The organism is Nocardia callitridis, from assembly GCF_039543305.1.
GTDB lineage: Bacteria > Actinomycetota > Actinomycetes > Mycobacteriales > Mycobacteriaceae > Nocardia > Nocardia callitridis.
Genome location: NZ_BAABJM010000003.1, coordinates 443,296 through 500,966 on the forward strand (window position 1 = coordinate 443,296; position 57,671 = coordinate 500,966).

The window sequence follows — 57,671 nt, forward strand, 5'->3', positions numbered from 1 at the left end:
CGCTGCGTCGTCGGAGAACGCTGCGTCGTCGGAGAACGCTGCGTCGTCGGAGAACGCTGAGGCACCGAGAAGCGCTGCGTCGCCGAACAACGCTGAATCGCCGGAGGCCGCTGCGTCAGCGGCAAGCGGTGAATCGCTGACGTCCGCGGAAACCGGTGTGACGCGGCCAGGGGCGGCGGCAATCGGTACCGAGACCACCGGCACATCGGCTCGGCGCACAACCCCGGTGGTGCCACTCGCCCTGCTCGCCGTGGCAGCCGCGCTGTTGTGGATCGCCTCCCGGATGACGTGGGTGACGCTCGAATCCTCGGATGGGCTCACCCAGCCGCGCACCGACCGGCTCAACGGCGGCGTCTGGTTCGGCGCGCTGACACCGTTGGCGCTGGTGTTGCTCGCCTCGATCGCGGCCGTCCTCGCCACGCGAGGGTGGTTTCGCAGGCTGATCGGAGTGTTGCTTGCCCTGGTCGGCGCGGTCACCGCCGTGCCGCCCTTCGCACTGTTGACGAATTCGGGCAAGCTCGCCGAACGCGCGGCGACACTGGCCGAATTGCCTGGTCGCGCGCAGGTCGAGCAGGCGAGTAGTTCGTCGGTCGCCGCCGTGATCGCGTTGCTCGGTGCGATCGGCGCGTTCGTCGCCGGGGTGTTGCTGGCCAGGATGTCGTCGTCGACCTCGCGCATGTCGGGCAAGTACGACAACCCCGTGTCGCGGCGCGCGGCGGCCTCCCGTCAGGTGGCCGACCAGCAGGCTTCGGGTGCCGCCGAGGCGCCGCAACCGTTGTCCGAACGCGTGTTGTGGGACGCGTTGGACGCGGGCACCGACCCGACCGAAGACGGCGCGGCGGGCCGGACCGACGACCCGAAGACCAGCTCCTGACAACCTTGTCGTGGCATCAGACACGCCCCGGCGCGAACGCCGCGGGTCGGTCCATTTATTCTTTGTGAGCATCGGTGAGACAGCGCCTGGGTGGATTCCCAGGTAGCAAGTCCGTCTCCCCAGAAAGGATTCGAGCCAGATGACGGTACTCGACTCGATTCTCGACGGGGTCCGCGCGGACGTGGCCGCTCGAGAGTCCCTGTTGGATTTCCCGGCGATCAAGGCGGCCGCGGCCGCCGCGCCCGCGCCACTGGACGCGCGTGCCGCCCTGCTCGAAGATGGCATCGGGGTGATCGCGGAGGTCAAGCGGGCCAGCCCGTCGAGTGGTGACCTCGCGGACATTCCCGACCCGGCGAGTTTGGCCAAGTCCTACGAGGACGGTGGCGCGCGGGTGATCAGCGTGCTCACCGAGGGGCGCAGGTTCAACGGATCGCTCGACGACCTGGACGCGGTGCGTGCGGCGGTGAGCATTCCGGTGCTGCGCAAGGACTTCGTCGTCGGCCCGTATCAGATTCACGAGGCGCGCGCACACGGCGCCGACGTGATCCTGCTGATCGTCGCGGCGCTGGAGCAGGACGTGCTCTCGGCGTTGATCGATCGCACGGAGTCGCTCGGCATGACCGCGTTGGTGGAGGTGCACACCGAGGAGGAAGCCGATCGCGCGCTGGAGGCGGGCGCCTCGGTGATCGGGGTGAACGCGCGTGACCTCAAGAGTTTGACCGTCCATCGGGACGTGTTCGCGAGCATCGCTCCCGGTCTACCCACCGAGGTGATCAGGATCGCCGAGTCCGGCATTCGTGGCACCGCCGACCTGCTCGCCTACGCGGGTGCGGGTGCGGACGCCGTGCTGGTCGGCGAGGGCCTGGTGAAAAGCGGTGACCCCCGTGCCGCGGTGTCCGAGTTGGTGACCGCGGGTACGCATCCTTCATGCCCGAAACCCGCCCGTCGAGGCCGGTCGTGAGCTCGCTGCCGCAGGCGAGTGCCGGAGTAGCTCATCGCAGTGCGTATGAGCCGGACGCGGGCGGCCACTTCGGCGTCTACGGCGGCAGGCATGTGCCCGAGGCGCTGATGGCGGTGATCGAGGAGGTGACCGCCGAGTACGAGAAGTGTCGGCTGGAGCCGAGCTTCCTCGACGAACTGGACCGGTTGCAGCGTGATTACACCGGCCGTCCCTCTCCCGTGTTCGAGTGCACGCGGCTTGCCGAGCACGCGGGCGGCGCGCGCATCCTGCTCAAGCGCGAAGACCTGAACCACACCGGCTCACACAAGATCAACAATGTGCTCGGCCAAGCGTTGTTGGCCAAGCGCATGGGCAAGACCAGGGTGATCGCCGAGACCGGCGCCGGCCAGCACGGCGTCGCGACCGCGACCGCCTGCGCGTTGCTCGGTCTGCGCTGTGTGATCTACATGGGTGCGGTCGATACGGCGCGGCAGGCGTTGAACGTGGCGCGCATGCGGTTGCTCGGCGCCGAGGTGATCTCGGTGCGCACCGGTTCGCAGACCCTCAAGGACGCGATCAACGAGGCGCTGCGCGACTGGGTGAGCAACGCCGACGACACCTACTACTGCTTCGGCACCGCGGCGGGCCCGCATCCGTTCCCCATGCTGGTGCGCGATTTCCAACGCGTCGTCGGCCTGGAGGCACGCGCGCAGGTGCAGGCGTCGACGGGTCGGCTGCCCGACGCCGTCGTGGCCTGCGTGGGCGGGGGCTCCAACGCGATCGGCATCTTCCACCCCTTCCTCGACGACGCCTCCGTCCGCCTGGTCGGCTACGAGGCCGCCGGCGACGGCGTCGAAACCGGAAGGCACGCGGCCACTTTCACCGGTGGCACACCCGGCGCGTTCCAGGGCGCCTACTCGTATCTCTTGCAGGACGAGGACGGCCAGACCATCGAGTCGCACTCGATCTCGGCCGGTCTCGACTATCCAGGTGTCGGCCCCGAGCACGCCTTCCTCAAGGACATCGGCCGCGCCGAATACCGTCCGGTGACCGACACCGCGGCGATGGACGCGCTGTTGCTGCTCAGCAGGACCGAGGGCATCATCCCGGCGATCGAGTCCGCGCACGCGGTCGCGGGTGCCCTGGAGCTGGGCAAGGAACTCGGACAGGGCGCGCTGATCCTGGTGAACCTGTCGGGTCGTGGCGACAAGGACATGGACACCGCCGCGCGCTGGTTCGGTTTGCTCGACGACAGCGACGAGTCCGCGCAGGACGCGGCCAATCACGAGGCGAAGAAGGAACAGCAGTGACTCGGCAGTCCCGTCTGGCCGCTACATTCGCGACGACGCGCGCCGAGCGCCGCGCCGCGCTGATCGGCTATCTGCCCGCCGGATACCCGGACCTGGCCGGCTCCATCGAGGTCTGCAAGACCATGATCGAATCCGGTTGCGACATCATCGAAGTGGGTGTCGCCTACTCCGACCCGGTGATGGACGGCCCGACGATCCAGGCCGCCGCCGAGCAGGCGTTGCGCGGCGGCGTGCGGGTGCGCGACGTGTTCTCCGTGGTCGAGGCGATCACCGAGGCGGGTGGCGCGGCCGTGGTGATGAGCTACTGGAACCCGGTGTTGCGCTACGGCATCGACCGATTCTCGCGCGACCTCGCCGCGGCGGGCGGCGCGGGCATCATCACGCCCAACCTCATCCCGGAGGAGGCCGACGACTGGTTCGCGGCCTCGGCGGCGCACGATCTCGACCGGATCTTCCTCGTCGCGCCGTCCTCGACCGAGGAGCGTCTGGTGAAGACATTGGACGCGAGTACCGGTTTCGTCTACGCGTCCTCGACGATGGGGGTGACCGGCGCCCGCGATGCGGTGTCGTCGGCGGCGCCCGCGTTGTGCGCGCGGATTCGCGAGCATTCCGACATCCCGATCGGTGTCGGGCTCGGCGTGCGTTCGGGTGCGCAGGCCGCCGAGATCGGTGCGTACGCCGACGGTGTCATCGTGGGCTCGGCCCTGGTGACGGCCGCGGGTACGGGACTGGACGCGGTACGCGTGTTGACCGAGGAACTGGCCGAGGGCGTGCGTTCGGCGACGGTCGCGTCCTGACTCGACGGTGGCGCCGAGCGAAGCCGTCGGTGCGCTAGCCGAGGTCTCGGTGTCGAGCACTGAAGTCGAGTCTGTGCCTCGCCGTGCTGCGGTGGTGCCGACGTCGTCGCGGGTCTCCGCTACGGTGGCCCCGTGACCTTACGAGTCCTGGCAGAGAATTTCCTTGTCGGCGCCGACGGTGGCTCCGTGCTCGCCTACATTCCCTCACCCGCACAGGGTGTGTGGCAGTTGGGCCCGGTTCCGTTGCGCGCGTACGCGTTGTGCATCATCGCGGGCATCATCGTCGCGCTCTGGTGGGGCGAGCGCCGGTGGCGCGATCGCGGCGGTCGGCCGGGCGCGATCCTCGATGTGGCGATGTTCGCGGTGCCGTTCGGCCTGGTCGGTGGGCGCCTGTATCACGTCGCGACCGACTGGCAGAAGTATTTCGGCGCCGACGGTCATCCGATGGACGCGCTCAAGGTCTATCAGGGTGGTCTGGGTATCTGGGGTGCGGTGCTGCTCGGCGGTGTCGGCGCCTGGATCGGGTGCAGGGTCTACCGAATCCCGTTGCCCGCGTTGGGTGATGCGCTCGCGCCGCCGATTCTGCTCGCGCAGGCCATCGGCCGGATCGGCAACTACTTCAACCAGGAGCTCTACGGTCGCGAGACCGACCTGCCGTGGGGGCTGGAGATCTACCGTCGGTTCGACGACAACGGCAAGCTGGACATGCTGACCGGGGTTTCCACCGGTCAGGTCGACAAGGTCGTGCACCCCACCTTCCTGTACGAGTTGCTGTGGAATGTGCTGGTCGTGCTGGCGCTGGTGTGGCTGGACCGGCGTTTCCGGATCGGCCACGGGCGCCTGTTCGCGCTGTATGTCGCCGGGTACAGCTTCGGCCGGTTCTTCGTGGAGCTGATGCGCGACGACGAGGCGACCAAGATCGCCGGGATCAGGATCAACTCGTTCACCTCGGCGGTGGTGTTCCTGTTGGCCATCGCCTACGTCATCTTCGCGACCAGGGGCCGGGAGGCCCCCGAGCAGTTGCGCCCGGACGGGGAAGATCAGGACGACGTGTCCGCCGCAGCCGATCAGGACGCCGATTCCGACGGCGACGGCACGGCGAAGACCGAGGAATTTCCGGTGCTGACCAAGCCGGGTGGCGGCGCGCCGGGCCCGGACGCCGACGCCGAGACCACCGAGATCGACAGTGTCGCGGTGACCGAGGCGGTCGCGCAGGCGGATGCGGACGACGCCGACGCTGCCGAGTCCACCGAGACCGAGTCCACCGAGACTGCCGCTACGGACGTCGAGGCCGAGGCAGCGACGCAGTCGACCGGCGCCGTCGCTGGCGAGAAGACCGACTCGGATGCGACCGCGAACTCGGACAAGGTCGGGGACTCGGACAAGGTCGCGGACTCCGAGGCCGAGAGCGCGAAGAAGTCCACCGAGACCGAGACAGCGGCAGCTGAGCCGAAGAAGTCGACCGACGACTCGTCCGACGCCGTCGCGCAGGCGAGCTCGTCCACGTCGGAAGCCGATGCCGAGTCCGCGACCGGCTCCAAAAAACAGCCGGTGTCGGCTGAGTCCACGAGTTCCGGCACGAAAGTCGACTCCGACTCCTGACACCGACCGGCCCGCGCGGAAGGCACCCGACCCTGGGGATACCGGGGTCGGCCGCGTGCGGCGACAATGTGTCGGTGATCGTCGTGGGGAAGCACCGTTCGGCGGATCAAGCACACGGGGGGCGCCAGAGCGGGTGCCCGCACGAATGAGGAGGACATGAGTGACCGACCCCTACCAGCAGAACCAGCCCGACGGACCGCAGTACGGCCCGCCCGGTACGGGTCCGGACCTGAGCAAGCATCAGGACGCACCGCAGCAGCCGCCGCAACAACAACCGCAGCAGCCGGGTCAGCCGCAGGACCCCTACGGGCAACCACCGAATCCGTACGGGCAGCAACCGAACCCGTACGGTCAACCGCAGAATCCTTACGGCCAGCCACAATACGGCCCGCCGGTGGACCAGTACGGTCAGCCGATCGGTGGTTACGGTTACCCGCCCGGCGCACCGGGGTACAACCCCAACGACCCCGAAGCGCCCTGGGGCCGTGACCAATTCGGCGTCCCCTTCTCCGACAAGCAGAAGCTGCTCGCCGGTCTGCTGCAGATCTTCATCGGCAGCCTCGGTATCGGCCGTTTCTACCTCGGTTATACCGGGCTCGGCGTAGCTCAACTGCTGGTCACCGTGTTCACCTGCGGTCTCGGCGGAATATGGGGCCTTGTCGACGGCATCATGATGCTCACCGGCAGCGTCACCGACCCGCAGGGCCGACCGCTGCGCGACTGACGCGGCACCGACCGACATGCGCGGGGCGGGCACTCGAATGTGCCCGCCCCGCTGCCGTGTTCACCGCTGTTCGTTCTTTTCACCCAACCTTCACCATGGCCAGGGCGGGAAGACAGGGTGGTGGCGGACTAGGCTCGACTCGTGATGCGACGGACGAAGATTGTGTGCACGCTCGGGCCGGCCACTGCCACCGAGGACCGTATCCGTGAACTCGTCGAGAGCGGTATGGACGTTGCTCGCCTGAACTTCAGTCACGGCGAGCATGCCGACCACGCGGACAACTACAAGAAGGTGCGACAGGCGGGTGATCACCTCGGCCGCGCGGTCGGCGTGCTCGCCGACCTCCAGGGCCCCAAGATCCGGCTCGGCCGTTTCGTCGACGGCCGCACGGTGTGGGCGACCGGCGAAGAGGTGCGCATCACCGTCGATGAGATCGACGGCACCCACGACCGGGTCTCCACCACCTACGACCAGCTCGCCAGGGACGCCAAGCCCGGCGATCGGCTGCTCGTCGACGACGGCAAGGTCGGTCTGACTGTCACCGGCGTCGAGGGCAACGACGTGGTATGCCGGGTCACCGAGGGCGGCCCGGTCTCCAACAACAAGGGCGTTTCGCTGCCGGGCATGGATGTCTCGGTGCCCGCGTTGTCGGAAAAAGACATCGAGGATCTGGAATTCGCGCTGAAGCTCGGTGTCGACTTCATCGCGCTGTCGTTCGTGCGTTCGCCCTCGGATATCGAGCTCGTGCACGACGTGATGGATCGGGTCGGACGCCGGGTCCCGGTGATCGCGAAGCTCGAAAAGCCCGAGGCCATCGATAATCTTGAGGCGATCGTGCTCGCCTTCGACGCGGTGATGGTGGCGCGCGGCGACCTCGGTGTCGAATTGCCGCTCGAGCAGGTGCCGATCGTGCAGAAGCGGGCGATCCAGATGGCGCGCGAGAACGCCAAGCCGGTGATCGTGGCGACCCAGATGCTGGAGTCGATGATCGAGAACTCGCGCCCGACCAGGGCTGAAGCCTCGGATGTCGCGAACGCGGTGCTCGACGGCGCCGACGCGGTGATGCTGTCGGGGGAGACCTCGGTGGGCGCCTACCCGATCGAGACGGTCCGCACGATGGCCAGGATCGTGCACGCGGTGGAGACGGAATCCACCCAGGTGCCGCCGTTGACGCATGTGCCGCGCACCAAGCGCGGTGTCATCTCCTACGCCGCCCGCGATATCGGCGAGCGGTTGAACGCGAAGGCGTTGGTGGCGTTCACCCAGTCCGGTGACACGGTGCGCCGCCTGGCCAGGCTGCACACGCCCCTGCCGCTGTTGGCGTTCACGCCCTTGCCCGAGGTGCGCAGCCAGCTGACGTTGACCTGGGGCACCGAGACCTTCATCGTGCCGACGGTGGAGACCACCGACGCGATGATCCACCAGGTGGATGTGTCGCTGCTGTCGATGGATCGCTACCAGAAGGGTGACCTCGTGGTGATCGTGGCCGGATCGCCACCGGGTACGGTCGGCTCCACCAACCTGGTGCACGTGCACCGGATCGGCGAGGAGGATCATTGATGGGCGCATCCCTGGACGACACGGCGAATGTCGAGCAGACGAAACCGGTGAGCGATCTGGGGGTGCTGCTCGACCTGCTGGATCTTCAGCAGACCGACGAGAACGTCTTCGTCGGCCAGCACCCGGAGAAGGTGTGGAGTCGCACCTTCGGCGGGCAACTGGTGGCCCAGGCGATCATCGCCGCGGGCCGCACCGTCGGTGACCGGCCGGTGCACGCCGTAAACGCGCATTTCGTGCGTGGCGGGGATGTGAAGCAGCCGATCGAGTATCACGTGGAGCGCCATCGTGACGGCCGCGCGTTCGCCAACCGCACGGTGACCGCCATCCAGGACGGCCAGGAGCTGTTCGTGATGCTGGCGGCCTTCCAGCAGTACGGCAAGGGGCTGGATCATTCCTCGGCGCAGCCCGAGGTACCCGACCCGGAGACGCTGCCGAGGGTGGAGGAGAGCTTCGCGGGCTTCGAGGACAAGCTCCAGATGTTCGTCGAGGCGCCGCACCCGATCGATATGCGCTACACCAATGATCCGGCCTGGATCATGAAGGGCACCGGTGAGCGGCTCAACCACAATCGGGTGTGGATGCGCGCCGACGGTCAGCTGCCCGACGATCCGCTGATCCATGTCGCGGCGCTGGGCTATTCGTCCGACACCACGGTGTTGGACTCGATCATCACCACGCACGGACTTTCCTGGGGCCACGACAGGATACTCGCGGCGACGGTGAACCATTCGATCTGGTTTCATCGTCCGTTCCGCTTCGACGACTGGGCGTTGTACGCCACCGAGTCGCCGGTGGCGGCCGGGTCGCGTGGCCTCGCGATGGGCCATTTCTATTCGCGCACAGGCGATCTGCTCGCCACGACCGTGCAGGAGGGCGTGATCCGGCACTTCCCGGCACGCGGTTAGTGCGTCAGATTCGTTCGCGGTCGGCGTCGAGATCCAGGTCGACGTCGCTGCGGCGGATCGCGTGCATCGAAAGCGGTATCTCCTGCCCGGGCACCGCATTGCCGTAGATCCCGTGCAGCAGTTGGTATTCCAGCTCGGCCATGGTGTCGTCGGTGAGCTCGGTGGGGTCGCCGACCAGGCTCAGTGCGATCTCGTAGGTGCGACGCTCGCCGGTATCCGTCTCGGGATGGTTTGTGTGCCACTGGGTTTCGAGCGCGAGGTGTTCGGGATCTTCGGCGTCGACGGGCAACGTGAAACGCCAGGCGAACACGTCACGCTCGGCCAGGTGCTCGTCGAGCAGATCACGCACGCCCGCGACGAGGCGCTCGAGGGTTTCCGGTGTCACATAAACATGGAGCGAAACATCCGAAATGCGTTTCGGCATGTCTGATTCCTGTCGTGTGTCGAACCAGCAACGGCGGGATGATGGTGAATGTTGTGGGGGAGTGTAATCCCTTGGGGCGGTCTGTGAATACACCTGTCGCGGTGAATGTGGTGTGCGACATTTCGGTGGCGGCGAGGAGTTGGGCTCGCGGCCGGTGACGCGGCGTCATCGAGGGTGTGGCTGTGCGCTCTGCGGTGGTGCCTCGTGTGGCGACGCTACCGCGCGGGCGCGGCCTTGTCGCGGAAATTGCGCGCAGGAGTTCATCTCGCGCGTTGCGCGGCGAGAAAGGCGGCCAGTGGCGGCGGTGATCCCGGCGCGATCACCAGGCCGGGGCGATCGTCTTCTCGCGGCGGGATTTCGTGGCTGGGGGCGAGCGCCAGTAGCAGGGGGATCAATGCTTCGGCGATCCGATCACCCACCTCGCAGTACGCCTGCTCGGAAAGGCCAACGGGGTCGGCGATGCTTTCCCGGCCGACCAGCGACAGATCGTCGCGTGCGCTGTGCAGTTCCTCGATGGTGCGCGCGCCGGTGACGTGCGCGATCCGGTGTGCCTCCAGCAGGGTGAAGGTGCGGGCGACGGCGCCCATGGACAGTGCCCCGACCTGTTCACGAATCTGCTCGGTCATGGTCAAGACCAGGTCGGCTCTGTCGATGAGCGCGGGCACGAGCTTGCGTGCGCGAAAGTTCGTGGCGTCGGCGCCGAGTCCGTCGATGATTTTGGCGGCCAAGGGTTCCACCGGAAATCCGAGCAGGGCGCGGGTCCCCGCGCTTTCCGCGGTGAGTTCGGGCATCGCGTGTTCGATGGCGACGGCGCGAGTCAGCCGTTCGGCGATAACCGAACGACAGACATTGCCGTGGCAAACGAACAGGACGTGCACAACTACCAAGATAAACGTCGGATAACGGTCACGGACGGCGAGAATTCACGAATCACTGGTAAGGGGGGACTAATTCACCTGTGATTCGCTTTCCGTACATGAATTGTCGGCCTGCCAGGGGTGTTGCCTTATGATGCGTGACACGGTCGGAAAACGAAGACTATTATTCGTGCTGCGCCGTCGGTGCGTAATGCTGTGGCGAATCCCACCCTTGTGATTCCGTTGTGATGACAGCGATCTCGGCGGTCGTGGCGATCGGGGGAGCGGTCGGGAGATGTCCTCGTCGCGACCCGGCGTGCGTACGCGGTTGGCTCTGCCGGTCGCCCGGGAAGCGCTGAAACCTGTGCGGGAACAAGGCTGTTCGCGGGTGGCGCGGTGCGCCGGTCGGCGCCAGGAATACCGGTCGCCTCGACGGTGCTGCATCAGTCATGCCGAAACCATTCACCGAAGCCGAACGCCAACAGTTCCTGGCCGACAAGCACATCGCCGTCCTCTCGGTCGCCGCCACCGACGGCCGCCCGCCGGCGAGTATCCCGATCTGGTACGGCTACACCCCCGGCGGCGACATCCTCATCAATACCGGCGACGCGAGCCGCAAGGCCCGTCTCATTCGCGCGGCGGGTGCGGTGACCCTGGTAGTGCAGCGCGAGGAGTTGCCCTACCAGTACGTGATCGTGGAGGGCACCGTCATCGACACGACCGCCCCCTCCCCGCGCGAGCCCGCCGAGGCCATCGCGATCCGCTACCTCGGCGAGGAAGAAGGCCGCGCCTTCGCCGACCACTCCGCCGGCGACGGCAGCGTCCTGTTCACCATCCGCCCCGACCGCTGGACCACCGCCGACTACTCCGACGACCTGTAGGCGACCGGCACCGCCACCGATCCGCTTCGACGGTAGGCGGTGCGCTGAAATGTGTAGGGCCCCTGTGAAAACAGGGGCCCTACGTCTTGGTGCCGAGTGTGGGACTCGAACCCACACGTCCTTTCGGACAACGGTTTTTGAGACCGTCGCGTCTGCCAGTTCCGCCAACCCGGCGCACCGGAGGGAAATGATAGCGGGTCGAGGGGCTCGGAAGGAAATGGGCGTGGTCGATGGTGGTGGGAAGGGGTCTGTCCAGGGCATATGTGGTGGTGGCTGGACTGACCGGTACTCTCTAGGTCACTCGGCAGCGCGAAGGTACGCCGGTGGTCATGTGCGTCGACCACGGCGGGCGCTCGGCGTTTCGGGTGATCAGGCATCGGAACCAGAGGGGTCTACCTATGAGCACAGCAGCAGGGGGCGACGGCCCGACCCGCGACGGCGCGGCGAAACGAGTAGTCGTCGCCGAGGACGAAGCGCTCATCCGGATGGATCTGGTGGAGATGCTGACCGAAGAGGGCTATCACGTGGTCGGTGAGGCGGGCGACGGTCAACAGGCGGTCGATCTCGCGGTGGAACACCACCCGGATCTGGTGATCATGGATGTGAAGATGCCGCGTCGCGACGGTATCGACGCGGCGGGCGAGATCGCCTCCAAACGTGTTGCGCCGGTGGTGATCCTGACCGCGTTCAGTCAGCGCGATCTGGTGGAGCGCGCACGGGACGCGGGTGCGATGGCCTATCTGGTGAAGCCGTTCACGAAATCGGATCTCGTTCCCGCGATCGAATTGGCGGCGAGCCGTTTCCATGAGATCACCGCGCTGGAAAGCGAAGTCGCGAACCTGTCGGAACGACTGGAGACGCGCAAGCTGGTGGAGCGGGCCAAGGGTGTGTTGATGCAGACCCAGGGGCTTTCCGAGCCGCAGGCGTTCAAGTGGATTCAGCGCACGGCGATGGATCGCAGGACCACGATGAAGGCGGTGGCCGAGGTGGTGCTGGAGAACCTGACGCCGCAGTGATTTCCGGCGTTGCGGGGCGTATTTAACGCAGCTGAAACGCAATTGTGAGCAAGGGTGAGCAATCGGACGGCCAGATCACTCGAATGTGATGTGGCGCTAACGTGACGCAGCTATGTTTCTGACCAGACCGACGGTGGTCGGTCCCTCTCGGTGAACTTCTTCCGGGGGAGCACAGAACTTCAGAGGTGAAACGTGCTTGGTTCGATTCGGCGATTCAGCCCTACTCCGCGGCGTAAGACCACGCTGGGCGCGATGGCGCTCGGCGCTGCCGCCGTCTTGGTTTTGGCTGGCTGTGGTGATAAATCCGCGGACAGTGGTTCGGCGTCGGGAACGGAAGGCGCAGGGGCGCTGTCGATTCAGCCGCTGTTGCAGATCGACCGCGAGGGCAAGGAAGTGCCCAAGGCCGACGTGTCCTCGGCCGCCGATCCGGCGGGCGAGGGCGCCGCAACCTGCGCGCCCGGTACCTCGATCGCCATGACGGGCGCGTTGACCGGCCCGGATGCCGCGCTGGGTATCAACATCCTCGACGGCGTGAAACTCGCCCTCGACGAACACAACAAGGCCAACCCCGGCTGCCGTATCGAGCTGAAACAGTTCGACACCGAGGGTGATCCGCAGAAGGCCACCCAGGTCATTCCGCAGATCGTCAACGACCAGTCCGTCGTCGGCCTGGTCGGCCCCGCGTTCTCCGGTGAGACCAAGGCGACCGGCAAGATCCTCAGCGACGCGGCCCTGGTCGCGGTGAGCTCGTCGGCGACCAACGCCACGCTCACCAAGAACGGCTGGACCAGCTTCTTCCGTGGTCTCGCCAATGACGACGTGCAGGGCCCCTCGGTGGCGAACTACCTGGTGAACACCGCGGGCTACAAGAAGGTGTGTGTCATTCAGGACAACACCGATTACGGCACCGGCCTCGCCGCCTCGATCACCCAGGGCCTCGGTGCCGCCGCCGACCCGGCGTGCGCGGCCAGTATCAAGAAGGGCGACAAGGACTTCTCCGCGACGGTCACCAAGATCGGCGCGGCGAAGCCCGATGCGATCTTCTACTCCGGCTACTACTCCGAGGCCGCACCGCTGGCACAGCAGCTGAAGTCCGGCGGGGTGAACGCGGTGTTCGTCTCCGCCGACGGCACCAACGACCCGCAGTTCGTCGCCCAGGCGGGCAGCGCGGCCGAGGGCGCGGTGCTGTCGTGCCCGTGCGGTCCCGCCCCCGAGGAATTCGCGACCAAGTACCAGGCACTGAACGGTCAAGCGCCCGGCGTGTATTCGGTGGAGGCCTACGACCTCGCTACGGTGCTGGTGAAGGGCATCGACGCGGGCAAGGTGACCCGACCCGACCTGCTGGAGTTCGTGCGCGCCTATGACGGCAACGGCCTTGCCAGGCAATACAAATGGGCGCCCGACGGGGAATTGGCGAACGCGTTGATCTGGATCTACGAAGTCAAGTAACGCGGCGTAGCCGACTACCGACAGCGCGTACGACGATTGTGCGAATCGACGTACGCGCTGTTGTTCGGCGGTGGGTTCGATGAGGGCGGAAAACTGATGACAGCAACGACATCGGTCGATCTGGTGCAGCTCATGAGCAGCTCGGTCGACTTCAACTATCACGGATTGTTCGACAGTTTCTGGCGGTTGACCGTCGACGGGGTGACCTACGGCGCGATCTACGCGTTGGTCGCCGTCGGCTATACCCTGGTGTACGGCGTATTGCGCTTGATCAATTTCGCGCATTCGGAAGTGTTCATGCTCGGCATGTTCGGGCAACTCGTCGGTTTGATGGTCTTCGGCTTCGTCGCCAGTCCCGATGTCTATTCCCAGGGCGTCGTGCTCACGGTGGTGTATCTGGGCTTGGCGCTGGTGGTGGGGATGCTCGTCTCCGGCGGTGCCGCAGTGGGTTTGGAGCGGGTCGCCTACCGGCCGCTGCGCAAGCGCGGCGCCAAACCCCTGGCGTTCCTCATCACCGCGATCGGCATGTCGTTCGTGCTCCAGGAGCTCATCCATTTCATCCTGCCGAAGGTGCGGCCCGATCTCGGCGGAACCAATGCGCAGCAGGCGATTCGGCTCATGCGGCCCACCGTGCAGTTCAGTTTCGCCGGAGCGGATGTCACCAATGTGATGTTGCTGATCATCGCCGCCGCCGTCGTGCTCGCGCTGGTCACCGAGCTGTTGATCAACCGCACCAAGTTCGGTCGCGGCATTCGCGCCGTGGCCCAGGACCCGGATACCGCGACGCTGATGGGTGTTTCGCGGGAGCGGGTCATCATGCTCACCTTTCTCATCGGCGGGGTGCTCGCCGGTGCCGCCGCGATGCTGTACGCGATCAAGATCCCCAACGGGATCATCTATTCCGGCGGATTCGTCTTGGGTATCAAGGCATTCAGCGCGGCGGTGCTCGGTGGCATCGGTAACCTGCGCGGCGCGGTACTCGGCGGAATCATTCTCGGTGTGGTCGAGCAGTACGGCCAGATCCTCTTCGGCACCGAGTGGCGCGATGTGGTCGCGTTCGCGGTGCTCATCCTCGTCCTGATGATCCGCCCGACCGGCATCCTGGGCGAAAGTCTCGGAAGGGCACGCGCATGAGCGAGGCGACTGTGACACCCCCGGCCGCGCCGTCGGGACCGAAGGAACCCGAGCAACGGCCGCATGGTCTCGGTGATGCCTTACGCACCTGGTGGGACGGCCTGAGTCGCCCCGCGCAGTGGGGCGTCGGTGTGCCGATCCTGGTGCTCCTCGCGCTGTTGCCGATCTTCCCGCCGCCGCTGCTGGACACGCCCTCCTACAACCTCGGGCTGGTCATGGCCCAGGTCGCGATGTACGCGCTGTTGGCGATCGGCCTCAATGTCGTTGTGGGGCAGGCGGGTCTGCTCGATCTGGGCTATGTCGGCTTCTATGCCGTCGGCGCGTACACCGTCGGCCTGCTCACCAGCCCGAACAGTCCGTGGAACCAAACCGATGGCGGCTGGCTGGATTCCGGGTGGGCGTGGTTGGCGTGTCTGCCGATCGCGGTCGCGGTGACCGCGATGTCGGGGCTGATCCTCGGCTCGCCGACCTTGCGGCTGCGCGGCGACTACCTGGCCATCGTGACCCTCGGCTTCGGTGAGATCGTGCGGCTGCTCGCCGACAATCTCACCGAGATCACCAACGGTAGCCTCGGCCTCTCCGGCGTGGCCTACCCGCACATCGGGGAGTCGGCGAGCAAGCCGGACGGTGTGTTCTCCGGTGGCAACAGCGGAAATCCGGACAGCGCCAACATCTTCGACCGTGCCAGCTACGGCACCTACTGGTACTGGCTGGGCATCGTGCTGGTGGTCATCGTGCTGCTGATCGTCGGCAATCTGGAGCGCAGCCGCGTCGGGCGTGCCTGGGTGGCCATTCGGGAGGACGAGGACGCCGCCGAGATCATGGGTGTGCCGACGTTCAAGTTCAAGCTGTGGGCGTTCACCATCGGCGCCGCCGTCGGTGGCGTGTCGGGCGCGATCTACGCCGGTCAGGTGCAGTTCATCAATCCGACCGGGTTCAACATCATCAATTCCATGCTGTTTCTGTGCGCGGTGGTGATCGGCGGCCAGGGCAACAAGCTCGGCGTGATCGTCGGCGCCTTCGCGGTGGCCTATCTACCTGCCCGGCTGCAATCGGTGCGCCTGGTGAGCAGCGAATCGGCCGGGTACGTGTTGCTGGCGATCGATGTCGCGGTGTTCGTGGCACTGGTGGTGGGCTGGCGGTATCGGTCGAGCTCGTTCGGGCCGTGGCTGCGTCGCGGGTTCGTCACCGCGATGACGATCACCGGCGTGCTCGCGCTGTTGCTGCTCGGCAGTGTGCTGCTGTTCCGCGTCGGCGGCGCGCAATCGTTGGGCGACCTCAAATATCTGTATTTCGGAATCGCGTTGGTAGTCATGATGATTCTGCGTCCGCAGGGGTTGTTCCCGGTGCGTCAGAAACTGCTCACCTACGGCAGGCAGGTGTACCAGGCGGTGCGTAAACCGGTGGCCGACAACCCGATCGGAGTGCGTCGATGACCGAACGAGACGACAATGCCGAGGACAATCTCGTCGACCTCACCGCGGTGCTGCCCGAGCTTGCCGACGCGGAGGCGGTGGCCGATGCGGTGGCGCCGACCCGTGCGATCGAGGCCGAGGTCGGTGCACCGCTGCTGAAGACCGAGGACCTCACGGTGCGCTTCGGCGGTCTCACCGCGCTCGACCAGGTGAGTTTCGAGATTCGCCGCGGCGAGATCCTCGGGCTGATCGGACCCAACGGTGCGGGGAAGACGACCTGTTTCAACGCCATCACCGGCGTGTACCGACCCAGTTCCGGGCTGGTGTCCTTCGACGGAAAACCGTTGACCAAAACCAAACGCAACGCCATCACCCGGCTGGGCATCGCACGCACGTTTCAGAACGTCCGGCTCTTCGGCGAGATGACGGCGCTGGAGAACGTGGTGGTCGGCACGGATGCCAGGCATCGAACCTCGGTGCCCGGCGCGGTGTTTCGCACGCCGAGGCATCGTCGCGAGGAACGGGACGCGATCGAGCGCGGCATGGCGCTGCTGGAATTCGTCGGGATCGCGCCGCGCGCGGTGGAGAAGGCGCGCAATCTGTCCTACGGCGATCAGCGCAGGCTGGAGATCGCTCGCGCGCTGGCCACGGAGCCGAAACTGCTGTGCCTGGACGAACCGGCGGCGGGGTTCAACCCGAGCGAGAAGTTCGCGTTGATGGAGTTGATTCGCAAGATCCGCGACGACGGATTCACCGTGTTGTTGATCGAGCACGACATGCGCCTGGTGATGGGCGTCACCGACCGGATCGTGGTGTTGGAGTTCGGTCGCAAGATCGCCGAGGGACTGCCTGCCGATATCCGCGAGAACCCCGACGTGATCGCCGCGTATCTCGGTGTGCCGGACGCCGACGGGGTGGAGGTGGAGCGGGCGCGGCAGGCGGGTCACGAGGAAACCGACACGGGCACCTCGGTCGAAGGCGGCGCCCAGCGTGCTACCGCGGAAAGCGTTGTGCCCGAAAGTGGTACGCCATCCTCCACCGCTGCTACGACCGGCTCCGGCACCAGCGAGGGCGGCGCGCGTCGCGCGAAGGAAGGCGCGGCGACGCCGCAGGCAGTGGCGGCCGTGGACGGCCCTGTCGGCGGTGACGGGCGACACGCGGGCTCCGCGCCAGAGCGCGCCGCGACCACCGAGACCTTGCTCGAAGTCGAGGATGTCGTGGTCGAGTACGGCAGAATTCGTGCGCTGCACGGAATTTCGCTGCGGGTCGCAGACGGCGAGCTCGTCACCTTGCTCGGTGCGAACGGTGCCGGCAAGACCACCACCATGCGTGCGCTCTCGGGCTTGTTGCCGCTGGCCGGTGGCCGAATCCTGTTCGAGGGCCGCGACATCACGGGAATGAAGGCACACGAGCGGGTGGGGACCGGTCTCATCCAGGCACCGGAGGGACGGGGGGTTTTCCCCGGCATGACCGTGCAGGAGAACCTCGATATGGGTTGCTATGGAAGGCCGTTCCGTCGCAAGGCCGACTACCAGCGCACGCTGGACTGGGTGTTCGAGCTGTTTCCCCGCCTGTTGGAGCGCCGTAAACAGGTCGGCGGCACCATGTCCGGTGGTGAACAGCAGATGCTGGCGATCGGTCGTTCGCTGATGGCGCGGCCCCGCCTGCTGTTGCTCGACGAACCGTCGATGGGTTTGGCGCCCATGGTAATTCAACAGATCTTCCGCATCATCTCGCAGATCAACGAGCAGGGCACCACGGTGTTGTTGGTGGAACAGAACGCGCAGCAGGCCCTGGCGCGCAGCGACCGCGCCTACATCTTGGAAACCGGGGCGGTCACCAAGACCGGCGCGGGCGCGGAGCTGCTCGCGGATCCGTCCGTCGAGGCGGCGTACCTGGGTGTGGGCTGAGCTGCTCGCGTGGCGCTCGGGGCATGATGAATCCATGGGTGGTCACGATGAGCTGTCGCGTCTGGCACAACAGTATTGGGACAGCGCGCTCGAAGCCGCGCCCACCGAGGCGACCCTGCTCGGCGATCGGCGGTTCGACGATCAGGTCGAGGATTATTCGGTGGACGCCGAGCAGCGGCGGTTGTCGACGTGGCGTGGCTTGCTCGCGCGGGTCGAGGCGATCGATCCCGCCGGGATCGACGGCGCCGATCGAGTCACGCACAGCTTGTTGCGCACCGAATTGTCCGGTGCGATCACGCAACTGGAGTGGCGGCCGGTCGAGATGGCGTCGGACCAGATGGACGGGGTGCACGCCGCCGCGCTCACCTCGGCGCCGCAGCTCGACGCCCCGCTGCCGGAGAACGCGCGCGCACTCCTGGAGCGCTTCGGTCGTTTCGATCAACCGCTCGACCAGGCCGCCGACCGGTTTCGCGCGGGTATGGCCGCTGGCAGGGCGCCCGCGCGGATCACCGTCGAGCGCTCGGTGAATCAGCTCGACGGTTATCTTTCCTCCGAGCTGGCCGCCGACCCGTTCGTCACCCTCGACGGTCCGCCGAACTGGGACGGCGAGTCGGCGTGGCGCACCGAACTGGAAAGGGTGACTCGGGAAGTCATCCGTCCGGCCTTCCAGCGCTATCGCGCGGTGCTGTTCGACGAGCTGTTGCCCTCGGCCCGGCCGGACGACCGCGCGGGCCTGTGCTGGCTCGGCGCCGACGGTGCGGACATCTACCAGCGCCTGCTGCGCAGGCACACCACATTGCCGGACCTGGGTGCCGAGCAGATCCACGAGCTCGGCCTCGCCCAGCTCGCCGCGTTGCGCGAGGAATACGCGACAATCGGCGCGCGCGTATTCGGCACCGGCGATCTCGGGACCATCTTCGCGCGCCTGCGCGAGGATCCGGCGCTGTGCTACACCGACGGCGAGCAGATCATGCGCGACGCACACGCGGCGCTGCGGTCCGCGACCGCACGAATGGGGGAGTGGTTCGCCACGCTGCCGAGGCAGTCGTGCGAGATTCAGCCGGTTCCGGCCTATTTGGCTCCGGATACCACTGCGGCATACTATTTTTCGCCTGCCGGTGACGGCTCACGCCCCGGCGCCTTCTTTGTCAATCTGCACGATCCCACCGGTCGCGGCAGGTATGACACGGCGGCATTGACCTTCCACGAAGCGATACCCGGTCATCATCTCCAGTTGGCACTCGCGAACGAATCGCCATGGCTGCCGAAGTTCCAGCGAGAGTCCTTCGCGAACACGGCGTTCGTGGAGGGCTGGGCGTTGTACGCCGAACGCCTCGCCGACGAGATGGGCCTCTACGACGACGACCTCGCGCGCCTTGGCATGCTGGCCGCCGATTCGCTGCGCAGCTGCCGACTGGTGGCCGACACCGGGCTGCACGCCAAGGGCTGGAGCCGTCAGCGGGCCATCGACTTCATGGTCGCCAACACGCCGACCGGGCGCAACGAGATCACCCTCGAAGTGGACCGCTATCTCGCGATGCCCGGCCAAGCCGTCGCCTACAAGGTCGGTCAACTGGAGATCCTTCGCCTGCGTCGTGCGGCGGCCGAACGCCTCGGCAGCGGCTTCGACATCAAGGCGTTCCACGAGACGGTGCTCGGCTCCGGCACGGTGAGCTTGCCGGTATTGCGCGAGCTGGTGGCCGCGCTCTGAATCGTGTGCGTGCGCCAGGTTCGTGACCGGGCGCACAGCGCAGCGGGTGTCGGCGCGAAAGTGTGTCGGTGGTGGTCCCTACACTCTGGGGCGTGAGTTCACCGACGACCGCGCCTTCCTCCGCCGCTTCCCCCGCCCCGTCCACCACCGGTGACTCCGGTGGCGACCGGCCGACCCTGCTGCTGATCGACGGGCATTCGGTGGCCTACCGCGCGTTCTTCGCGCTACCTGCGGAGAATTTCAAGACGGTCACCGGGCAGACCACCAATGCGGTCTACGGATTCACCGCCATGCTGATCAACCTGCTGCGCGACGAAAAGCCGACACACGTGGCGGCCGCGTTCGACGTCTCGCGTCAGACCTTCCGCGCCGAGGCGTTCCCCGAATACAAGGCCAATCGCGCCACCACGCCGGACGAGTTCCGCGGGCAGGTCGAGCTCACCAAGGACGTGCTCGGCGCGATGGGCATTCCCTCGATGGCGATCGAGGGTTTCGAGGCCGACGACATCATCGCGACCCTCACCACCCAGGCCGTCGCCCAGGGTTTTCGCGTGCTGATCGTCTCGGGTGACCGCGACGCCATTCAGCTGGTGAACGAGAACGTCACCGTGCTGTACCCGCGCAAGGGCGTCTCCGACCTGACCCGCTTCACCCCCGACGAGGTCTTCGCCAAGTACGGGCTCACCCCGGCGCAGTATCCGGACTACGCGGCCCTGCGCGGCGACCCCAGTGACAACCTTCCCGGCATCCCCGGTGTCGGTGAGAAGACCGCGGCCAAGTGGATTCGCGAATACGGCGACCTCGACAGCCTGGTCGACAAGGTGGACACGGTGAAGGGGAAGGTGGGCGACGCGCTGCGCGCCAACCTCAGCAGCGTGGTGCTGAACCGTCAGCTCACCGAGATGGTGCGCGACGTCCAGTTGCCTTACACGCCGGAACAATTGGCGAAGGCGCCGTGGGACCGCGACCGTATCCACCGCCTGTTCGACGACCTGGAGTTCCGGGTGCTGCGCGACCGGCTGTTCGAGACGCTGGCCCCGGCCGCGCCGGAGGCCGAGGCGGGCTTCGAGATCAGCGGCGGTGCCATCGAGGTGGGTGCGGTCGCCGACTGGTTGGCCGACCACGCGAAAGCCGGTGTGCGTCATGGCGTCTCGATCGTGGGGACGAGCACGCCCGGCGGCGGTGACGTGCGGGCGCTCGCCATCGCCGCGGCCGACGGCGAGAGCGGCTACATCGATGTCGCGATACTGACGCCGGAAGACGAAGCGGCACTGGGTGCGTGGCTGGCCGACGCGTCGGTGCCGAAAGCCCTGCACGAGGCCAAGGCCGCGCGGCATGCGTTGCGCGGTCGCGGATGGACCCTCGGCGGGCTCACCAGCGATACCGCGTTGGCGGCGTATCTCGTCCGACCGGGTCAGCGCAGCTTCAACCTCGACGATCTCTCCCTGCGGTACCTGCGCCGCGAGTTGCGCGCCGAGACCGACGCGACTCCGCAGCTGTCGTTGCTCGACGAGGAGGACTCGGTCGATGTCGAGCTGGCCACCACCGAGATGCTGCGTGCGCGCGCGGTGACGGACCTGGCCGATGCGCTCGACACCGAACTCGAAGGTATCGAGGCCACCTCGCTGCTGGCCGAGATGGAGCTGCCCCTGCTCGGCGTGCTCGCCACGTTGGAAGACGCGGGCATCGCGGTGGACACCGACCAGCTGGAAACGTTGCAACGGCAGTTCGCCGATCGGGTGAGCGAGGCGGCGAACGCGGCCTACGAGGTGATCGGCAAGCAGATCAATCTCGGCTCGCCCAAGCAGCTACAGGTGGTGTTGTTCGACGAGCTGGACATGCCGAAGACCAAGCGCACCAAGACCGGTTACACCACCGACGCCGACGCGCTGGAATCGCTGTTCGAGAAAACTCAGCATCCGTTCCTGGAGCATCTGCTCGCGCACCGCGACGCCACCCGACTCAAGGTGACCGTCGACGGGCTGCTCAAGTGCGTTGCCGACGACGGGCGTATCCACACCACGTTCAACCAGACCATCGCGGCCACCGGTCGGCTCTCCTCCACCGAACCGAACCTGCAGAACATCCCGATTCGCACCGACACCGGTCGCCAGATCCGCGACACCTTCGTCGTCGGCGCCGGGTACGGCTCGCTGATGACCGCGGACTACAGCCAGATCGAGATGCGGATCATGGCGCATCTGTCCGGCGACGAAGGGTTGATCGAGGCGTTCAACTCCGGGGAGGACCTGCATACCTTTGTCGCGTCGAAGGCCTTCGACATTCCGATCGGGGAGGTCAGCGGTGAGGTGCGTCGCAGGATCAAGGCGATGTCCTACGGCTTGGCCTACGGCCTGAGCTCCTACGGTCTCGCCGCGCAGCTGAAGATCAGCACCGCCGAGGCCAAGGACCAGATGGAGGTCTACTTCGATCGCTTCGGGGGGATCCGCGACTACCTGCACGAGGTGGTGGAGCAGGCGCGCAAGGTCGGTTACACCGAAACACTGTTCGGTCGCCGCCGCTACCTGCCCGACCTCGATTCGAGCAACCGTCAGCGCAGGGAGGGTGCCGAGCGGATGGCGCTCAACGCACCCATCCAGGGCACGGCCGCCGACATCATCAAGGTCGCGATGATCAACGTGCACAAGGCGATCGAGGAATCCGACCTGCGCTCGCGCATGCTGCTCCAGATCCACGACGAGTTGCTGTTCGAGGTGGTCGACGGCGAACACGAGGCACTGGAGCAGTTGGCCCGCGAGCAGATGTCCTCGGCCATCGCCCTGTCGGTTCCGCTGGACGTCTCGGTCGGTACCGGACGCAGCTGGGACTCCGCCGCGCACTGAGCCACGGCGATTCGCTCTTACGGCGGAACTCGCCCGTCGGCGCACAGGTCTTTCGGTGTGCGTCGTCGTGCCGCTCGGTGGGCTTCTTTCGTGAAGGAAGTTCGGAGCGGGCTGCGATGTCGCACCGGCACCGTTCGACGTCAGCCACTCCGAGCTGGTCTCGACCCTCGCGGACTATCACGCATTTCTTGGGGTGCTGCTCGACGGCCGATTGATCGGCGCCGACTTGCGGGATGAACTGCGCCGTGACCAGGTTCAGGGCGAAGCGAAGACCTAGGCACCGCTCTGGCGGCAGCCCACAACGTTCGCGGATACGCTCGATCGGCGTTGGACACCAGACGAAACGCGGCCAGGCAACAACGCATTGCCCCGCGGCAGCGTGGAATTCCGTGTGTTGTGCCGCCGCCTTCGCACGCATCGGTGGTGTCGCATCGTCGACGCGGCGTGTATGAGCTTCCTTACCGGGCCCTCCGCTGTTTTTTGGCGTGCCGACTCGCCGCACCCACGTCCTGGGCGGTCCTGGTCGACTTCCCCTTCCCCCGGGTACACCGGCGGCGCTCGAGCCCGTTGCGCAGACAGCCAAGTAAATGAATCACCGTGAACGAGAACAGTGGCGGGGCGCGAGTACGCACCTACCGTGTGTGCCAGCCATCTATACATAGAGATGCGCGCATATCTCACGTCGTACTCAGAACAGGGGTGAACGCATGACCGTGACCGACGAATATCTCGCCAACAACGCCACCTACGCCAGTACTTTCACCGGCCCGCTGCCGTTGCCGCCCGCCAAGCACATCGCCGTTGTCGCCTGCATGGACGCGCGACTCAATGTGTATGGCGCACTCGGCATTCAGGAGGGGGAGTCGCATGTGATCCGCAATGCGGGCGGTGTGATCACCCCCGGCGAGATCCGCTCGCTCGCCATTAGTCAGCGGCTGCTCGGCACCACCGAGATCGTCCTGATCCACCACACCGACTGCGGCATGCTCACTTTCACCGACGACGCCTTCAAGGCGTCGATCCAGGAGGAGACCGGCATCAAGCCGGAATGGGCGGCGGAATCGTTCACCGACCTGGAAACCGATGTGCGCCAATCGATCGCACGCATCATCGCCAGCCCGTACATCCCGCACAAGGACAATATTCGCGGCTTCATCTTCGACGTCGCGACCGGCAAGCTGAACGAGGTCAAGGTGGCGTGAGCCGCTGAACCTCCCCCGTGAGGCCAGGTGCGCACCGCAGGCGAATGCCCATCTCTGCGCGCCTGAGCCTCGCGTTCTGGTGCGACTGCGCGTTTCAGTGGTACCTGCCGCCGCGGTGATCGCGCCGCGCATTGATCAGCCCGGCGGGTGACCGAGCTCGCTGACCCGCGGCCACGTCCTCCTCGACGCGGGCCGTGGTGTTGCTTCGAGCAATGGTGTGGGTGCTGACCTGTCACCCTGTGGTGCACCACGGTCGCACGCAAGAGGGTCTCCCTGAGTGCGCACGCGAATCACCCTCGAAGCGAGCACGGAGCCGGGTCAGCGATCGTCCGATCTCACTCGGTGACCCACTGCGGTGGATTCGTACTGATCGGCCAGCCCTGGCACGGCACGCAAGCCGTTGCGCGGGACGAGCTACCCGGAACTGCCGCGGCCTTCCCTCGGCGTGTGCGTGGCTCGCGGCGACGCCCGGTGCCGCAGTCGGGACCATCGCCTTCGCCATGGTGTCGCCGATCGCGGCCGAGTGCCGGGGCACGGCGGTCTCTTCGTCGCCCAGCGGCATGATGAGCCTGCCGAAGCCCACATCGGCCGGTCGGACGTGCAGGACTCACTGACACCGGCGAAGATCCGTGCCACTCGCTCGGCCCATCTTTGGCCGAAACCCTATGAGCTGCATGAACGGTACCGATCAGTAGGGGAAACAGCGGCCGAATGCGGTTGCTATTGCCATGCGTTGTCCCTATTCTTGGCGTCGTGCCCCATTCCGCTGACTGCCGCCGCGCAGCGCTCCGTGTCGCAGACCGCGACCGCGCCGCGCGTGCTTCGCTTACCGCGATTCCGGCGCAGCGCGAACTTCTCGTAGTAACCCGCCGCAGCGGGGTCTGATTCGGACCAGCCCCTCACTGCGGGTTACCGATCGTCAGTGCTGGTCCCTCAAACTGCGTTCTTGGGAAGCCACTTTCAATGACTACTTCGTTTACTCACACGTTTGCGTCCTCGTCCGCCACGACCGACACCTCCGCGCTTCGCGACGCCGCACCCAAGGGGTTGCGCGTCGAGAGCGCCGACCTCACGCCCGGCGAGTTCCACCACCGTTTCCACGAATCGACCGGTCGCATCCGGCTCGTCGACTGCTCGGCGGGCAGCGGCACCAACGCGGAATTCATCGCGACGATGGAGTTCGCCGATCGGCTGCGCACCGTGGTGGCCAACGGGGGCCCGGTCGCGGCATTGACCTCCGCGTTCTACGACGAGGGCTATCCGTTCGAAATCTTGCGATTCCATCAGCGCCACACCGCGCACGGCTACGCGACCTTCGTCCACGGCGAATGTGACGGCAGGCGCGGCTGGGGTGCGGCGCTGGCCGACAATCCCACCGAATCGACGATCCGAGCCATGATCTCGGGCGTCAATCTGCTCGGCCGCTGAGGCGCACTTGCTCGGCGGTAGCTGTCGACCACTATCGATCGAGCGCAATCGATGACGAACGGGCCGCTCACCCCCTCGCGGAGGGAACGGCCCGTTCGTTGGTTTCGGCGATCTCCTACTCGGCCGGTTGTTCGGCCTGTTGTTCGGCGAGCTGCTTGCGCACCTCGTCCATGTCGAGCTCCTTCACCTGGGTGACCAGATCCTCCAAGGCCGCTGCCGGCAGCGCGCCCGGCTGCGCGAAGACGAGAACGCCCTCGCGGAAGGCCATGATGGTCGGGATGGAGCGAATGTTCGCGGCGGCCGCCAAGCCCTGCTCGGCCTCGGTGTCGACCTTGCCGTGTACCACGTCGGAGTGCTTGCTCGAGGATTCCTCGTAGGTCGGCGCGAAGCTCTTGCACGGACCGCACCAATCGGCCCAGAAATCGACGAGTACCACGTCGTTCCCGGTGACTACCTCGTCGAAATTCTCTTGGGTCAGCGTCTGGGTGGCCATGACGTCCTCTCGTTGGATGTTGCAGCTATAACGCGGGCTGCGCTCGTTATCTTCCACGGCTTCCTGCCTTGCCGGACGTGTCGAACGCCTGGCAGGTCGGCCCGCGCGGGCTGACGCGCTACCGGTCAGTCACCTGCGTAACCGCACCGGCGACGCACGCCGTGGATCGGTGTTCTCCGCCGGGTACCCACAGGGGCGAGCGGGGAATCAGCCGAATGCCACTCCCGCCGAATCTACGCACGCCGCGCGCCGAGGGGCAAACACCCGCCGTGTCGGGCCGCGTCGTCACAGCAGCGGGGCCGTTGGTCGACGGCAGGGGCGCGGGGGAGAGGATGTCCGGATGAGCGATACGACCGAGGTGCTGCGCCTGGGCCTCATCGAAGGCGACGGCATAGGCCCCGAAGTAGTCGGTGCCGCAAGGAAAGTGGTGGACGAGGCGATGTCCGCGGCGGGTGCCGCGCCGGTGGAGTGGGTGCCGTTGCCGATGGGCATATCGGCGATCGAACAGTTCGGTGACCCGCTGCCGGAACAGACCCTGGCCGCGCTCGCGAGCTTGGACGCCTGGATTCTCGGGCCGCACGACAATGTCGCCTACCCCGCCGAACATCGTGGTGGAGTCGCCCCCGGCGGGGCGATTCGCAAACGGTTCGGCCTGTTCGCGAACATCCGACCCGCGCTGGCCCTGCCCGGTGTGCGCGCGTCCGCGCCGGACATCGACCTGGTGATCGTGCGGGAAAACAGTGAGGGGTTCTACGCCGACCGCAACATGTTCGCGGGCTCCGGTGAGTTCCGGCCGACACCCGATGTGGCGTTGTCGGTGGGATTGATCACCCGCCAGGCGTGTGAGCGGGTCGCGCACGAGGCGTTCCGACTGGCGCGCACCCGGCGTCATCGGGTGACGATCGTGCACAAGGCGAACGTGTTGCCGCTGACGATGGGTCTGTTCCGTGACGTCTGCTATGCGGTCGCCGCCGGATATCCCGATGTCGAGGTCGACGACGAGCACGTCGACGCCGCCGCCGCGCACCTGGTGCGCGGCGCCGCCGACTACGACGTACTGGTCACCGAGAACCTGTTCGGCGACATCCTGTCCGATCTCGCCGGTGAGCTCAGCGGGTCGTTGGGTTTGGCCGCGTCGTTGAACAGTGGGAACGACAAGGCGATGGCGCAGGCGGTACACGGTGCCGCACCGAGTCTGGCTGGTCGTAACGCCGCCAATCCCGCGGCCCTGCAGCTGTCGGCCGCGATGTTGTTGGGCTGGTTGGGAAGTCGCGACGACGAGCGCCGTTATCACGACGCGGGGCATCGGATTTCTCGTGCGGTCGCGGCGACGTTGGCGGCGGGTATCGCGACGGCCGATCTCGGCGGATTGGCTTCGACCAGCGAGTTCACCGAGCAGGTGGCCGCCAGGGTGCACCGGAGGTAGTCCGACGCGCGGGTATCGCGATGGCGGGGGTGGTCGAAATGTGACGTATGAATGTTGCGTTACTGTCCAGCGCGAACAACCGCGGTCGCCTAGATTGCGCAAACGGGTGGTGACACTCGGGTATCTCGGTTTCGAATTGTGGAGGGCTGTCTTGTCTGTTCGATCGGTTCTCCGTGTTCGTCGCGTCCGTCGCGTCCGTCGCGTCCGTCGCGTCCGTCGCGTCCGTCGCGTCCGTCGCGAACACTGCCGCCGGGCATTGTGTGCGGTCGCCGGTGGTGTGTTGGTGCTGAGTGCCTGCACCAACACCGAATTGGGGGCGGATGTGCCGAAGGTCGGCGTCGACAAGGTCGACGCCATCGCGGCGCGGCTACCGGACACGGTGACACGGGCGGGCAAGCTCGTCGTCGGCGTGAACGTGCCCTATCAGCCCAATGAGTACCGCGATGCCAGGGGCCAGATCATCGGTTTCGACGTGGACCTGATGGACGCGGTGGCCGCGGTGCTCGGGGTGCGGGCCGGGTATGTGGAGTCGGCGTTCGAGAAGATCATCCCGGCGATCCAGGCCGGAACCTACGACGTCGGCATGTCCTCGATCACGGACTCGAAGGAACGCGAGCAGCAGGTCGATTTCACCACCTACTTCAACGCGGGCGTGCAGTGGGCGCAGCGGGCAGGCAAACCGGTCGACCCGAACGACGCCTGTGGCAAGAAGGTGGCGGTTCAGGCGACCACGGTGGAACACACCGACGAGGTGCCCGACAAGAGCGCCGCGTGCGAGGCCGCGGGCAAGGATCCGATCCAGATCAAGCCGTTCGACGAGCAGACCGGCGCCACCAACGCACTGGTGCTCGGCCAGGTGGACGCGATGTCGGCCGATTCACCGGTGACCGCCTACGCGATCAAGCAGACCGATGGGCAGATCGAGACCGCGGGCCCGGTCTTCGACTCCGCGCCGTACGGCTGGGCGGTGCCCAAGAGTTCGCCGCTGGCCGACGTGCTGCGTGCGGCCGTGCAGCACCTGATCGACAACGGGCAATACAGACAGATCGCCGAGAACTGGGGCGTGGAAGACGGCGTGATCGCGCAGTCGGTCGTGAATGGAGCGGTGGGCTGACCAGATGAGCGAGAACAGCACCGGGGCAACCGGACCCGAAGTCATCAAAGCCATTCCGCTGCGCCGCCCGGGGCGGTGGATCGCGGCGGCGATCATCATCGTGCTCGCCGCGCTGTTCCTCTACGGTGCCGCGACCAACGACGCGTACCGCTGGGGCACCTACGGCAAGTACCTGTTCGATCGGCGGATCCTCGAGGGCATCGGGGTGACGCTGGAGCTGACCGTCTTGGCGATGCTGCTCGCGGTGGTGCTCGGCACCCTGTTGGCCGTGATGCGCCTTTCGCCGAACGGGGTGTTGCGGGTCACCGCCTGGATCTACCTCTGGATCTTCCGTGGCACACCGGTTTTCGTGCAGTTGGTGTTCTGGGGACTGGTGCCTTCGTTGTACAAGACGATCTTTCTCGGGGTGCCGTTCGGCCCGCATCTGCTGGAGTTGGACGTGCAGAGCCTGCAGGCCGCGTTCGCCTTCGCGGTACTCGGGCTCGGTTTGAACGAGGCGGCGTATATGGCCGAGATCGTGCGCGCCGGAATCAATTCCGTGGGTGAAGGGCAGCACGAGGCCTCGGTGGCTCTGGGGATGTCGTGGTCGCAGACCATGCGCAGGACCGTATTGCCGCAGGCGATGCGGGTGATCATCCCGCCGACCGGCAATGAGCTGATCGGCATGCTGAAGACCACCTCGCTGGTCACCGCGATCCCACTCAGTACCGATCTGTACGGCAGGGCCCGCGACATCTACGGCGTGAACTTCCAACCGATCCCGCTGTTGTTGGTGACGGCCACCTGGTATCTGGCCGTGACCAGCGTCCTGATGGTCGGCCAGTACTACCTGGAGCGGCATTACTCGCGGGGGATCTCGCGTCAGTTGACCGGAAAGCAGTTGCAGGACTTGGCCGACGCGAACGTGGAGAAGGCGAAATGAGCGAGGACGCGCGCGACGCGGCGGCGGGTTCGACCGGTGCGGGAATGATCGTCGCCGACCGGGTCTGTAAGAATTTCGGCGCCTTGCCGGTGCTCAAGGGCATCTCGTTGGAGGTGAAGCGCGGCGAGGTGCTGTGTTTGATCGGGCCCTCCGGCTCGGGAAAATCGACCTTCCTGCGGTGTATCAACCATCTGGAGCAGGTGAACGCGGGCCGGCTCTACGTGGACGGCGAACTGGTGGGCTATCAGGAGAAGAACGGCAAGCTCTACGAGCTGCACCCGCGCGAGGCGGCACGGCAGCGTCGCGAGATCGGCATGGTGTTCCAGCATTTCAACCTGTTCCCGCATCGCACCGCGCTGGAGAACGTGATCGAGGCGCCCATCCAGGTGAACAAGGTCCGCAAGGCGGAAGCGGTGACGCGGGCGCAGGAGTTGCTGGATCGAGTCGGCCTGGCGGACAAGGCGAATGCCTACCCCGCCCAGCTGTCCGGCGGCCAGCAGCAGCGAGTCGCGATCGCCCGTGCTTTGGCGATGGACCCGAAGCTGATGCTGTTCGACGAACCGACTTCCGCCCTGGACCCCGAACTCGTCGGCGAGGTGTTGGAGGTCATGCGCGAACTCGCGAGCTCGGGCATGACAATGGTGGTGGTCACCCACGAAATGGGCTTCGCCAGAGAAGTAGCCGACACGCTGGTCTTCATGGACGCAGGCGTAGTGGTAGAAGCGGGATCCCCCGCCGATATCCTCACCACCCCCCGCGAAGACCGCACCCAAGCCTTCCTCTCCAGACTCCTATAACCACCACCAAGCGCCCGACGCTCACCAGGACCCCCTCGAGCACACAGCGGGGTGCGCCACACCCATGTCCTGCCGAAGCGGCTTCTTTCGGTTTGCTCTGGATGCGATGCGTAGCTGGCCGAGTAAGACGGTCGTCGCGGGAGTCAGGGGGCGGTCGGCACGTCGAGCCAACGCCAGCCGCCCGTGAATCTCGGGCTCGACGATCCGGACCACCCGCACTCCCGCGGCTGCCGCCTCGCTGTCGGTGAGCGCGGGGACCACCGCCATGCCGAGGCCGCGCGCGGCCAGGCGCAGCAGCAATGCGGGTGCGGCCGCTTCGAACGCGACGTCCGGGGTGAATCCGGCTGCAGCACATGACCTTTCGAAAACTCCGCGCAGGCCGGTACCTCTGGTGAGGCAGATCAGTTGCTGCGCGCGCAGCTCAGCGAGCGCTATTTCCGCGCCGTGTGTCCGATCGTCGGTGGCGACGGCCGCCACCACGGGTGTCTCCAGCACGATGTCGAGCCCGATGCCGGAATCAACCGGCGCTCCGGTCAATCCGACCAGTGCGAGATCCAGTTCGCCTCGGCCCAGTGCCGCCAGCATCCGTTCGGAGGTGTCTTCGGTGAGGCTGATGCCGACCTGCGGATGGTCGTCGTGGAAGTCCGCGAGTACCGAGGCGACGTCGAGTTCCTCGGTGGCGGCCCCGGAGATCAGCCCGACGCGAACCTGTCCGCGCAGCAACCCGCTGAACTCGGCCACGGTGCTGGTGATTCGCTCCACCGCGTCGAGGGTGGCGTGTGCGTGCCGCAGGACCGCGGCGCCGACCTCGGTCGGGGTGACGGTGCGTCCGCCACGGTCGAGCAGCTGTTGTCCGAGTTCGCGTTCCAGTTGTCGGATCTGAGCGCTGAGACCGGGTTGGGCGAGGTGGAGCCGGGCGGCGGCCTTGGTGAAATTGCCGTCTTCGGCGACGGCGACGAGGTAACGCAGCTGGCGCAATTCCATAACTGGTGATTCTAGTTCTCAGAGTAACTATCTGTTGTGCTTCTCAGGTGGCTCGGCTCATTGTGCGGGCGCCGAAGCCGACGAGGAGCGGACCCGCGCGGGATACGCACACGAGACCTACGCGGGGTTCGCCGCGCTGGAGCGAATTCATGACCCGCGCACTGTGTTTCGGTGCGATCGCGATGTCACTCGGGGCGAATGATCCGACGTGACGTATGCCGAGTTCGCACGGGAACACGAAACACTGTGGTGCAGGGCATATTCCAACGTATCGCTGGCGAGATCTGGCGCCGGGAATCGACTACTGCTATCTTAGTGATATCACTCTGATACTAGGAGACGTCATGAAATTCCGGTCAGCGATTCATGTCAACGGGTTCCTCGTCCTGTTGGCCTGGTTGGTGCTCACGGTCCTGCTCGGTGGCGGGGCGATTCTCGGCTTCGTCGCGGCGAAACAAAACGACAACGTCCCCGCGTTGATCGGTGCGGTGATCGCGACGGTTCTGGTCGTCGTATTGCTGCTCGCGGCAACGGGATTGACGACCGTGAACCCGAACGAGGCGAAGGTCGTGCAGTTCTTCGGCCGCTATGTCGGTTCGGTGAGCACGCCCGGTTTCTACTCGGTGCTGCCGCTCACCGACCGTAAGAGCATCTCGCTGCGGGTGCGCAATTTCGAGACCCAGAAGCTGAAGGTCAACGACGCCGACGGCAACCCGGTCGAGATCGCCACCGTCGTCGTCTACCGCGTGGTGGACAGCTTCAAGGCCGCCTTCGCCGTCGACGACTACGAGGAGTACGTGGCCACTCAGTCCGAGGCCGCTGTGCGTCACCTTGCCACCACACACCCCTACGACGCGCACGACGACGACCGCACCAGCCTGCGTGACGGCGCCGAGGTCGCCGAGGAGCTGACCGTAGAACTGCGCGACCGCACCGACCTCGCCGGTATCGAGGTGATCGAGGCGCGCATCACCCACCTCGCCTACGCACCGGAGATCGCCCAGGCCATGCTCGTGCGCCAGCAGGCGTCGCAGGTGGTGGCCGCGCGCGCCCAGATTGTGGAGGGCGCGGTCGGCATGGTCGGGCTGGCGCTGGAACGGCTGGCCCAGCAGGGGATGGTCGAGTTGGACGAGGAGCGCAAGGCGTCCATGGTGTCCAACCTGCTGGTGGTCCTCTGTGGTGACCGACCTACCCAACCCGTGGTCAACGCCGGATCGTTGTACTAGGCGCACGGCCGATGGCGGAACGCAAGAAGCTGTTGCTGCGTCTGGACCCCTCGGTCCACGACGCGATCGCGAAATGGGCCGCCGACGACCTGCGTAGCATCAACGCCCAGATCGAATACGCGCTGCGTGTCGCGCTGGATCAGGCCGGTCGTAAACCGAAGAAGTAGGTAGAGGCAACCGAACGCCCCGCGAACCCGCGGGGCGTTCGTCGCGTGCTCAGCCGGGCTTGCTCGCGACGAAAATCGCTGTGCCGGGAAATAATTCGCCGCGCAGGGGACTCCACTGACCCCATTCGCGGTCCAGCCATTCCGGCCACTGTGGTTCGATGATGTCCTCGACGATCAGCCCGGCGGCGACGAGTTCGCGGACCCGGTCGCCGAGGGTGCGGTGATGTTCGACGTAGGTGGGGGTGCCGTCGTCGTCGACCTCCACGTAGGGGGAGCGGTCGAAGTAGGGGATCGAGGCGGTGAGGCCGACCGGGCCTGGATCGTCGGGGAAGATCCAGCGCATCGGATGGTTCACCGCGAATACCCAGCGTCCGCCGGGTCGAAGCACCCTGGCCACCTCGCGCATCACCAGCGCCGAATCGGCGACGAACGGCACCGCGCCGAAGGCCGAGCAGGCCAGGTCGAACGAGGCGTCGGCGAAGGGCAGTGCCTCGGCGCCCGCCTGCACCAGCGGCACGCGGGGTCCACCTCGTCGCATGGCCGCGACGCCACGGTCGAGCATGCCGCGCGAGATGTCGAGGCCGACCGGGTGCGCGCCCTGTCCGGCCAGCCAGCGCGAGCACGGCGCCGAGCCGCAGCCGATCTCCAGGATCGAGCGGCCGGTCAGCTCGCCGAGGAATCCCATATCGCCCTCGTGCAGGCCCTCGGGGCACCACACGAATTCACCGCCGGGGGAGTCGACGCCGAGGAAGTCCGCGTGGGTGCGGTGATAATCGGTCGCGTCGGCGTCCCACCACAGTCGGCTGGCGCGTTCGCTGTCCGCCGAACCGATTCGTGTCCTGCTGGTTCCCGTTGTCGCGAGCAGTGCGTTCGCGTGCGCATGGCGATCTTCCGACACGCCGCAAAGACTAGCCGCGTGGCGCCGCAATTGGTTTGCCCGCCCCGACCGGGGTCGCGTACGCTTGCGTAACGAGTGTCTTCGGTACATCCGTACCGGAGATCTGACCCCGTGCTGTGTCCTCGTGTATCGCGTGCGGTACGTTCCTTGTGTCCGTCTGCGCGCCCAGTGAGACCGCAGCGTACCGAAAGTTCGAATGTCCGCAACCGACCACAATCCGTCCGGAGCAAACCGACACATGCCCACCACCGTCACCTCGCCGCAGGTAGCCGTCAACGACATCGGCTCCGCCGAGGACTTTCTCGCCGCCATCGATGCCACGATCAAGTACTTCAACGATGGCGACATCGTCGAGGGAACCATCGTCAAGGTCGATCGCGATGAGGTCCTGCTCGACATCGGCTACAAGACCGAGGGAGTGATCCCCTCTCGCGAGCTGTCCATCAAACACGACGTCGACCCCAATGAGGTCGTTTCCGTGGGTGATGAAGTCGAGGCCCTCGTCCTCACCAAGGAGGACAAAGAAGGCCGCCTGATCCTGTCGAAGAAGCGGGCGCAGTACGAGCGTGCGTGGGGCACCATCGAGGAGCTCAAGGAGAAGGACGAGGCCGTCAAGGGCACCGTCATCGAGGTCGTCAAGGGCGGCCTGATCCTCGACATCGGCCTGCGCGGCTTCCTGCCCGCCTCGCTCGTCGAGATGCGGCGCGTCCGCGATCTCCAGCCGTACGTCGGCAAGGAGATCGAGGCCAAGATCATCGAGCTCGACAAGAACCGCAACAACGTGGTTCTCTCGCGTCGCGCTTGGCTCGAGCAGACCCAGTCCGAGGTCCGCAGCGAATTCCTGCACCAGCTGCAGAAGGGCCAGGTCCGCAAGGGTGTGGTCTCCTCGATCGTCAACTTCGGTGCCTTCGTGGACCTGGGTGGCGTCGACGGCCTGGTGCACGTCTCCGAGCTGTCCTGGAAGCACATCGACCACCCCTCCGAGGTTGTCGAGGTCGGCACCGAGGTCACCGTCGAGGTCCTCGACGTCGACCTGGACCGCGAGCGGGTTTCGCTGTCGCTCAAGGCGACTCAGGAAGACCCGTGGCGTCAGTTCGCCCGCACCCACGCGATCGGCCAGATCGTGCCGGGCAAGGTCACCAAGCTGGTTCCGTTCGGTGCGTTCGTGCGCGTCGAAGAGGGCATCGAGGGCCTGGTGCACATCTCCGAGCTGGCCGAGCGCCACGTGGAGGTCCCGGACCAGGTCGTCGCGGTCGGCGACGACGCGATGGTCAAGGTCATCGACATCGACCTGGAGCGTCGCCGGATCTCGCTGAGCCTCAAGCAGGCCAACGAGGACTACCACGCCGAGTTCGACCCGTCGAAGTACGGCATGGCCGACAGCTACGACGAGCAGGGCAACTACATCTTCCCCGAGGGCTTCGACGCCGAGACCAACGAATGGCTCGAAGGCTTCGACAAGCAGCGTGAAGAGTGGGAAGGCCGCTACGCCGAGGCCGAGCGTCGCCACAAGATGCACACCGCTCAGATGGAGAAGATGGCGGCCGACGCCGCGGCCGAGGCCGCCAACGGTGGCGGTTCGTCCAACTACTCCTCCGAGAGCGGCGGCAGCACGCAGGCGGCGCCCGCGCAGCAGGAGTCCACCGGTGGCTCGCTGGCCAGCGATGCGCAGCTGGCGGCTCTGCGGGAGAAGCTCTCCGGCAACGCCTGATCGACACTGACGTAGTACGGCTGTGCCCCAACCGCGTTTCTGGTTGGGGCACAGCCGTTTTCCGGTCGTGTCCGTATCCGGTGCGCTGGCGGCTCGGCCGTCTGCGTGACCGATCTCTTCGCGACTGTCGGTAAGCTCGCGCCGGTTGTCCTGGTCTTCGGTGGTGGCGTCGTCTTCGCGCGTCGCAAGATCATCGGCGCGGACGCTTCGAAGGCGTTCTCCGAGTTCGCCTTTCTCTTCGCGATTCCCTGTTACCTGTTCGGCTCGCTCTACGCCAGCGACTTGGGGCGGCTGTTCGATGTGCGCGGGATGCTCGCGTATCTGTCGGCCGCGGTAATCGCGATGGCACTGGTCGCGGTCGGTGCGCGCCGGGTGCTCGGCGCCGATGCGCGGGCCACCGCCTTGCGGATCATGGCCACGGTCCAGGTGAACACCACCTACTTCGCGATTCCGGTGTTCGTGTTGCTGTTCGGTGATGCCTCGCCGATCTTTCCGACCATCCTGTTGCAGGTCTGCGTGTTCACCGTGGTGGTGGTCGCGGTGATGGAATCCGGTGCGGGGCACCAGGACCAGGATGTTTCCGCGGCGCGTGCGGTGCTGCGTGGTGTGCGCTCGGCGCTGACGACGCCCCTGGTGCTCGCCTGCTATCTCGGCATCGGCGCCAATCTGCTGCATGTGCCAGCACCGGGGCCGCTCTTGGCGGCGTTGTCGTTCACCGGTGCCGCCGCGGCGCCGGTGGCCCTGTTCGCCTTCGGCCTGCACCTGGGCGGCTCCGGCTTGCGCTGGCGCGGTGCGACGCGCGACGAGTACGCGCTGATCGCCATCAAGTGTCTGGCGATGCCACTGTTGGTGTTCGCGTTGTGCGTCGGCGTCTTTCGGGTCGAGAACCCGTGGCTGAGCTATCTGGTGCTCACCGCCGCGATGCCCGCGCCGCAGAATTTGTTCGTCTTCGCGCAGCGCTACGACGCCGACGTCGACCTCGCCGCGTCGGTGGTGGCCAAGACGACGCTGGCCGCGCTGGCGCTGATTCCGTTGTGGCTGTTGGTTACTCGCTGATGGTCCCGCCGCACACCGCGCCGTCCGATATGTAATATTTGTCACCACTATTACTAATGAAAATCGTTATCGTTACCTTTACGATACCCGCATGGGTATTGATCGTGTCGGGATTTTCGCTGCCGCAACGGCATTGGCCGTCGGCCTGAGCGCGTGCTCGGCGCCGGGGGCGACGTCGGGCAATCCCGATCAGTTCGTGGTGATCGACACGGAGGAGATCGGCGACTTCAGTCCGCTGCTCGGACAGGGCAAGAACGGCGAGTCGAAGATCTTCGAGAGCCTGTTCCGGGTCGCGGAGGGTGTCGATGACCGCGTTCCCGACACCGTGCCGGTGCTCGCGGCGGGCCCGCCGGAGCCGGTGCACGGTGACCTCTCGCGCTGGAAGGTGCGAACACGCCAAGGCGTCACCTTCTCCGACGGCACCACTTTCGGCCCCGAAGACGTTGTCGCCACCTACAACTCGCTGATCGACCCCGTATTCGCCGCGCCGATCGCCGCCGACTACGACTTCCTGCGCAAAGCCGAGCAGACCGGTCCCGACACCGTCGAGTTCCAACTCAACGGCGCCTACTCCGATTTCGGCCACCGGCTGTTCCTCGCCATCGCGCCCTCGGAGGCGTTCGCGCGGCCCGGCCCTGCCGATCAGGCCGAGCTGAACAAACACCCGATCGGCACCGGGCCCTACGAGCTCACCGAATCCAGGCCGGATCAGGTGACGTTGACCGCCCGTGACGACTACTGGGGTGAGCGTGCATCGGTGCGTACGTTCGTGATTCGTCGCACCGACGACGACAATGCCAGGGCGGCCCAGCTGCGCGACGGCGCGGACGGTACCGTGCTGCCGCCGGAACTGGCCGACGCGGCGGCCAAGGACGGCTATCGGGTGGTGCCGGGTGTGGCCAACGACTGGCGTGCCATCACGATGCCCTCGGGCAATCCGGTGGCGGGTGATCCCGCAGTGCGCAAAGCGCTGAACTACGCGGTCGACCGGCACGCCATGGTCGACCACGTCATGGGCGGGCACGGTGCGCCGATGTCCACCCTGGTCAATCAGGTGTACGGCGAAACCTACGACCCGACACAGGATTTCGGCTTCGATCAGAACGAGGCAGCGCGCGTGCTCGACGCGGCGGGGTGGCGGCCGGGCCGGGACGGCATTCGCGAACGCGACGGTCGCAAGGCCACCTTCGAGATCGCCTACTACCCGACCGAGGTACTGCGTCGCGACCTCACCATGGCCGTGGTGTCGGACGCGAAGAAGGTCGGGATCGACATCACCCCGGTCGCGGTGGACAAGACCACGGTGACCCCCGAATATCTCGCGAAGACCCCGTTCATGGTCGGTGGCGGCGGTCAGCCCTACACCGTCGACAGCCAGCTCTACACCAAGCTGCACTCGCGCTACGCCGCGCCGGGCGTCGGGTCCAAGTGGGACAACACCTCCGATTACGTGAACCCCGAGGTCGATCGCCTGCTCGACGCCGCCCGCGTCGAGACCGATCCGAAACGGCGCACCCAGCTCTACCGCGACGTGCAGGCCGAGTATCACCGGGATCCCGCGATGCTGGCGTTGGCGACGACCAACCACGTGTACGTGCTGCGCGACAACGGCTGGCACGTGACGCCGACCGCGTTGGAGCCGCACAGCCACGGTGTCGCGTGGGGACCGTGGTACGGCCTGGCTCGTTGGCGTCGGTGATGGCGCGCGCTAGTGGTTTCATCGCACCCCGCCGCGTCAGCGGTTTCATCGCACGCCGCCGCGTCAGCGGTTTCTTCGTACCCCGCCGCGTCAGCGGTTTCTTCGTACGCAGCCGTCCAAGCGGCCCCCGCGCACGCAGCCGCAGCCGGGTGGGCGGGCTGATCGCGCGCCGCCTCGCGATCGCGATTCCGTTGGCCGTGCTGGTCTCGCTGTCGGTGTTCGCCCTGGCCGCGGCGAGTCCATTCGATCCGTTGGACGCCTACCTCGGCGCGCACGGTGACGGCTTCACCGAGGTGCAGCGCGACCAGCTGCGCGAACGTCTCGGTATGGATCGGAGCTGGTTCGGCGCGTGGTGGTCGTGGGTCGGTGGCCTGGTACACGGCGATTTCGGTGAGTCGCGGTCCTACCGACAACCGGTAGCGCGGGTGCTGGCCGAACGGTTGCCGTGGAGCCTGTTACTCGGCGCGTTGGCCGGTCTGCTCGCCCTGGTCATGGCCGCCGTACTCGGCGCGTGGGCGGGGCTGCGGCGCGGACGGCTGCTCGACCGCGTGATCAGCGCGACAGCCATTGTGCTGCAATCAGTTCCGCCTTTCGTGTTGGCGCTCGGCGGGGTGCTGGTGTTCGCCAGCACGCTGCGTTGGCTGCCCGCCTCCGGTCTCACGGATGCGGGTGCACAGGTGAGCGCGGGATCTACCGTGCGACACCTGGTGTTGCCGGTGATATTGCTCGCCGTGACCCAGCTGCCGTGGCTGGTGCTCGGGCTACGCGAGACGGTTTCGCGCGGCCTCGACGGTGATGCGGTGAAAGGTGCGCGAGCACGCGGTCTGCCGTGGCGGGTGGTGGCGTTTCGGCACGTGCTGCCGGTTTCGATCGCGCCGTTCCTCGCGCTGTGCGGCGGCAGGCTGCCCGAGTTGGTGGTGGGGGCGACGATCATCGAAACCGTCTTCAGTTGGCCGGGTTTGGGTGCGGCCGTGGTGGATTCGGCGCGTGCACTGGACTTTCCATTGCTGGCCTTGCTGACCTTGCTGATCACGCTCGTGGTGCTGCTCGGCAATCTCGCCGCCGACGCGGCGGGTGTGCTGATCGATCCGAGGATCGACGCCGATGGGTAGCCCGGCCATGGTCCTGCATGCCGAACGCGCACGCTTCGGTGTACTTCGCACGGTGTCGCGGTATCGCCCCGCGGTGCTGCTCGCGGTCGTGGTGCTGCTCGTGGCCGTGCTCTATGCCGTGCTCGTGCCGATCCTGCGTCCGGTGGACGAGGTGCTGGTCGACTTCTCGGTCAGCCGAACGCCACCGAGCGCGCGGTTTCCGTTCGGCACCGACAACGCTGGTCGCGACGTCTTCGTCCGCGTCGCGCTCGGCATGCGGATCTCGCTGTTCATCGCGGTGCTCACCGCGCTGGGCTCGACGGTGATCGGCGTGCTGGTCGGCGTCACCGCCGGTGGGTTCGGCGGCTGGTGGGATCGGATCGCGATGCGTGTCGCCGACGCGGTGAACTCGCTGCCGAGCCTGCTGCTCACCCTGCTGATCGTGGCCATGTTCCGCGGCTCGGTGACGGCCATCGTGGTGTCGCTGATGCTCACCCACTGGACCGCCATCGTCCGGGTGGTGCGCAGCGAGATGCTGGTGCTGCGCAACGCGGAGTTCGTGCAGGCGGCGCGTTTACGCGGTCTGTCTCGGGCCAGGATCGTGCGGCGGCACTTCCTCCCGGTCGCGCGGGGACAGGCGCTGGTGGGTGTGGTGTTGCTGATTCCGCACGCCATCTGGCACGAGTCGACGCTGTCGTTCCTCGGTGTCGGCCTTCCGCCGCACCGCGCCTCGCTCGGCACCTTGTTGTCGGACGCGCAGGCCTCGATCCTGCTCGGCGACTGGTGGTTGCTCGCGTTCCCCGCCGGGGTGCTCGTGCTCGTCACGCTCGCGGTATCGGTACTCGGGCGGCACTGGCAGCGCGGAATCGAAGGCGTTCAGGAGGTTTCGGCGTGACGTTGACGTTGGATCAGGTCACCGTGCGCATCCCGCTCGGACCCGGCCGTGTGGTGCACGCGGTCACCGAGGCCGATCTGGTCGTGCGGCGCGGCACGGTGCACGGGTTGATCGGCGAATCGGGTTCGGGCAAGTCGATGCTGTCCTCGACGATCACCGGGCTCCTGCCCGCGCGTGCGCGAATGACCGGCACCGTGACCATGGACGTGGACGGGAAAACACTGACCAACCAGGAGATCTGGGGTGCGCGCGGGCACACCGTCGCCCTGGTGCCGCAATCGGCTATGACGTATTTCACCCCGGTTCGTCGGATCGGTGCACAGCTCGCGGAGACCATTCGCTGTCTTGGCACGGCGCACGACCCGGCTCGGTTGCTAGAGCGCGTCGGGCTGGAAGCCGCTGTGCTGCGGCTTTATCCGCACGAACTGTCCGGCGGGATGGCGCAGCGCGCCGCGGTGGCCTTCGCCTTGGCGGGCGATCCCGCGTTGATCATCGCCGACGAACCCACCTCGGCGCTGGACGCCGAGCGCGGTGGTGCGGTGCTGGCGCTGCTCGGCGAATTCGCCGCGGCCGGCGGGCGGGTACTGCTGGTCAGCCACGATCTGATCGCGTTGCGCGACAGCGAGATCTGCGCCGACATCTCGGTGATGTACGCCTCGCGCATCCTCGAGACCAGAGGTAAGGCTGCCCTTTTCTCGGCGCCACGTGAGCGTTACACTCGCGACTTGCTTGCCGCATTACCGGAGAACGGTTTGCACCCACTGCCGTTCGCCACGCCTGAACTGGTCAACCTGCCCGACGACTTTCGATACGGTGCCCGATGACAAGTAAAGCCCTTGCCGCACACAATGTTTCCGTTGCTCTCGGTGGCCGTATGGTGTTCGCCGAAGTGTCGGTGCACGTCGCGGCGGGAGAGGTAGTCGGCCTCACCGGACCCTCGGGAACAGGCAAAACGACACTGGCGCAAGTTCTCTCGGGATTGCGCACGCCCGATACCGGCCAGGTCACCATCGACGGCGCCCCGCTGCCGAAACGCGGCAACGGTCGCATCGCCATGCTGTTCCAGTCGCCGCGTCGTTCCTGTGATCCACGGATGACCTTGCGCGAGTCCATCCTCGAACTCGCCGACGGCCGGGTCGACTGGGATATGGTGCTCGAATCCGCGCGCATGACAAGCGATTTGCTCGAGCGGTATCCCGGACAGGTCTCCGACGGACAGCTGCAGCGCGCGGCCGTCGCCAGGGTGCTCGCCTCGCGGCCGGATTACCTGCTGTGCGACGAGATGACCTCGATGCTCGATCCCGCCACCACCGCCACCGTCACCCGCGCGGTCACCGCATTGGCCGAATCGGGTGTGGGGGTGCTGTTCATCAGTCACGATATTCCGCTGCTCACGGTGAGCACCGATCGGATCGTCCGATTGGCGCCGCACCCGAGCGATTCCGGCTCGCCGACGACGTCGAACGGAACTGTTCTCGATTCGCACAACGACATCGGAGTTCCATGAGCCACGCCATGCACATCCTCACACGCAGCGACCTCGCGGATATCGAGATCAGCCCCGCGGAGGTCATCGACCTGGTTACCGACGGCTATCTGGCGTTCGCGCACGAGGATTCGCGCTGCCCGGTGAAGCTCATGATGCCGATCCCCAAGGCCGAACGCGACGCCGTCGCCTATTCCATGCTCGGCTATGACGGTTCACTCGACCAGGTCGGCTTCAAGACCTCCTACCGGCAGGGCAGTACCAGTGCCGAGAAGTACTACACCACCATCAGCCTCTACGACGACGTCACCGGTCTGCCGTTCGCGCTGATGGACTGTCAGCGCATCGGCGCCTCGCGCACCCCGGCCACCACCGCGATCACGGCCAAACATTGTGCCAGAGCGGGTGCACGCAGCGCCTTGATGATCGGTACCGGCATCCAAGGGCGAAACACGTTGCCCTACTTGCTGACCGCCCTGCCGGGACTGGAGCGGTTACGGCTGTTCGGCACCCATCCCGACGGCATCGCCGACAGCATCGCCACCATGCGGCGCTGGTTTCCCGACCGCGAGGTGGAGTTGGTCGAGGACGTGCCGTCGGCGGTCGCCGAGTCCGACATCGTCGTGGTCGCCTCCGGCCGCGCCGCACACCCGAAGATCCGCACCGAGTGGCTGCCGGAAGGCGGGCTGCTGATCTCGGTGGCGAGCAAGGGCGTGGAGAGCGGTGCGTTGGGCCACGCCGACTACGCGATCGCCACCAGCACAGGACAATTAGGTGTCACCGGCACCAGAATGGCTGGTCCGGATGGTGAATTGGTGATCGACGCCGAGCTGCCGGACATCGTCGCCGGTCGAGCGCCTGGTCGTCGTCGCGACAGCGACCGGGTGTTCGCCTTCTCCAGCGGGATGATCATCACCGACATTCCGGTCGCACACGCGCTGGCCACCCGCGCGGTGGCTGCCGGTCGTGGACAGCAGGTGAAGTTGTGGTCCTGAACGCTGCCGAAACCAACACTGCCACGGCCACTTTGCCCGCGATCGAACGCGAGTGGCAACGGCGAGTAAGGACCGACCCGCACCTGCTGTTCGATATCGAGCACGCCGTGGACGGCCCCTTCCACGTGCTCTATCCCGAACAATTCGCCGAGAATCTGCGTGCTTTCCAGCAGGTACTCGCGCGGCGAGGGGTGCGAGGCCAGGTTTACTACGGGAAGAAGGCGAACAAGGCGGGCTGCTGGCTGCCGGTGATCGCCGAGGCGAACGCCGCGGTCGACGTGGCGAGCGAACCGGAGTTGGTGCACGCCTTGGCCAACGGGGTGCGCGGCCGTGATATCGGGGTCACCGGTGCGGCGAAAACCGAAGGGCTGCTTCGACTCGCCGCACGGCACGACTGCCTCGTCGCCATCGACGCACTCGATGAACTGGAGCGTGCCGCCGCGATCGCACGCCGCGCGGGCCGGATGCGCATCCTGTTGCGCACGTTGCCGCCGAACGCACCGCACAGCCGCTTCGGTGTGTCGGACACCGACATGGCCACGGCCATCCGGCGCTGCGTCGAGCTCGACGACGCGGTGGACCTGCGCGGGTTCTCCTTTCACCTGGACGGTTACGCGGTCGCACCGCGCGCCGAGCTCGCGCACGCGTTGATCACGCGATGCCTCGAGGCGCGGGCGCTCGGGCTCGCTGTCACCACCCTGTCCATCGGTGGCGGATTCGCCTGCCGGTACGTGGGCGACGAAGACTGGGAGCGGTTCACCACGTCCATCGACGACAACCGTTTCCACGCGGGCAAACGCTTCGACAAGTTCTACCCGTACGCCCAATCACCGACCGGCGCCGACATGCTCGACGCCATCCTCGCGACCACTTTCGACGACAGCACCCTCGCGCAACACCTGCGCGACAACGACATCGAGCTGCTCCTGGAGCCGGGACGGGCGCTGCTCATCGACGCGGGCTTCACCGCGTTTCCCGTGCTCGGCTTCAAGCAGAACGCCGACTACGGCATCACCACCGTGCACGGCCTGAGCATGAGCGTGTCCGAGCAGTGGAAGGGCAGCGAATTCCTGCCCGACCCGATCCTGGTCTCCCGTGCACCCGACACCGCCGACGACGACCCGATCGCGACCTGCGTCGGCGGCGCGAGCTGCATGGAATACGACGTGCTCACCTGGCGTAAGGTCGCGCTGCCTCGGCGCCCGCGACCCGGCGACCTCCTGCTGTATCCGAACACCGCCGGGTACCAGATGGACAAGAACGAGAGCGAATTCCATCAGCTCCCGCTCCCGCCGAAGGTCGTCGTCGAGGCTGCGGCGCAGCGACTGCGCTGGCGGTTGGACCGATGACCGCGCAACTGCCCCGGATGCGGGAAAGCCCCCTGCTGCACGATGATTCGTTGCCGAGAGAGAACGTCGTACGGCACGTCTCCGAGCTGATCGGGTCGACGCCGCTGCTCGAGCTCGTGCGTACGGGAACGGGAACCCGGCTGCTGGTGAAGCTAGAGCAGTTCAACCCCACGGGCTCGGCGAAGGTCCGGATGGCACGCGAGATGGTGCTGGCGGCCGAGCGCAGCGGTGAGCTGCGCCCCGGCGGGCACATCGTCGAACCGACCTCGGGCAATACCGGCACCGGGCTGGCGCTGATGGCGCTCGAACGGGGATACACCTTCACCGCCGTCGTCGATGATCATGCCGCCAAGGACAAATTGCGCGCGATGAAAGCGATGGGCGCGCAACTGGTTTCGCTGCCCTGCCCGCCGGGGGGCGGTCCGAGCACCGTCGAACGTCGACGGGTGGCCACCGAGCTCGCCGCGCGGACCGGCGCTTTTCGGCCCGACCAGCACAACAATCCACACAACAACGCCGGATATCGCGACCTGGCCTCGGAATTGCTCACCGACCTGCGTACCGATGTCGACTATCTGGTGGGTGCTGTCGGCACCGGCGGGTCGCTGTGCGGCACCGTCGAGGAATTACGCAGGCTGGGTTCGGGCGTGCGCGCGATCGGTGTCGAACCCGAAGGTTCGATCATCTTCGGCGGTGTGGGCGGCAGCTACTGGCAGACCGGTGCGGGCAGTCCGCCGGGATTCCCGGTGGGGCGCAACGTCGAATACGACGCGATCGACGAGGGCTGCCGGGTCGGTGACATCGACGCCTTCGCCACCGCGCGGGTGGTCGCCAAACGCGCGGGCATCCTGCTCGGCGGTACCGCGGGCGCCGCCGTGCACGCCGCGCTGCGCCGGTTGGTGCACCTGCCCGCTGCCAGCACCGTGGTGGTGCTCGCGTGCGATGCTGGGGAAAAGTACCTGGACACCGTGTACAACGAGGAATGGTTGCTCCAGCGCGGGCTCTACGACGAGGCCGCGCAGCAGCGCATCGCCCGGCTGTGGCGGGCCTACGACGAGTCGGTGCTGTTGGCCGCCTTCGACACCGAACAGACAGGAGCCTGAGGCGCCATGGCAATGCGCTGGACCCCCTACCGCGCGATCCTCGCGCTGGCCGCGCCGATCGCGGGTATTCAACTCGCGCAGGTGGCGCTGACCACCGTCGACCTCGCGATGATGGGCCTGCTGGGTATCGCGGCCGTCGCCGCGGGCGGCCTCGCGCTGCTGCTCTACAACCAGCTGCGCACCATGTGCGTCGGCATGGTCACCGGTGTGGGGAACCTGATCGCCGAGGCGGCGGGTCGCGGTGAACAACGCACCGGGGGCGAGCCGGACGAGCAGGCGCGCACGGAGATCCGTGGTTACGCCAAGGCCGCGCTCGCTGTCGCCACCGTCACCGCGGTGCTCGGCGCGATGCTGCTGATCGGGCTCGGTTACGCGCTGCGCTGGTTCGGCCAGGACCCCGAGGTACTCGCATTGGCTCGGCCGATCCTCTGGACGCTGGCTCCCGGCCTCATCCCCATGCTGTGGCTGAACGTGCTGCGCCAGTTCGCGGTCGGGCTGCGCAGGGCGGGGTCGTTGCTGCGGGTGACGCTGCTGTCGGTCGGCGTGAACGCGTTGCTGAACGCGGTCTTCATCTTCGGCTGGCTCGGCATCCCGAAACTCGGCCTCGCCGGAATCGGACTGGCCACCACACTCGTACAGCTGTGGACCTTCGGCACCTATCTGCTGACCGTACGGCGCGACCCGGTGCTCGGCGACCTGCTTTCGATACGAGCATGGGAAGCCGACCGGGCCACGATGGCGCGCATCGTGCGGATGGGGACGCCGATCTCGCTGACCTACGGCGCGGAGGCGGCGATCACCTCCATCGCGGCGGTGCTGATGGGTGGTTTCGGTCCCGCGGTTCTCGCTGCCAGCAACATCGTCAACCAGCTCGCCTACATCGTCTACCAATTCAACATCGGCCTGTCGCAGGGTTCCTCGATCCTGGTGAGTCGCACGGTCGGACAGGGGGATTGGCCTTCGGTGCGGGCGATCGCGCGGCGCACGTTCGTCATCGGATTCACGTTCATGAGCGTCGTCGGTGTGGCGTATGTCCTGTTCCCCTCGGTGGTACTCGCGCCGTTCCTCGGTTCGCATCACGACGACGCGGCGGTGCTCGCGGCCGCGTCGACACTGCTGTGGTTCGCGATCGTCCAGCAATACTGCAAGGGCTCGCAGAACCTGTGCATCGGCCTGCTGCGCGGCATCGGAAACACCAAGGCGGGAATGCAGAGCACGCTGATCGGATACTTCGCGATCGGTGTTCCCGCCATGGCCGTGTTCGGACTGTGGTTGGACTGGCGCGGTCCCGGCATCTGGCTCGGCCTGTGCCTCGGCTTCGGCGCGACCTCGGCGCTCGTGTGGCGCAAGTTCGCGCGCCGGTTGGCCGAGGCGAGCGCTCCGGAATCGGAGTTGGTGGCCTGAGCGCTGCTTGGCGTACCGATAGTCGGCGCGGGCGAAGCAGTCATCGGGCCGCTGGTCGCGTGCGCTTCGGTCGGCAGCGTCAGGTACGTGCGGCGTGTCTCGGAGTGTGCGGCGGGTGGTTCGCCGGAATCACCTGGGCGGCCGGGGGCTCGGTGCCACGATGTCGACCATGCACCGCGCACACCGCTGACCACCCCATGCACTGCCTCGATGAGTGCCGCGACGGGCCGTGGCGGCGCGACGATCTCCAACACTCGGTGCCGATCCGCGCGTCTGCGCGGTAGCCCGCGCGTGTTCGTGGCATGTGTCGACGGGTGCGCCTGGGACCTCGACCACACCTGCGGCACCGGATCCGCCCTTGCCTGAGCCGATCCGGTACGGTCGGCGCGATCGTGCTCACGACCTCCCGCAGAAAGGGTCGACCGATGTGCGCAGCGAGTCCCTTCCACGGCCTGAACCGACGCGGGTTCCTCGCGAAGGCGACCGCCGCCGGTGCCGTCGGCGCCTTAGCGGCGTGGGCGGACCCGATCATTCAGCGCGCCAATGCCGCCGACCCTGCCGGAACCGGCGGGCTCGGCGACATCGAGCACTTCGTGCTGCTGATGCAGGAGAACCGCTCCTTCGATCACTACTTCGGTGCGGCATCCGGCGTGCGTGGCTTCGACGACCCTTCGGCCGCGTGGCGACAATTCGGCTGGGCACCGGGCGTCGGCCCGAACCCCGACGGTTATGTGAACCCGTTTCGGCTCGGCACCACCCTCGGCGCGAGCCTCGACGGCGAGTGCATCAACGATCCCGACCACAGCTGGGGCGGGATGCATCGCGCGTTCAACGGCGGCGGCAACGACCGGTGGATGCCGATGTCGATCGATAGCGTCGGCCCCGCGAACGCGCCCGCGGCCATGGGTTACTACCTCCCGCAAGATATTCCGATCCACCATGCGCTCGCCGACGCGTTCACCCTCTGCGACGGCTACCACTGCTCGGTGCTCGGTCCTACCGACCCCAACCGCCTCTACTGGATCAGCGCCACCCTCGACCCGGACGGCACGGCGGGCGGGCCACTGGTCGAAACACCGGCACAGTTGCCGCGTCACCACTACCGCTGGCGGACCTACCCCGAGAACCTGTCCGAGGCCGGGGTCAGCTGGAAGATCTACAACAACCGCGATCTGGGACCGTTGTCCTCGGTCATGCTCGACGGCATGCTCGGCTGCTTCACCCAATCCGCCGACCCGAATTCCGAACTGGCCCGCCGCGGCATAGCACCGACCTACCCCAACGACTTTCGCGCCGACGTCGCCGCGGGCAATTTGCCCGCCGTGTCCTGGGTGGTCCCCTCGGTGTGGCAGTGCGAGCACCCCGCACTGCCCGCGGCGTTCGGCGCCTTCGGCATCGTGGAACTGCTGGACATCCTCACCTCGAACCCCGCGGTCTGGGAAAAGACCGCTCTCATCGTCACCTACGACGAGAACGGCGGATTCTTCGACCACGTCACGCCGCCGACGCCGCCGCAGGGCACACCGGGGGAGTACCTCACCGTGCCGTTGGCCGGGGTGTCGTCGGCCGAGGGCATCGCCGGTCCGATCGGACTCGGTTACCGGGTGCCCGCACTGGTCGTCTCGCCGTACAGTCGTGGCGGATTGGTGGCCTCACAGACTTTCGACCACACCTCGCAATTGCGACTGCTGGAAACCCGGTTCGGGGTTCCGGTGCCGAATCTGACGCCGTGGCGCCGCGGTGTCACCGGGGATATGACCTCGGCGTTCGATTTCGGCACCGCACCGGATGCGGCGAAACCGATCTTGCCGGACCCGAAACCGAAAATGGACGCCGCGCTCGCGCAATGCGGCCCGAATATCGCTCTCGGTACCGCGAACGCCGGAATTCCGTATCCGGTACCTCCGAATGTCGCGCCGACTCAGGCGCCGGGTACTCGACGCGCACCCAGCGGCGTCGTGCGCTGAACCGGCCGCGACACGCGAAAAGTGGTCCGGCCCATTCGGGCCGGACCACCAGGTCGAACAACGCTGCTCAGCTGGCGACGGTGGCGGGAACCCAGCGGACACTCGCGCCGGAGGCGCGTTTTCGCATGGCCGCGAAGCTGTGCCTGGCAGGACTGATCAATGCGGTGAACCATGTGCGACGGTGCTCCTCCAATGCCGCCGCGACAGCGGGGATGTGGATGCAATGCACCCCGCCCGCCATACCCAGGCGGTGGCGACCCGTCGGGTTGTTTCTGGTACCCAATGCTGTTCCTTTGCTTTGCCGATACTGGCCTGAGCGCCACCGGGAAGGTTAGCGGAACAAAACACGCACAGACCGTATTTTGCGCCGGTAACCGACCGGGCGTGTCGGAAAGTTGTCACCATGAAACCGGCTGCGACAGTAAACATTGCGAATCGGTATCGGCCTCGTCACGGATCGGGCAAAGGGTTGCCCGAGTGGTTGATTCGCGCGGGGCGGCGGGTAACCAGCGAGGTTGCGCGCTGCCACGGCGCCACCGCCCGCACGAGCGTCCGCCGCGGCGCAGTGCGAGACTGGGGGCATGTTACGGATCGGCCTCACCGGAGGCATGGGCGCGGGCAAGTCGACGGTGGCGCGGGCGCTGGCCGACCTCGGCGCGGTGATCATCGACTCCGACGTGATCGCAAGGGAAGTCGTCGAGCCGGGCACCGAGGGGCTGGCGGCCTTGGTCGAGGCGTTCGGTGCCGACATTCTCGCCGACGACGGGAGCTTGAATCGACCCGCATTGGCCGCCAAAGCTTTCGGTGACGAACAATCGCGCGCGACACTGAATTCCATCACTCACCCCTTGGTCGGCGAGCGCACCGCGGAATTGATTTCCGATGCCCCGGCCGACGCCATTGTCGTGCAGGATATTCCGCTGTTGGTCGAAAATGGTGTCGCGCCATTGTTCAACCTGGTGCTCATCGTCGATGTCGAGGTCGAAACTCGAATTCGACGGCTGGTGGAATTTCGTGGTATCGCCGAATCCGACGCGCGGGCCCGAATCGCGGCGCAGGCCACCGACGAACAGCGCAGGCTGGTCGCGGACGTGCTGCTCGACAACTCCGGGCCGGCGGGCGGGGTCGAGGCGCAGGTGCGCGAGCTGTGGGACGAGCGGCTGGTGGGCTTCGAACACAACGTGCGCACCGAGACACCGGCCGAGCCGACGAATTCCGGCCTGGTGCCCGCCGATCCGCAGTGGGCGGTGCAGGCGGCCCGGGTGATCGCCCGGTTGCGCGTGGTGTGCGGTGGCGCCGCCGTGCGAATCGACCACGTCGGCTCGACCGCCGTCGAAGGGCTGCCCGCGGTGGACGTGCTGGATATCCAGGTCACCGTGGCCGACGCCGGCGCGGCCGACGGATTGCGCGAAACTCTCACTGCCGCTGGCTTTCCCAGCGACAGCTCGGAAGCCTCGCACGCGGAATCGGGTGGGGTGCGGCGTCGTCATCGCAGTGCCGACCCCGGCCGTCCCGCGAATGTCACGGTGGCTGTCGCCGGTTCCCGCGACCAGGAATTCGCGCTGCTGCTGCGGGATCTGTTGCGCGAGGACGCCTCCGCGCGCGCGGAGTTCCTGACGGCCAAGCGGGCAGGGCAGGCCGAAGCCGAGGGGCACGCCGCCGCCGAAGCGGCGCGCGTCTACCGGACCGCCAAGGACGCCTGGTTCACCTGTGCGCGTTCGCGTGTGACCGCGGCGCGCAAGGACTGAGCCGTCGGGCTCATCGCCACGTGAGGGTGATGCCCATCGTGTCGAGCCAGCCTTCCAGCGAGTGGCCGTTGGCGGCGATCCCGTCGATCGCGGTGACGGCGCGGGTGATCGCCGCCTCCGCTTCGGCGAGGGTGACCAGGTTCGCCGCATAGGCGGCGAGCAACTCGTCCGCGTCGAGCAGTTCGGCGTCACGGCCGGTGCGCACGACGATGTCGAGGTAGTGGTCGATCGATTTCCACTGTTGCGACGTGTCCTGGCCGAACTCGCCCAGGTCGATGTAGTAGTCCTGGTCGCGTTCGTGCTCCGGGTTGTTGTGGAACACGGTGACCCGAATGTTCGGCTGCGGAAGCAACCACGACTCCAGGTAGTGGAACTCCGGATGATCCGACTGCCGTGCCATATACAGGCCCCATGGCTCCAGGACGTAGCGTTCGACCGGCCGGACGAAGCCTTTCGGGTCCGTGTTGGTCATGTCCGCGATGTTGAAGTACTCGACCTTCGGTCGGTGCACGTCGACTGAGTGTGCCTGGGTCATAGGGGGTGAATCTACCGTCGTGGCACACACCTGCGATGTCGCGAGGGTCATGGCCACGCTACAGCCAGGTGAGCGTGATCCCCTGGGTGGCGAGCCACTGCTCGACACAGTGATCGTGGGCGGCGAGGCCGTCGAGTGTGGCGCTCGCGCGTTCGACCGCCCGATGCGCGGTCGCGGAGTCGATCAGCCCCGCCGCGTGTGCGGCGAACAACTCGTCCACCCCGCGCAGTTCGGCGCCGCGACCACGGCGCACCACGACGTCGAGATAGTGGTCGACCGCCTTCCACCGTTTCGGTCGTACGCGGCTGAATTCGCCGATCTCGAGCCGATACTCGGGATTCCTGTGATGCGCGGGATTGCTACGGGTCACCGTGGTGCGTAGGGAAAGTGTTGGTAACAGCCAGGATTCGATGTATTGCCGATTCGGCACCGCGACCGAGCGCGCCATGTACAGGCCCCACGGTTCGACGTGATAGCGCTCCACCTGACGGACGAAACCCCTGGCATCGGTATTGGTGAGTTCGGCGAGGTCGAAGTACTCGACGCGCGGACGGCGCGGCACCGGTTTCGGCGCGGGTTCGCTATCGGCATCGACTGTCTCGGCCGGGTATCCGGGTCTTTCGCTACTCGCCCGTCCGACGACCAGTTCGTGAATTCCGTTGACTCCGGGAATATCCCGAGCAATAAATCCGGCGATGCCGGTCGCGGCAGGCACCGCTACGAGTAGAGGAAGAAAAACGCTCATGGGCTCGTCCTTCACCGGGTTCCACCGTTATCCGAAGCGACAACCAATTCAGGCTACACCCGTGAGGAGTCACATGCCGGTCGTCGAGTTCACTGACCGCACGACGAATTCCGTTGTGAGAACGGACATTTAGGACCACATTCGAAGCCGGTGTCTTTCCGTACTGCGCGGATCGACGAATCGCCACCGACGGATCGCTCGCGGCGAAGCGGGCACATACACCTCGGCGGTGATCGATTCGACATCGAAATGACCCCGCACTGAAAAAACGACGCTCTGTCGTAGTTATGCCCGTGCTCGGCCGCGCGCGAAGAAAATGCCGGAACAGGTAATGCTCCGGATACCGGCGCTGTCCGAGTTCCGCAGCGGGTAGCCCGTCGCGTGATCGATCACCCATTGGCGGCGATGAAACCTGTCGGTGGTCGGGCCTAGGCTGGTGAGCATGGCATTCGCAACCGAGATCCCGGCGGAAGGCTTCGAGGACCGGGCCGCCGAGGGGACGACCCCGCTGGCACATTCGGAGTTTCGCCCGGTCGGCGAGATCGAGCGGTCCGACGCGCGCTTCCAGGTGGTCAGCGACCACTCGCCCGCCGGTGATCAGCCGACCGCGATCGCGGAGTTGGAGCGCAGGATCACCTCGGGGGAGCGCGACGTGGTGCTGCTCGGTGCTACCGGTACCGGTAAGTCGGCGACGACCGCGTGGTTGATCGAGCGCTTGCAGCGCCCGACGTTGGTGATGGCGCCGAACAAGACCCTCGCCGCGCAGTTGGCCAACGAGTTGCGCGAGATGCTGCCGAACAACGCGGTCGAGTACTTCGTCTCCTACTACGACTACTACCAACCCGAGGCCTACATCGCGCAGACCGACACCTATATCGAGAAGGACAGCTCGATCAACGACGATGTCGAGCGGCTGCGGCATTCAGCGACCTCGAGCCTGCTCTCGCGGCGTGACGTGGTCGTGGTCGCGTCGGTGTCCTGCATCTACGGTCTCGGCACCCCGCAGTCGTATCTGGACCGTTCGGTGCAGCTCGAGGTCGGCACCGAGGTGGACCGCGACGCGCTGCTGCGGCTGTTGGTCGACGTGCAATACACCCGCAACGACATTGCGTTCACCCGTGGCTCGTTCCGGGTGCGCGGCGACACCGTCGAGATCATTCCGTCCTACGAAGAGCTCGCGGTGCGGATCGAATTCTTCGGCGACGAGATCGAGGCGCTGTACTACCTGCACCCGCTGACCGGTGATGTCGTGCGCCAGGTCGATGTGTTGCGGATCTTCCCCGCCACGCACTACGTCGCCGGTAAGGACCGGATGGAACGCGCGGTGCAAGACATCGAGGCCGAACTCGAGCAACGGCTCGCCGAATTCGAACGCCAGGGCAAGCTGTTGGAGGCGCAGCGATTGCGCATGCGCACCCAGTACGACCTGGAGATGATTCGGCAGGTCGGGTTCTGTTCCGGCATCGAGAACTACTCGCGTCACATCGACGGCCGAGGGCCGGGCACGGCGCCCGCCACGCTGCTGGACTACTTCCCGGACGACTTCCTGCTCGTCATCGACGAGTCGCACAACACGGTCCCGCAGATCGGTGGCATGTACGAAGGCGACATGTCGCGCAAGCGCAACCTGGTCGAATTCGGCTTCCGGCTACCGTCAGCGGTCGACAATCGGCCGCTGACCTGGGAAGAATTCGCCGACCGCATCGGTCAGGCCGTTTATCTCTCGGCGACCCCCGGCGGTTACGAGCTCGGTCAGACCGGTGGCGAGGTGGTCGAGCAGGTGATCAGGCCCACCGGCCTGATCGACCCGAAGGTGGTGGTGAAGCCCACCAAGGGGCAGATCGACGACCTGATCCACGAGATCCGCGCGCGCACCGAACGCGACGAACGCGTACTGGTCACCACGCTCACCAAGAAGATGTCGGAGGACCTGACCGACTACCTGCTCGGACTCGGCATTCGAGTGCGCTACCTGCACTCGGAGATCGACACGCTGCGCAGGGTGGAGTTGCTGCGCCAATTGCGGCTGGGCGAATACGACGTGCTCGTCGGCATCAACCTGCTGCGTGAGGGTCTCGACCTGCCGGAGGTGTCGCTGGTGGCGATCCTCGACGCGGACAAGGAAGGCTTCTTGCGCAGCACGACGGCGTTGATCCAGACCATCGGTCGCGCGGCCCGCAATGTGTCCGGCGAGGTGCACATGTATGCGGACAAGGTCACCGACTCGATGCAGTTCGCGATCGACGAGACCGACCGGCGCCGCACCAAGCAGATCGCCTACAACGAGGAAAGAGGACTGGACCCGCAGCCCTTGCGCAAGAAGATCGCCGACATCCTCGATCAGGTCTATCAGGAAGCCGACGACGAGGTCGAGGTCGGCGGCTCCGGCCGCAACGCCAGCCGCGGTCGTCGCGCCCAGGGGGAGCCGGGGCGCGCGGTGAGCGCGGGGATCTACGAGGGCCGCGACGTCAAGTCGATGCCGCGCGCCGAACTCGCGGATCTGGTGAAGGAACTCACCGCGCAGATGATGAATGCGGCAAGGGAATTGCAGTTCGAGCTGGCCGGGCGATTGCGCGACGAGATCGCCGACCTCAAGAAGGAACTGCGCGGCATGGACGCCGCCGGATTGAGTTGAGCCCCGCGGTGATCGGTGATTCGGCCGCTGTGTTCGCGGCAGTACTCGACTCCACGGCGAGTCGGCGACCGGCCGAGGTGACGGCAGGATCGCGATGCGCTCGCATCGCGCACCCACCGCACCGCACACGGCGACCGCTCACCGATCGACCCCGGCCAACGTCGGCGACAGCCCATGCGCCGAGCGGGCACGGTGGGCGGACACTGAATCCACCGAAGCACACACGCGCTGGCCGCACCTCGGCTCGACCGACGCGGTTGCGCCACACCGCCATTCACCACCTGGTGCGCCTGGCAACACCACCGACGAGTGCGGGTCGGCAGCTGTGCGTGAGGTGAGCAACGCGGGAGATCAGCGGCCGTCGCTTCTCCGACGATCCCGATGCGCTGGTCGGTGCGGCGGAATTGGTGGGGCCGAATTGTTGCGCCTGGCGAGCGCGGGCAGCACTGCCGCGCACCGGATCGCGCAAGTGGCTGAGGCGTCCGGGGTCGATAACAGTGTCGCCAGTCGCGCGAGAACGACGTGCGAGGACGACGGCTGGGGGAGCGAGCGCAGTGCGTAAGGATGCCCGGTGCCCGCGATGACCGCGATGCGTGGGATGGCAACGGTGCTCGAGGTAGCGAAGCGTACGTCGACGGAGAAGACGCGTCGCGCGCCTAGGAAGACGAGCAGACCGCCGACGCACAGTACGACGATCGATACAGTCACCGACTGTTGCGCGTCGGGGGCGATGGCGGAGGGTCCGGCGGCGACACCGATCAGCGGCACCGACGCGGCGAGGCTGCGTCGGGTCGACGGCGGGTGCCGGGATTGCGGCACCCGCACGTCATGTCGGTCGTCAGCCTTGAGTGGCCATCCACTCGTTCACCCGACGCTCGGCTTCTTCGCGCGATACGTCCTCGACCTTGGTCATCACCACCCACCGGTGGCCGAAGGGATCGAGCACCACGCCGTAGCGGTCGCCGGTGACGAACGTCTGTGGTTGCTCGACTCCGCGCGCACCGTGCGCGACGGCCCGGTCGACGACGCCGTCCACGTCCGGGCAGTAGTGCACGATCGAGGTGTGCACCCACTCGCCGTTCGGCGCGAGCACGCCGTTGGACGGCAAGGGCATGCCCAGTTGGATCGTGGAATCGCCGATCTTCAGTTCGGCGTGCGCGGGCTGTCCGTCGGGATTGTCGTTGCGGCTGATCACCTCGGCGCCGAAGACGGCGCGGTAGAAGTCGATGGCCTTGTTCGCGTCGGCCACGGCGAGGAAACAGTTGATCGAGTGGTAGCCCTCGGCAATGGGATTCACGGTATTGGTCATGCCGAGAAGCCTTGTCGATCGGCCGGCACGGGTCTTGTAAGAAAGCGACACCGTGCGCGACATCGCTGAACAGCGCGGGTCGCCGCAGGCAGGAACGGTGCGCAACCCGATGCGCCCCGGCGACGAGAAGGGCATCCTGCACCCGGAGGAACAGGCACGGCACCGCTCGCTGGCGCGGCTGCTTCCCGGACCCGATCTGGATCGGTTCGTCGAGTGGTACTGGTCGGTGCGCTGGGATCTTCGCGGTAGGCCGCCCTACCTCGCCGAAGTGCTGCCGTATCCGAGCGTGAATATCACCTTCGAGCGCTCCGAGACCCACCGTGGTGGCTTCGTCAACGGCGTCTGCACCTCGCGATTCACGCGCGAATTGGTCGGCGCCGGTGAGGTTTTCGGCATCCGGTTCCGGGCGGGTGGCTTCGGCGCCTACACCGGACTCGACGTCGGCTCGTTGCGTGATGATGTGCTCGACCTCGCCGAGGTCATCCCGGATGCGCACGGGTTGGCCGACCGAGTACTCGAGGCCGCGACCGCCGAGGAACGTCGCGAGGTCGTCGAGGCGTTCTTCGTCGCGCGGCATACGAGCGACGATCCGAGCTATCGCCTGGTGCTGCGCATCATCGCCGCCATGGTGCACGAGAGCGACTTGACCAGGGTCGACCAGGTCGCCGATCGATTCGAGGTGCCAACCCGTACGTTGCAGCGACTGTTTCGCCGCTACGTCGGTGCTGGACCGAAGTGGGTGCTGCGCAGATATCGATTGCAGGACGGTGCCGACCTGCTCGCGCGGGGTCGCACCGCCGATCTCGCCACCCTCGCCGCCGATCTCGGGTACTTCGATCAGGCGCACTTCTCCCGCGAGTTCACCGCGGAGATCGGCATGGCGCCGCTGGAGTACGCGAAGCGCTCGGTGCGCGCTCGGGACGAGGTCACGGCCAAGATCATCCCCTCCGACGACGGCGAATCCCCCCTTCGGTCGTAGCTGACGCGCCCGCCCGGACATCGGCAACTCGAATCGTCCGACCGGACAAGCCCCTTCGTACCGAGCGAACGCGGCGGCACTCGGTGGTGCGCGAACTCGACAGCGGTAACGGTGCGTGCCTTCGCTTTTGCGCGCTCCGAAGCGTGTGTCGCGCTATGGTCACGGTTCACTTCTTTTAGCGGAGAGGGCGAACGCATGGAGATCATCGGACTGATTCTGGGCTTTTTATGGACGAACTACCGGCAGGGGCCGTAGTCCGGCCGGGCTGGGCGCACCACCGCGGGGTGGCAGCGGGGTAATTGCGGCGACAATATCGGTGCGGTCAACGGTGTTCGTGCGGGCGTGTGATGAATATCCCAGGGCCACAAGATTGTTCATCGATGTTGTGTAAGATCACAGGTTTCCGATGGGCGAGTTGGGTTCGCGCTGGTTGTCCGCACTGCCTGGGCATTCTTCGGTGAACCCGCAGCACGAAATTGTCGGACACCCCGACTGTGATGTGTTGCGATTTCGGATATTTCCGCACGATCAGCCGCTATGGTCGACCCCAGTCGCTGCGCCCGCATCCCGCTATGCCGGGAGAGAAACGGGCGCCGCACCGACCTAAACGCAAAGTTGGAGGAGAGAATGACCGCCTACCGGACCATTGTCGTCGGTACCGATGGCTCCGACTCGTCGTATGTCGCCGTAGAGAAGGCCGCCGCACTCGCGGGCGTGTCCGGCGCGACCCTGGTCGTTGCCTGTGCCTACTACCCGACCGACGATCGTGACGTCGCCGCCGCCGCCGATGTCCTGAAAGAGGAGGCGTACCAGGTTCGTGGGTCCGCCCCCACCACCGAGATCCTGCGCGCAGCGCGGGACCGTGCCGCGGCGGTGGGCGCCAAGGACATCATCGAGCGTGCCATCGTCGGCGAGCCGGTCGATTCGTTGCTCTCCTTGCTCAAGGAGGTCGACGGCGACCTGCTCGTGGTCGGTAACCGTGGCCTGAACACCCTCGCTGGTCGTCTGCTCGGCTCCGTGCCGTCCGACGTCGCACGGAAGTCCCGCTCGGACGTGCTGATCGTGCACACCGTGCGCTGACGTAGACACCACGAGAACGGCTCCGTAGCACCCACCGGTGCTACGGAGCCGTTCTCGTTCCGCGGCTCGGCCGAGGAGTTGCGATCCTGCCACCAGTTCGAGCGAGTGCCGACCACGATCCGGTTCAGGTTGTGCTGTTGTGCCGCGCTCAGCAGGGCAATCCGCGGCGCGTGGAGCGACTGATCACCCCCATGCACTACTGCGCGGCGGCGCCCGCACCCCGCGTGAGCGGGGATCGACCGTTGCGACTCGGCGGCTGCGGCGAACTGGTCACCCCACGTCGATGATCGTGGCCGCCGCACTCCGCAGGTGCGGGCGCTGCCTGTCCCTCGGCGTGCGGTGCGTGCCGCACCCGCCACCCAGTCGTTGTTGTGCTGGGGAGCCTGGTGAGCATCGACACCGGGACGAATTCGAGGCTGCCTCGGTCTGCTCGGGCGGCTTTGTGGTCGATACCTTGCCACCGACCCGACCGACCACTCGCGATCGTGCCGGCCACCGCGCACCATTCAGCACGGGGAGAAGGCCCCGCCGCGCGACCTCACTCGGAATGAACTCGAGTCGACAAGACGCGAACCGAAGAGCGGCGGCTAGAACACCGACGCTCGCCCCGCCCCGGCGCCCAGGCCCTGCTCACTCACCGCAGCGCGTGCAGCACTCCGGGTAGCGGCTCGGAGTGCACGACGCCCAACCGTTGCGTGGCACGGGTCAGCGCGACGTACAGATCGTTGAGTCCGCGTGGCGAATCCGCGATCACCGCATCCGGCTCGACCAGATACACCGCGTCGAATTCCAAGCCCTTCGCCTCGTGCACGGTGAGCACACGCACCGCGTCGTCCGCGAGATACGCGAGCTCGGCCAGCAGGGCCTGCGGGGCG

The 57,671-nt window shown here is 66.6% G+C and carries 51 protein-coding genes, 1 tRNA gene and 1 pseudogene (1 of these 53 running past the window's edge); 41 read left to right on the forward strand and 12 right to left on the reverse strand.

Features of this window, described 5'->3' with window-relative positions; all coding sequences use genetic code 11:
• Positions 1-219 (reverse strand): hypothetical protein (locus tag ABEA50_RS19725; protein ID WP_345497027.1); only part of this gene is annotated, 219 nt, incomplete at its 3' end.
• A 10-nt stretch (positions 220-229) separates the two neighbouring features.
• Here ABEA50_RS19725 and ABEA50_RS19730 point away from each other — a divergent pair.
• The 8 genes from ABEA50_RS19730 to ABEA50_RS19765 all read left to right on the forward strand — a co-directional run bounded on the left by ABEA50_RS19730 (position 230) and on the right by ABEA50_RS19765 (position 8,712).
• Positions 230-874, forward strand: coding sequence for a TIGR02234 family membrane protein (locus ABEA50_RS19730; protein WP_345497028.1), 645 nt, complete (start codon positions 230-232; stop codon positions 872-874).
• A gap of 139 nt (positions 875-1,013) precedes the next feature.
• Positions 1,014-1,835, forward strand: a complete 822-nt coding sequence (gene trpC, locus ABEA50_RS19735; RefSeq protein WP_345497029.1) for an indole-3-glycerol phosphate synthase TrpC — start codon at positions 1,014-1,016, stop codon at positions 1,833-1,835.
• Positions 1,802-3,124 (forward strand): tryptophan synthase subunit beta, encoded by a 1,323-nt coding sequence (gene trpB / locus ABEA50_RS19740; RefSeq protein WP_345497030.1) that lies wholly within the window; start codon positions 1,802-1,804, stop codon positions 3,122-3,124. The genes trpC and trpB overlap by 34 nt, the downstream gene beginning before the upstream one ends.
• Positions 3,121-3,921 (forward strand): tryptophan synthase subunit alpha, encoded by an 801-nt coding sequence (gene trpA / locus ABEA50_RS19745; RefSeq protein WP_345497031.1) that lies wholly within the window; start codon positions 3,121-3,123, stop codon positions 3,919-3,921. Before trpB ends, trpA begins: the two co-directional genes overlap by 4 nt.
• Before the next feature lie 132 nt (positions 3,922-4,053).
• Positions 4,054-5,523 (forward strand): prolipoprotein diacylglyceryl transferase, encoded by a 1,470-nt coding sequence (gene lgt, locus ABEA50_RS19750; protein ID WP_345497032.1) that lies wholly within the window; start codon positions 4,054-4,056, stop codon positions 5,521-5,523.
• Positions 5,524-5,683: 160 nt separating this feature from the next.
• The gene (locus ABEA50_RS19755) at positions 5,684-6,247 is read left to right on the forward strand and encodes a TM2 domain-containing protein (protein ID WP_345497033.1); all 564 of its coding nucleotides are present in this window, start codon (positions 5,684-5,686) and stop codon (positions 6,245-6,247) included.
• 141 nt (positions 6,248-6,388) lie between these two features.
• On the forward strand, positions 6,389-7,807 hold the full coding sequence (gene pyk / locus ABEA50_RS19760) for a pyruvate kinase (protein WP_345497034.1): 1,419 nt from the start codon (positions 6,389-6,391) through the stop codon (positions 7,805-7,807).
• Positions 7,807-8,712, forward strand: coding sequence for an acyl-CoA thioesterase (locus tag ABEA50_RS19765; protein WP_345497035.1), 906 nt, complete (start codon positions 7,807-7,809; stop codon positions 8,710-8,712). Before pyk ends, ABEA50_RS19765 begins: the two co-directional genes overlap by 1 nt.
• 4 nt (positions 8,713-8,716) lie before the next feature.
• Here the strand turns inward: ABEA50_RS19765 and ABEA50_RS19770 are convergent, their stop codons facing one another.
• Positions 8,717-9,136: a hypothetical protein gene (locus tag ABEA50_RS19770; RefSeq protein ID WP_345497036.1), complete on the reverse strand. Its 420-nt coding sequence runs from the start codon at positions 9,134-9,136 to the stop codon at positions 8,717-8,719.
• A gap of 260 nt (positions 9,137-9,396) precedes the next feature.
• Positions 9,397-10,014 carry an arsenate reductase/protein-tyrosine-phosphatase family protein gene (locus tag ABEA50_RS19775; RefSeq protein ID WP_345497037.1) on the reverse strand — a complete coding sequence of 206 codons (618 nt, stop codon included), beginning with the start codon at positions 10,012-10,014 and terminating at the stop codon, positions 9,397-9,399.
• Positions 10,015-10,442: 428 nt separating this feature from the next.
• Here ABEA50_RS19775 and ABEA50_RS19780 point away from each other — a divergent pair, with 428 nt between their 5' ends.
• The gene (locus tag ABEA50_RS19780; protein WP_345497038.1) at positions 10,443-10,874 is read left to right on the forward strand and encodes a pyridoxamine 5'-phosphate oxidase family protein; all 432 of its coding nucleotides are present in this window, start codon (positions 10,443-10,445) and stop codon (positions 10,872-10,874) included.
• Positions 10,875-10,961: 87 nt separating this feature from the next.
• Here the strand turns inward: ABEA50_RS19780 and ABEA50_RS19785 are convergent.
• A tRNA-Leu gene (locus ABEA50_RS19785) sits at positions 10,962-11,048 on the reverse strand.
• 224 nt (positions 11,049-11,272) lie between these two features.
• Here ABEA50_RS19785 and ABEA50_RS19790 point away from each other — a divergent pair.
• From ABEA50_RS19790 to ABEA50_RS19835, 10 genes and pseudogenes are all read left to right on the forward strand, one after another.
• Positions 11,273-11,890 carry an ANTAR domain-containing response regulator gene (locus tag ABEA50_RS19790; protein ID WP_345497039.1) on the forward strand — a complete coding sequence of 206 codons (618 nt, stop codon included), beginning with the start codon at positions 11,273-11,275 and terminating at the stop codon, positions 11,888-11,890.
• 252 nt (positions 11,891-12,142) lie between these two features.
• Positions 12,143-13,339: a branched-chain amino acid ABC transporter substrate-binding protein gene (locus ABEA50_RS19795; protein WP_345497158.1), complete on the forward strand. Its 1,197-nt coding sequence runs from the start codon at positions 12,143-12,145 to the stop codon at positions 13,337-13,339.
• Positions 13,340-13,435: 96 nt separating this feature from the next.
• Entirely contained in the window at positions 13,436-14,473 is a 1,038-nt protein-coding gene (locus ABEA50_RS19800) for a branched-chain amino acid ABC transporter permease (RefSeq protein WP_345497040.1), read from the forward strand.
• A complete protein-coding gene (locus tag ABEA50_RS19805) occupies positions 14,470-15,909 on the forward strand; it encodes a branched-chain amino acid ABC transporter permease (RefSeq protein ID WP_345497041.1) in 1,440 nt (479 codons plus the stop codon). Before ABEA50_RS19800 ends, ABEA50_RS19805 begins: the two co-directional genes overlap by 4 nt.
• Positions 15,906-16,757: pseudogene (locus ABEA50_RS19810) on the forward strand (ABC transporter ATP-binding protein); the annotation flags it as partial. The gene ABEA50_RS19805 and the pseudogene ABEA50_RS19810, both read left to right, overlap by 4 nt.
• A gap of 327 nt (positions 16,758-17,084) precedes the next feature.
• Positions 17,085-17,798 (forward strand): ABC transporter ATP-binding protein, encoded by a 714-nt coding sequence (locus ABEA50_RS19815; protein ID WP_345497159.1) that lies wholly within the window; start codon positions 17,085-17,087, stop codon positions 17,796-17,798.
• 34 nt (positions 17,799-17,832) lie between these two features.
• Positions 17,833-19,509, forward strand: a complete 1,677-nt coding sequence (locus ABEA50_RS19820) for a DUF885 domain-containing protein (protein WP_345497042.1) — start codon at positions 17,833-17,835, stop codon at positions 19,507-19,509.
• 92 nt (positions 19,510-19,601) lie between these two features.
• Positions 19,602-22,352, forward strand: a complete 2,751-nt coding sequence (gene polA / locus ABEA50_RS19825) for a DNA polymerase I (RefSeq protein WP_345497043.1) — start codon at positions 19,602-19,604, stop codon at positions 22,350-22,352.
• Positions 22,353-23,059: 707 nt separating this feature from the next.
• Positions 23,060-23,554 carry a beta-class carbonic anhydrase gene (locus ABEA50_RS19830; protein ID WP_345497044.1) on the forward strand — a complete coding sequence of 165 codons (495 nt, stop codon included), beginning with the start codon at positions 23,060-23,062 and terminating at the stop codon, positions 23,552-23,554.
• A 963-nt stretch (positions 23,555-24,517) separates the two neighbouring features.
• Positions 24,518-24,982 carry a 2-isopropylmalate synthase gene (locus ABEA50_RS19835; protein WP_345497045.1) on the forward strand — a complete coding sequence of 155 codons (465 nt, stop codon included), beginning with the start codon at positions 24,518-24,520 and terminating at the stop codon, positions 24,980-24,982.
• 115 nt (positions 24,983-25,097) lie between these two features.
• Here the strand turns inward: ABEA50_RS19835 and trxA are convergent, their stop codons facing one another.
• Positions 25,098-25,475, reverse strand: a complete 378-nt coding sequence (trxA, locus tag ABEA50_RS19840; protein ID WP_345497046.1) for a thioredoxin — start codon at positions 25,473-25,475, stop codon at positions 25,098-25,100.
• 340 nt (positions 25,476-25,815) lie between these two features.
• On the opposite strand from trxA, the gene ABEA50_RS19845 reads away from it, so the two are divergent.
• The 4 genes from ABEA50_RS19845 (at position 25,816) to ABEA50_RS19860 (ending at position 29,734) form a co-directional block, all read left to right on the forward strand.
• Positions 25,816-26,901, forward strand: a complete 1,086-nt coding sequence (locus tag ABEA50_RS19845) for an isocitrate/isopropylmalate dehydrogenase family protein (RefSeq protein WP_345497047.1) — start codon at positions 25,816-25,818, stop codon at positions 26,899-26,901.
• A gap of 283 nt (positions 26,902-27,184) precedes the next feature.
• Entirely contained in the window at positions 27,185-28,015 is an 831-nt protein-coding gene (locus ABEA50_RS19850; RefSeq protein ID WP_345497048.1) for an ABC transporter substrate-binding protein, read from the forward strand.
• 4 nt (positions 28,016-28,019) lie between these two features.
• The gene (locus ABEA50_RS19855; protein ID WP_425577666.1) at positions 28,020-28,937 is read left to right on the forward strand and encodes an amino acid ABC transporter permease; all 918 of its coding nucleotides are present in this window, start codon (positions 28,020-28,022) and stop codon (positions 28,935-28,937) included.
• 44 nt (positions 28,938-28,981) lie between these two features.
• Entirely contained in the window at positions 28,982-29,734 is a 753-nt protein-coding gene (locus ABEA50_RS19860; RefSeq protein WP_345497160.1) for an amino acid ABC transporter ATP-binding protein, read from the forward strand.
• 21 nt (positions 29,735-29,755) lie between these two features.
• Here the strand turns inward: ABEA50_RS19860 and ABEA50_RS19865 are convergent, their stop codons facing one another.
• The gene (locus ABEA50_RS19865) at positions 29,756-30,718 is read right to left on the reverse strand and encodes a LysR family transcriptional regulator (RefSeq protein ID WP_345497049.1); all 963 of its coding nucleotides are present in this window, start codon (positions 30,716-30,718) and stop codon (positions 29,756-29,758) included.
• Between the two features lie 344 nt (positions 30,719-31,062).
• Between ABEA50_RS19865 and ABEA50_RS19870 the strand changes: the two genes are divergently transcribed.
• Together ABEA50_RS19870 and ABEA50_RS19875 are read left to right on the forward strand one after the other, a co-directional pair.
• The gene (locus tag ABEA50_RS19870) at positions 31,063-31,944 is read left to right on the forward strand and encodes an SPFH domain-containing protein (protein WP_345497050.1); all 882 of its coding nucleotides are present in this window, start codon (positions 31,063-31,065) and stop codon (positions 31,942-31,944) included.
• A gap of 11 nt (positions 31,945-31,955) precedes the next feature.
• Complete coding sequence (locus ABEA50_RS19875) at positions 31,956-32,111, forward strand: type II toxin-antitoxin system antitoxin (protein WP_345497051.1); 156 nt, start codon at positions 31,956-31,958, stop codon at positions 32,109-32,111.
• Positions 32,112-32,160: 49 nt separating this feature from the next.
• Here the strand turns inward: ABEA50_RS19875 and ABEA50_RS19880 are convergent, their stop codons facing one another.
• Positions 32,161-33,009, reverse strand: a complete 849-nt coding sequence (locus ABEA50_RS19880) for a class I SAM-dependent methyltransferase (protein WP_345497052.1) — start codon at positions 33,007-33,009, stop codon at positions 32,161-32,163.
• A gap of 238 nt (positions 33,010-33,247) precedes the next feature.
• Between ABEA50_RS19880 and rpsA the strand changes: the two genes are divergently transcribed.
• From rpsA to ABEA50_RS19940, 12 genes are all read left to right on the forward strand, one after another.
• Complete coding sequence (rpsA, locus tag ABEA50_RS19885; RefSeq protein ID WP_345497053.1) at positions 33,248-34,720, forward strand: 30S ribosomal protein S1; 1,473 nt, start codon at positions 33,248-33,250, stop codon at positions 34,718-34,720.
• 105 nt (positions 34,721-34,825) lie between these two features.
• Positions 34,826-35,776, forward strand: a complete 951-nt coding sequence (locus ABEA50_RS19890; protein ID WP_345497054.1) for an AEC family transporter — start codon at positions 34,826-34,828, stop codon at positions 35,774-35,776.
• A 91-nt stretch (positions 35,777-35,867) separates the two neighbouring features.
• A complete protein-coding gene (locus ABEA50_RS19895) occupies positions 35,868-37,475 on the forward strand; it encodes an ABC transporter substrate-binding protein (protein ID WP_345497055.1) in 1,608 nt (535 codons plus the stop codon).
• Positions 37,475-38,587: an ABC transporter permease gene (locus ABEA50_RS19900; protein WP_345497056.1), complete on the forward strand. Its 1,113-nt coding sequence runs from the start codon at positions 37,475-37,477 to the stop codon at positions 38,585-38,587. Before ABEA50_RS19895 ends, ABEA50_RS19900 begins: the two co-directional genes overlap by 1 nt.
• A complete protein-coding gene (locus tag ABEA50_RS19905) occupies positions 38,580-39,461 on the forward strand; it encodes an ABC transporter permease (protein WP_345497057.1) in 882 nt (293 codons plus the stop codon). The genes ABEA50_RS19900 and ABEA50_RS19905 overlap by 8 nt, the downstream gene beginning before the upstream one ends.
• A complete protein-coding gene (locus tag ABEA50_RS19910) occupies positions 39,458-40,285 on the forward strand; it encodes an ABC transporter ATP-binding protein (RefSeq protein WP_345497058.1) in 828 nt (275 codons plus the stop codon). The genes ABEA50_RS19905 and ABEA50_RS19910 overlap by 4 nt, the downstream gene beginning before the upstream one ends.
• Complete coding sequence (locus tag ABEA50_RS19915; RefSeq protein ID WP_345497059.1) at positions 40,282-40,968, forward strand: ABC transporter ATP-binding protein; 687 nt, start codon at positions 40,282-40,284, stop codon at positions 40,966-40,968. The genes ABEA50_RS19910 and ABEA50_RS19915 overlap by 4 nt, the downstream gene beginning before the upstream one ends.
• A complete protein-coding gene (locus ABEA50_RS19920; RefSeq protein ID WP_345497060.1) occupies positions 40,965-41,942 on the forward strand; it encodes an ornithine cyclodeaminase in 978 nt (325 codons plus the stop codon). The genes ABEA50_RS19915 and ABEA50_RS19920 overlap by 4 nt, the downstream gene beginning before the upstream one ends.
• Positions 41,933-43,291, forward strand: coding sequence for an alanine racemase (locus tag ABEA50_RS19925; RefSeq protein WP_345497061.1), 1,359 nt, complete (start codon positions 41,933-41,935; stop codon positions 43,289-43,291). Before ABEA50_RS19920 ends, ABEA50_RS19925 begins: the two co-directional genes overlap by 10 nt.
• Positions 43,288-44,394: a PLP-dependent cysteine synthase family protein gene (locus ABEA50_RS19930; RefSeq protein WP_345497062.1), complete on the forward strand. Its 1,107-nt coding sequence runs from the start codon at positions 43,288-43,290 to the stop codon at positions 44,392-44,394. Before ABEA50_RS19925 ends, ABEA50_RS19930 begins: the two co-directional genes overlap by 4 nt.
• A 6-nt stretch (positions 44,395-44,400) precedes the next feature.
• Positions 44,401-45,798 carry an MATE family efflux transporter gene (locus tag ABEA50_RS19935; protein WP_345497063.1) on the forward strand — a complete coding sequence of 466 codons (1,398 nt, stop codon included), beginning with the start codon at positions 44,401-44,403 and terminating at the stop codon, positions 45,796-45,798.
• Between the two features lie 425 nt (positions 45,799-46,223).
• A complete protein-coding gene (locus ABEA50_RS19940) occupies positions 46,224-47,765 on the forward strand; it encodes a phospholipase C (RefSeq protein ID WP_345497064.1) in 1,542 nt (513 codons plus the stop codon).
• A gap of 67 nt (positions 47,766-47,832) precedes the next feature.
• On the opposite strand, the gene ABEA50_RS19945 is transcribed toward ABEA50_RS19940, so the two are convergent.
• Positions 47,833-48,048 (reverse strand): hypothetical protein, encoded by a 216-nt coding sequence (locus ABEA50_RS19945; protein ID WP_345497163.1) that lies wholly within the window; start codon positions 48,046-48,048, stop codon positions 47,833-47,835.
• A gap of 298 nt (positions 48,049-48,346) precedes the next feature.
• Here ABEA50_RS19945 and coaE point away from each other — a divergent pair, with 298 nt between their 5' ends.
• On the forward strand, positions 48,347-49,513 hold the full coding sequence (gene coaE / locus ABEA50_RS19950) for a dephospho-CoA kinase (protein ID WP_345497065.1): 1,167 nt from the start codon (positions 48,347-48,349) through the stop codon (positions 49,511-49,513).
• Between the two features lie 10 nt (positions 49,514-49,523).
• Here the strand turns inward: coaE and ABEA50_RS19955 are convergent, their stop codons facing one another.
• Complete coding sequence (locus ABEA50_RS19955) at positions 49,524-50,048, reverse strand: ribonuclease FAU-1 family protein (RefSeq protein ID WP_345497066.1); 525 nt, start codon at positions 50,046-50,048, stop codon at positions 49,524-49,526.
• Positions 50,049-50,106: 58 nt separating this feature from the next.
• Positions 50,107-50,793 (reverse strand): ribonuclease FAU-1 family protein, encoded by a 687-nt coding sequence (locus ABEA50_RS19960; protein ID WP_345497067.1) that lies wholly within the window; start codon positions 50,791-50,793, stop codon positions 50,107-50,109.
• 442 nt (positions 50,794-51,235) lie between these two features.
• Between ABEA50_RS19960 and uvrB the strand changes: the two genes are divergently transcribed.
• Entirely contained in the window at positions 51,236-53,428 is a 2,193-nt protein-coding gene (gene uvrB / locus ABEA50_RS19965) for an excinuclease ABC subunit UvrB (protein WP_345497068.1), read from the forward strand.
• Positions 53,429-54,266: 838 nt separating this feature from the next.
• On the opposite strand, the gene ABEA50_RS19970 is transcribed toward uvrB, so the two are convergent.
• Positions 54,267-54,737, reverse strand: a complete 471-nt coding sequence (locus ABEA50_RS19970; RefSeq protein WP_345497069.1) for a VOC family protein — start codon at positions 54,735-54,737, stop codon at positions 54,267-54,269.
• Between the two features lie 52 nt (positions 54,738-54,789).
• Between ABEA50_RS19970 and ABEA50_RS19975 the strand changes: the two genes are divergently transcribed.
• Positions 54,790-55,716 carry an AraC family transcriptional regulator gene (locus ABEA50_RS19975; RefSeq protein ID WP_345497070.1) on the forward strand — a complete coding sequence of 309 codons (927 nt, stop codon included), beginning with the start codon at positions 54,790-54,792 and terminating at the stop codon, positions 55,714-55,716.
• Between the two features lie 627 nt (positions 55,717-56,343).
• Positions 56,344-56,796: a universal stress protein gene (locus ABEA50_RS19980; protein WP_345497071.1), complete on the forward strand. Its 453-nt coding sequence runs from the start codon at positions 56,344-56,346 to the stop codon at positions 56,794-56,796.
• A gap of 634 nt (positions 56,797-57,430) precedes the next feature.
• On the opposite strand, the gene ABEA50_RS19985 is transcribed toward ABEA50_RS19980, so the two are convergent.
• Positions 57,431-57,671 carry the end of a HelD family protein gene (locus tag ABEA50_RS19985; protein WP_345497072.1) on the reverse strand. 2,144 nt of this gene lie beyond the right edge of the window, so the window shows 241 of its 2,385 coding nt (coding positions 2,145-2,385); the start codon falls outside the window, past its right edge; the stop codon is at positions 57,431-57,433.

Excerpts from the sequence above, each read along its gene's own strand:
- ABEA50_RS19955 (WP_345497066.1), bottom strand. The coding sequence starts at position 50,048 with ATGACCCAGGCACACTCAGTCGACGTGCACCGACCGAAGGTCGAGTAC.
- trpB (WP_345497030.1), top strand. The coding sequence starts at position 1,802 with ATGCCCGAAACCCGCCCGTCGAGGCCGGTCGTGAGCTCGCTGCCGCAG.
- ABEA50_RS19835 (WP_345497045.1), top strand. The coding sequence starts at position 24,518 with ATGACTACTTCGTTTACTCACACGTTTGCGTCCTCGTCCGCCACGACC.
- ABEA50_RS19935 (WP_345497063.1), top strand. The coding sequence starts at position 44,401 with ATGGCAATGCGCTGGACCCCCTACCGCGCGATCCTCGCGCTGGCCGCG.
- ABEA50_RS19915 (WP_345497059.1), top strand. The coding sequence starts at position 40,282 with ATGACAAGTAAAGCCCTTGCCGCACACAATGTTTCCGTTGCTCTCGGT.
- ABEA50_RS19765 (WP_345497035.1), top strand. The coding sequence starts at position 7,807 with ATGGGCGCATCCCTGGACGACACGGCGAATGTCGAGCAGACGAAACCG.
- ABEA50_RS19960 (WP_345497067.1), bottom strand. The coding sequence starts at position 50,793 with ATGAGCGTTTTTCTTCCTCTACTCGTAGCGGTGCCTGCCGCGACCGGC.
- ABEA50_RS19875 (WP_345497051.1), top strand. The coding sequence starts at position 31,956 with ATGGCGGAACGCAAGAAGCTGTTGCTGCGTCTGGACCCCTCGGTCCAC.
- coaE (WP_345497065.1), top strand. The coding sequence starts at position 48,347 with ATGTTACGGATCGGCCTCACCGGAGGCATGGGCGCGGGCAAGTCGACG.
- ABEA50_RS19845 (WP_345497047.1), top strand. The coding sequence starts at position 25,816 with ATGAGCGATACGACCGAGGTGCTGCGCCTGGGCCTCATCGAAGGCGAC.
- trpC (WP_345497029.1), top strand. The coding sequence starts at position 1,014 with ATGACGGTACTCGACTCGATTCTCGACGGGGTCCGCGCGGACGTGGCC.
- ABEA50_RS19940 (WP_345497064.1), top strand. The coding sequence starts at position 46,224 with ATGTGCGCAGCGAGTCCCTTCCACGGCCTGAACCGACGCGGGTTCCTC.
- uvrB (WP_345497068.1), top strand. The coding sequence starts at position 51,236 with ATGGCATTCGCAACCGAGATCCCGGCGGAAGGCTTCGAGGACCGGGCC.
- ABEA50_RS19855 (WP_425577666.1), top strand. The coding sequence starts at position 28,020 with ATGAGCGAGAACAGCACCGGGGCAACCGGACCCGAAGTCATCAAAGCC.
- ABEA50_RS19865 (WP_345497049.1), bottom strand. The coding sequence starts at position 30,718 with ATGGAATTGCGCCAGCTGCGTTACCTCGTCGCCGTCGCCGAAGACGGC.
- ABEA50_RS19905 (WP_345497057.1), top strand. The coding sequence starts at position 38,580 with ATGGGTAGCCCGGCCATGGTCCTGCATGCCGAACGCGCACGCTTCGGT.
- ABEA50_RS19800 (WP_345497040.1), top strand. The coding sequence starts at position 13,436 with ATGACAGCAACGACATCGGTCGATCTGGTGCAGCTCATGAGCAGCTCG.
- ABEA50_RS19820 (WP_345497042.1), top strand. The coding sequence starts at position 17,833 with ATGGGTGGTCACGATGAGCTGTCGCGTCTGGCACAACAGTATTGGGAC.
- ABEA50_RS19920 (WP_345497060.1), top strand. The coding sequence starts at position 40,965 with ATGAGCCACGCCATGCACATCCTCACACGCAGCGACCTCGCGGATATC.
- ABEA50_RS19900 (WP_345497056.1), top strand. The coding sequence starts at position 37,475 with ATGGCGCGCGCTAGTGGTTTCATCGCACCCCGCCGCGTCAGCGGTTTC.
- ABEA50_RS19790 (WP_345497039.1), top strand. The coding sequence starts at position 11,273 with ATGAGCACAGCAGCAGGGGGCGACGGCCCGACCCGCGACGGCGCGGCG.
- ABEA50_RS19895 (WP_345497055.1), top strand. The coding sequence starts at position 35,868 with ATGGGTATTGATCGTGTCGGGATTTTCGCTGCCGCAACGGCATTGGCC.
- trxA (WP_345497046.1), bottom strand. The coding sequence starts at position 25,475 with ATGGCCACCCAGACGCTGACCCAAGAGAATTTCGACGAGGTAGTCACC.
- ABEA50_RS19930 (WP_345497062.1), top strand. The coding sequence starts at position 43,288 with ATGACCGCGCAACTGCCCCGGATGCGGGAAAGCCCCCTGCTGCACGAT.
- ABEA50_RS19830 (WP_345497044.1), top strand. The coding sequence starts at position 23,060 with ATGACCGTGACCGACGAATATCTCGCCAACAACGCCACCTACGCCAGT.
- ABEA50_RS19770 (WP_345497036.1), bottom strand. The coding sequence starts at position 9,136 with ATGCCGAAACGCATTTCGGATGTTTCGCTCCATGTTTATGTGACACCG.
- ABEA50_RS19795 (WP_345497158.1), top strand. The coding sequence starts at position 12,143 with ATGGCGCTCGGCGCTGCCGCCGTCTTGGTTTTGGCTGGCTGTGGTGAT.
- ABEA50_RS19870 (WP_345497050.1), top strand. The coding sequence starts at position 31,063 with ATGAAATTCCGGTCAGCGATTCATGTCAACGGGTTCCTCGTCCTGTTG.
- ABEA50_RS19860 (WP_345497160.1), top strand. The coding sequence starts at position 28,982 with ATGATCGTCGCCGACCGGGTCTGTAAGAATTTCGGCGCCTTGCCGGTG.
- ABEA50_RS19805 (WP_345497041.1), top strand. The coding sequence starts at position 14,470 with ATGAGCGAGGCGACTGTGACACCCCCGGCCGCGCCGTCGGGACCGAAG.
- ABEA50_RS19780 (WP_345497038.1), top strand. The coding sequence starts at position 10,443 with ATGCCGAAACCATTCACCGAAGCCGAACGCCAACAGTTCCTGGCCGAC.
- ABEA50_RS19970 (WP_345497069.1), bottom strand. The coding sequence starts at position 54,737 with ATGACCAATACCGTGAATCCCATTGCCGAGGGCTACCACTCGATCAAC.
- rpsA (WP_345497053.1), top strand. The coding sequence starts at position 33,248 with ATGCCCACCACCGTCACCTCGCCGCAGGTAGCCGTCAACGACATCGGC.
- ABEA50_RS19980 (WP_345497071.1), top strand. The coding sequence starts at position 56,344 with ATGACCGCCTACCGGACCATTGTCGTCGGTACCGATGGCTCCGACTCG.